This window comes from Pseudomonas fluorescens, from assembly GCF_902497625.1.
Lineage (GTDB): Bacteria > Pseudomonadota > Gammaproteobacteria > Pseudomonadales > Pseudomonadaceae > Aquipseudomonas > Aquipseudomonas fluorescens_BQ.
The window spans coordinates 113,173-168,947 of record NZ_CABVGX010000003.1 but is presented as its reverse complement, the minus strand read 5'-3'; the positions used below and the strand labels follow the sequence as shown (position 1 = coordinate 168,947).

General features: G+C 59.5%; 54 protein-coding genes (2 of these 54 only partly in view). 30 read left to right on the top strand and 24 right to left on the bottom strand.

The window, feature by feature from the left end:
• The 4 genes from F8N12_RS03400 to F8N12_RS03385 form a co-directional block, all read left to right on the top strand.
• Positions 1-1,463, top strand: partial view of a hybrid sensor histidine kinase/response regulator gene (locus F8N12_RS03400; RefSeq protein ID WP_150579171.1) — the 3' portion only. Its footprint begins 922 nt before the window's first position; the window shows 1,463 of its 2,385 coding nt (coding positions 923-2,385); its start codon lies off the left edge, out of view; its stop codon occupies positions 1,461-1,463.
• Positions 1,464-1,535: 72 nt separating this feature from the next.
• On the top strand, positions 1,536-3,182 hold the full coding sequence (locus F8N12_RS03395; RefSeq protein WP_150579170.1) for an acyl-CoA dehydrogenase family protein: 1,647 nt from the start codon (positions 1,536-1,538) through the stop codon (positions 3,180-3,182).
• Positions 3,183-3,359: 177 nt separating this feature from the next.
• A complete protein-coding gene (gene amn / locus F8N12_RS03390; RefSeq protein ID WP_191623103.1) occupies positions 3,360-4,859 on the top strand; it encodes an AMP nucleosidase in 1,500 nt (499 codons plus the stop codon).
• Positions 4,860-4,928: 69 nt separating this feature from the next.
• Complete coding sequence (locus tag F8N12_RS03385; protein WP_150579168.1) at positions 4,929-5,570, top strand: pseudouridine synthase; 642 nt, start codon at positions 4,929-4,931, stop codon at positions 5,568-5,570.
• Here F8N12_RS03385 and F8N12_RS03380 read toward each other — a convergent pair.
• Together F8N12_RS03380 and F8N12_RS03370 are read right to left on the bottom strand one after the other, a co-directional pair.
• Positions 5,565-5,774: a DUF2788 domain-containing protein gene (locus F8N12_RS03380; protein ID WP_150579167.1), complete on the bottom strand. Its 210-nt coding sequence runs from the start codon at positions 5,772-5,774 to the stop codon at positions 5,565-5,567. The two genes, F8N12_RS03385 and F8N12_RS03380, sit on opposite strands and share 6 nt — an antisense overlap.
• A gap of 844 nt (positions 5,775-6,618) precedes the next feature.
• Positions 6,619-7,098 (bottom strand): Lrp/AsnC family transcriptional regulator, encoded by a 480-nt coding sequence (locus F8N12_RS03370; protein WP_007894448.1) that lies wholly within the window; start codon positions 7,096-7,098, stop codon positions 6,619-6,621.
• Positions 7,099-7,535: 437 nt separating this feature from the next.
• Here F8N12_RS03370 and F8N12_RS03365 point away from each other — a divergent pair, with 437 nt between their 5' ends.
• A complete protein-coding gene (locus F8N12_RS03365; RefSeq protein ID WP_150579165.1) occupies positions 7,536-8,579 on the top strand; it encodes a DUF6515 family protein in 1,044 nt (347 codons plus the stop codon).
• Positions 8,580-8,634: 55 nt separating this feature from the next.
• Here F8N12_RS03365 and F8N12_RS03360 read toward each other — a convergent pair whose 3' ends face one another.
• Both F8N12_RS03360 and F8N12_RS03355 read right to left on the bottom strand, forming a co-directional pair.
• Entirely contained in the window at positions 8,635-9,528 is an 894-nt protein-coding gene (locus F8N12_RS03360; RefSeq protein WP_150579164.1) for a cation diffusion facilitator family transporter, read from the bottom strand.
• A gap of 28 nt (positions 9,529-9,556) precedes the next feature.
• On the bottom strand, positions 9,557-9,976 hold the full coding sequence (locus F8N12_RS03355) for a polyribonucleotide nucleotidyltransferase (RefSeq protein ID WP_150579163.1): 420 nt from the start codon (positions 9,974-9,976) through the stop codon (positions 9,557-9,559).
• A 108-nt stretch (positions 9,977-10,084) separates the two neighbouring features.
• Between F8N12_RS03355 and hrpB the strand changes: the two genes are divergently transcribed.
• Positions 10,085-12,604, top strand: coding sequence for an ATP-dependent helicase HrpB (gene hrpB, locus F8N12_RS03350; RefSeq protein ID WP_150579162.1), 2,520 nt, complete (start codon positions 10,085-10,087; stop codon positions 12,602-12,604).
• A 9-nt stretch (positions 12,605-12,613) separates the two neighbouring features.
• Here hrpB and F8N12_RS03345 read toward each other — a convergent pair whose 3' ends face one another.
• Together F8N12_RS03345 and F8N12_RS03340 are read right to left on the bottom strand one after the other, a co-directional pair.
• Positions 12,614-13,693: an endonuclease/exonuclease/phosphatase family protein gene (locus tag F8N12_RS03345; protein ID WP_150579161.1), complete on the bottom strand. Its 1,080-nt coding sequence runs from the start codon at positions 13,691-13,693 to the stop codon at positions 12,614-12,616.
• 117 nt (positions 13,694-13,810) lie between these two features.
• Entirely contained in the window at positions 13,811-14,485 is a 675-nt protein-coding gene (locus F8N12_RS03340) for a YciC family protein (protein ID WP_150579160.1), read from the bottom strand.
• Between the two features lie 177 nt (positions 14,486-14,662).
• On the opposite strand from F8N12_RS03340, the gene F8N12_RS03335 reads away from it, so the two are divergent.
• The 3 genes from F8N12_RS03335 (at position 14,663) to F8N12_RS03325 (ending at position 16,692) form a co-directional block, all read left to right on the top strand.
• A complete protein-coding gene (locus F8N12_RS03335) occupies positions 14,663-15,442 on the top strand; it encodes a DUF2076 domain-containing protein (RefSeq protein WP_150579159.1) in 780 nt (259 codons plus the stop codon).
• A 136-nt stretch (positions 15,443-15,578) separates the two neighbouring features.
• A complete protein-coding gene (locus F8N12_RS03330; protein ID WP_150579158.1) occupies positions 15,579-16,058 on the top strand; it encodes an NYN domain-containing protein in 480 nt (159 codons plus the stop codon).
• Between the two features lie 22 nt (positions 16,059-16,080).
• Positions 16,081-16,692, top strand: coding sequence for a PolC-type DNA polymerase III (locus F8N12_RS03325; protein WP_150579157.1), 612 nt, complete (start codon positions 16,081-16,083; stop codon positions 16,690-16,692).
• Between the two features lie 146 nt (positions 16,693-16,838).
• Here F8N12_RS03325 and F8N12_RS03320 read toward each other — a convergent pair whose 3' ends face one another.
• On the bottom strand, positions 16,839-17,291 hold the full coding sequence (locus F8N12_RS03320; protein WP_150579156.1) for an Lrp/AsnC family transcriptional regulator: 453 nt from the start codon (positions 17,289-17,291) through the stop codon (positions 16,839-16,841).
• Positions 17,292-17,453: 162 nt separating this feature from the next.
• Between F8N12_RS03320 and yedA the strand changes: the two genes are divergently transcribed.
• Together yedA and F8N12_RS03310 are read left to right on the top strand one after the other, a co-directional pair.
• Positions 17,454-18,380, top strand: a complete 927-nt coding sequence (gene yedA / locus F8N12_RS03315) for a drug/metabolite exporter YedA (RefSeq protein WP_150579155.1) — start codon at positions 17,454-17,456, stop codon at positions 18,378-18,380.
• Between the two features lie 75 nt (positions 18,381-18,455).
• Entirely contained in the window at positions 18,456-19,790 is a 1,335-nt protein-coding gene (locus F8N12_RS03310; protein ID WP_150579154.1) for a DEAD/DEAH box helicase, read from the top strand.
• A gap of 77 nt (positions 19,791-19,867) precedes the next feature.
• Here F8N12_RS03310 and F8N12_RS03305 read toward each other — a convergent pair whose 3' ends face one another.
• Positions 19,868-21,115 carry a TIGR03862 family flavoprotein gene (locus tag F8N12_RS03305; RefSeq protein WP_150579153.1) on the bottom strand — a complete coding sequence of 416 codons (1,248 nt, stop codon included), beginning with the start codon at positions 21,113-21,115 and terminating at the stop codon, positions 19,868-19,870.
• 193 nt (positions 21,116-21,308) lie between these two features.
• A complete protein-coding gene (locus tag F8N12_RS03300) occupies positions 21,309-22,229 on the bottom strand; it encodes a histone deacetylase (protein WP_150579152.1) in 921 nt (306 codons plus the stop codon).
• An 83-nt stretch (positions 22,230-22,312) separates the two neighbouring features.
• Between F8N12_RS03300 and F8N12_RS03295 the strand changes: the two genes are divergently transcribed.
• From F8N12_RS03295 to F8N12_RS03285, 3 genes are all read left to right on the top strand, one after another.
• Positions 22,313-22,882: a GNAT family N-acetyltransferase gene (locus F8N12_RS03295; protein WP_150579151.1), complete on the top strand. Its 570-nt coding sequence runs from the start codon at positions 22,313-22,315 to the stop codon at positions 22,880-22,882.
• 105 nt (positions 22,883-22,987) lie between these two features.
• Positions 22,988-23,857: an acyl-CoA thioesterase II gene (gene tesB / locus F8N12_RS03290; RefSeq protein WP_150579150.1), complete on the top strand. Its 870-nt coding sequence runs from the start codon at positions 22,988-22,990 to the stop codon at positions 23,855-23,857.
• Positions 23,854-24,447 carry an HAD family hydrolase gene (locus F8N12_RS03285; protein ID WP_150579149.1) on the top strand — a complete coding sequence of 198 codons (594 nt, stop codon included), beginning with the start codon at positions 23,854-23,856 and terminating at the stop codon, positions 24,445-24,447. The genes tesB and F8N12_RS03285 overlap by 4 nt, the downstream gene beginning before the upstream one ends.
• 136 nt (positions 24,448-24,583) lie before the next feature.
• Here the strand turns inward: F8N12_RS03285 and F8N12_RS03280 are convergent, their stop codons facing one another.
• Complete coding sequence (locus F8N12_RS03280) at positions 24,584-25,543, bottom strand: alpha/beta hydrolase (RefSeq protein WP_150579148.1); 960 nt, start codon at positions 25,541-25,543, stop codon at positions 24,584-24,586.
• Positions 25,544-26,422: a neutral zinc metallopeptidase gene (locus F8N12_RS03275; RefSeq protein ID WP_150579147.1), complete on the bottom strand. Its 879-nt coding sequence runs from the start codon at positions 26,420-26,422 to the stop codon at positions 25,544-25,546. It lies immediately after the preceding gene.
• Positions 26,423-26,736: 314 nt separating this feature from the next.
• Between F8N12_RS03275 and F8N12_RS03270 the strand changes: the two genes are divergently transcribed.
• The gene (locus F8N12_RS03270) at positions 26,737-27,615 is read left to right on the top strand and encodes a DMT family transporter (RefSeq protein WP_028620773.1); all 879 of its coding nucleotides are present in this window, start codon (positions 26,737-26,739) and stop codon (positions 27,613-27,615) included.
• 45 nt (positions 27,616-27,660) lie between these two features.
• Here F8N12_RS03270 and F8N12_RS03265 read toward each other — a convergent pair whose 3' ends face one another.
• Entirely contained in the window at positions 27,661-28,977 is a 1,317-nt protein-coding gene (locus F8N12_RS03265; protein ID WP_224787662.1) for an MFS transporter, read from the bottom strand.
• A gap of 452 nt (positions 28,978-29,429) precedes the next feature.
• Between F8N12_RS03265 and quiC the strand changes: the two genes are divergently transcribed.
• Both quiC and F8N12_RS03255 read left to right on the top strand, forming a co-directional pair.
• Positions 29,430-31,331, top strand: coding sequence for a 3-dehydroshikimate dehydratase QuiC (quiC, locus tag F8N12_RS03260; protein WP_150579145.1), 1,902 nt, complete (start codon positions 29,430-29,432; stop codon positions 31,329-31,331).
• A 101-nt stretch (positions 31,332-31,432) separates the two neighbouring features.
• Positions 31,433-32,110: a TetR family transcriptional regulator gene (locus F8N12_RS03255; RefSeq protein WP_150579144.1), complete on the top strand. Its 678-nt coding sequence runs from the start codon at positions 31,433-31,435 to the stop codon at positions 32,108-32,110.
• Positions 32,111-32,184: 74 nt separating this feature from the next.
• On the opposite strand, the gene F8N12_RS03250 is transcribed toward F8N12_RS03255, so the two are convergent.
• From F8N12_RS03250 to F8N12_RS03235, 4 genes are all read right to left on the bottom strand, one after another.
• The gene (locus F8N12_RS03250) at positions 32,185-33,039 is read right to left on the bottom strand and encodes a shikimate dehydrogenase (protein WP_150579143.1); all 855 of its coding nucleotides are present in this window, start codon (positions 33,037-33,039) and stop codon (positions 32,185-32,187) included.
• A 187-nt stretch (positions 33,040-33,226) separates the two neighbouring features.
• Complete coding sequence (locus F8N12_RS03245) at positions 33,227-34,138, bottom strand: LysR family transcriptional regulator (protein ID WP_150579142.1); 912 nt, start codon at positions 34,136-34,138, stop codon at positions 33,227-33,229.
• 285 nt (positions 34,139-34,423) lie between these two features.
• On the bottom strand, positions 34,424-35,503 hold the full coding sequence (gene trmA, locus F8N12_RS03240) for a tRNA (uridine(54)-C5)-methyltransferase TrmA (RefSeq protein WP_150579141.1): 1,080 nt from the start codon (positions 35,501-35,503) through the stop codon (positions 34,424-34,426).
• Complete coding sequence (locus tag F8N12_RS03235; RefSeq protein WP_150579140.1) at positions 35,500-36,795, bottom strand: NCS2 family permease; 1,296 nt, start codon at positions 36,793-36,795, stop codon at positions 35,500-35,502. Before F8N12_RS03235 ends, trmA begins: the two co-directional genes overlap by 4 nt.
• A gap of 221 nt (positions 36,796-37,016) precedes the next feature.
• Between F8N12_RS03235 and F8N12_RS03230 the strand changes: the two genes are divergently transcribed.
• Together F8N12_RS03230 and F8N12_RS03225 are read left to right on the top strand one after the other, a co-directional pair.
• Positions 37,017-37,463, top strand: a complete 447-nt coding sequence (locus F8N12_RS03230) for a DUF4879 domain-containing protein (RefSeq protein WP_150579139.1) — start codon at positions 37,017-37,019, stop codon at positions 37,461-37,463.
• Positions 37,464-37,531: 68 nt separating this feature from the next.
• On the top strand, positions 37,532-38,083 hold the full coding sequence (locus tag F8N12_RS03225; RefSeq protein WP_150579138.1) for a DJ-1 family glyoxalase III: 552 nt from the start codon (positions 37,532-37,534) through the stop codon (positions 38,081-38,083).
• Positions 38,084-38,089: 6 nt separating this feature from the next.
• Here the strand turns inward: F8N12_RS03225 and F8N12_RS03220 are convergent, their stop codons facing one another.
• Together F8N12_RS03220 and F8N12_RS03215 are read right to left on the bottom strand one after the other, a co-directional pair.
• Positions 38,090-38,377 carry a HigA family addiction module antitoxin gene (locus F8N12_RS03220; protein WP_150579137.1) on the bottom strand — a complete coding sequence of 96 codons (288 nt, stop codon included), beginning with the start codon at positions 38,375-38,377 and terminating at the stop codon, positions 38,090-38,092.
• Positions 38,378-38,390: 13 nt separating this feature from the next.
• Positions 38,391-38,669, bottom strand: a complete 279-nt coding sequence (locus F8N12_RS03215; protein WP_150579136.1) for a type II toxin-antitoxin system RelE/ParE family toxin — start codon at positions 38,667-38,669, stop codon at positions 38,391-38,393.
• Positions 38,670-38,869: 200 nt separating this feature from the next.
• Between F8N12_RS03215 and F8N12_RS03210 the strand changes: the two genes are divergently transcribed.
• From F8N12_RS03210 to F8N12_RS03200, 3 genes are read left to right on the top strand one after another with little or no spacing between them, the layout of a single operon-like run.
• Positions 38,870-39,403 carry a (2Fe-2S)-binding protein gene (locus F8N12_RS03210; protein ID WP_150579135.1) on the top strand — a complete coding sequence of 178 codons (534 nt, stop codon included), beginning with the start codon at positions 38,870-38,872 and terminating at the stop codon, positions 39,401-39,403.
• The gene (locus F8N12_RS03205) at positions 39,400-40,386 is read left to right on the top strand and encodes an FAD binding domain-containing protein (RefSeq protein ID WP_150579134.1); all 987 of its coding nucleotides are present in this window, start codon (positions 39,400-39,402) and stop codon (positions 40,384-40,386) included. The genes F8N12_RS03210 and F8N12_RS03205 overlap by 4 nt, the downstream gene beginning before the upstream one ends.
• Positions 40,386-42,587, top strand: a complete 2,202-nt coding sequence (locus tag F8N12_RS03200; RefSeq protein ID WP_150579133.1) for a xanthine dehydrogenase family protein molybdopterin-binding subunit — start codon at positions 40,386-40,388, stop codon at positions 42,585-42,587. Before F8N12_RS03205 ends, F8N12_RS03200 begins: the two co-directional genes overlap by 1 nt.
• On the opposite strand, the gene F8N12_RS03195 is transcribed toward F8N12_RS03200, so the two are convergent.
• Positions 42,584-43,822, bottom strand: a complete 1,239-nt coding sequence (locus F8N12_RS03195; protein ID WP_150579132.1) for an MFS transporter — start codon at positions 43,820-43,822, stop codon at positions 42,584-42,586. The two genes, F8N12_RS03200 and F8N12_RS03195, sit on opposite strands and share 4 nt — an antisense overlap.
• Before the next feature lie 547 nt (positions 43,823-44,369).
• Between F8N12_RS03195 and F8N12_RS03190 the strand changes: the two genes are divergently transcribed.
• From F8N12_RS03190 to F8N12_RS03180, 3 genes are all read left to right on the top strand, one after another.
• Complete coding sequence (locus F8N12_RS03190) at positions 44,370-45,818, top strand: cytochrome ubiquinol oxidase subunit I (RefSeq protein ID WP_150579131.1); 1,449 nt, start codon at positions 44,370-44,372, stop codon at positions 45,816-45,818.
• 3 nt (positions 45,819-45,821) lie between these two features.
• Positions 45,822-46,829 (top strand): cytochrome d ubiquinol oxidase subunit II, encoded by a 1,008-nt coding sequence (cydB, locus tag F8N12_RS03185; protein WP_150579130.1) that lies wholly within the window; start codon positions 45,822-45,824, stop codon positions 46,827-46,829.
• A 74-nt stretch (positions 46,830-46,903) separates the two neighbouring features.
• Positions 46,904-47,071, top strand: coding sequence for a DUF2474 domain-containing protein (locus tag F8N12_RS03180; RefSeq protein ID WP_150579129.1), 168 nt, complete (start codon positions 46,904-46,906; stop codon positions 47,069-47,071).
• 77 nt (positions 47,072-47,148) lie between these two features.
• On the opposite strand, the gene F8N12_RS03175 is transcribed toward F8N12_RS03180, so the two are convergent.
• The 3 genes from F8N12_RS03175 to F8N12_RS28085 all read right to left on the bottom strand — a co-directional run bounded on the left by F8N12_RS03175 (position 47,149) and on the right by F8N12_RS28085 (position 48,781).
• Entirely contained in the window at positions 47,149-48,273 is a 1,125-nt protein-coding gene (locus F8N12_RS03175) for a methyltransferase (protein ID WP_150579128.1), read from the bottom strand.
• A 144-nt stretch (positions 48,274-48,417) separates the two neighbouring features.
• A complete protein-coding gene (locus F8N12_RS28090; RefSeq protein WP_318189647.1) occupies positions 48,418-48,660 on the bottom strand; it encodes a response regulator transcription factor in 243 nt (80 codons plus the stop codon).
• Positions 48,614-48,781, bottom strand: a complete 168-nt coding sequence (locus F8N12_RS28085; RefSeq protein ID WP_318189646.1) for an autoinducer binding domain-containing protein — start codon at positions 48,779-48,781, stop codon at positions 48,614-48,616. The genes F8N12_RS28090 and F8N12_RS28085 overlap by 47 nt, the downstream gene beginning before the upstream one ends.
• A 437-nt stretch (positions 48,782-49,218) precedes the next feature.
• Here F8N12_RS28085 and F8N12_RS03165 point away from each other — a divergent pair, with 437 nt between their 5' ends.
• Positions 49,219-49,995 carry a ferredoxin--NADP reductase gene (locus F8N12_RS03165; protein ID WP_150579127.1) on the top strand — a complete coding sequence of 259 codons (777 nt, stop codon included), beginning with the start codon at positions 49,219-49,221 and terminating at the stop codon, positions 49,993-49,995.
• Positions 49,996-50,035: 40 nt separating this feature from the next.
• Here the strand turns inward: F8N12_RS03165 and mscL are convergent, their stop codons facing one another.
• Entirely contained in the window at positions 50,036-50,458 is a 423-nt protein-coding gene (gene mscL, locus F8N12_RS03160) for a large-conductance mechanosensitive channel protein MscL (RefSeq protein ID WP_150579126.1), read from the bottom strand.
• Between the two features lie 225 nt (positions 50,459-50,683).
• On the opposite strand from mscL, the gene radA reads away from it, so the two are divergent.
• Entirely contained in the window at positions 50,684-52,051 is a 1,368-nt protein-coding gene (gene radA / locus F8N12_RS03155) for a DNA repair protein RadA (RefSeq protein ID WP_150579125.1), read from the top strand.
• Positions 52,052-52,179: 128 nt separating this feature from the next.
• Here the strand turns inward: radA and F8N12_RS03150 are convergent, their stop codons facing one another.
• Positions 52,180-52,548, bottom strand: coding sequence for a PilZ domain-containing protein (locus F8N12_RS03150; protein ID WP_150579124.1), 369 nt, complete (start codon positions 52,546-52,548; stop codon positions 52,180-52,182).
• Positions 52,549-52,707: 159 nt separating this feature from the next.
• On the opposite strand from F8N12_RS03150, the gene F8N12_RS03145 reads away from it, so the two are divergent.
• The 3 genes from F8N12_RS03145 to yjiA form a co-directional block, all read left to right on the top strand.
• The gene (locus F8N12_RS03145) at positions 52,708-54,774 is read left to right on the top strand and encodes a carbon starvation CstA family protein (protein WP_150579123.1); all 2,067 of its coding nucleotides are present in this window, start codon (positions 52,708-52,710) and stop codon (positions 54,772-54,774) included.
• 14 nt (positions 54,775-54,788) lie between these two features.
• The gene (locus F8N12_RS03140; RefSeq protein WP_028620750.1) at positions 54,789-54,986 is read left to right on the top strand and encodes a YbdD/YjiX family protein; all 198 of its coding nucleotides are present in this window, start codon (positions 54,789-54,791) and stop codon (positions 54,984-54,986) included.
• Positions 54,987-55,149: 163 nt separating this feature from the next.
• Positions 55,150-55,775 carry the 5' portion of a GTPase gene (gene yjiA, locus F8N12_RS03130; RefSeq protein WP_150579122.1) on the top strand. Its footprint extends 346 nt past the window's final position, so 626 of the gene's 972 nt are visible here — the first part of the coding sequence; it begins with the start codon at positions 55,150-55,152; the stop codon falls past the right edge of the window.

The window sequence follows — 55,775 nt, the reverse complement described above, 5'->3', positions numbered from 1 at the left end:
CGCTGGCGCTGGTCTTCACCGTGGTAATTTTCGCCGCGGGCATTTTCGTCTGGTGGCGCGGCTTGCGGGTGGCGCGGTATTTCATCATTGCCTGGTCAGCGTTTTTACTTGGCGGCATCGTCAACACGCTGATGGTGCTGGGTTTCTTGCCGAATGTGTTCCTGACCATGTATTCCAGCCAGATCGGCTCGGCCATCGAGGTCGCCTTGTTGTCCCTCGCCTTGGCCGATCGCATCAACGCAATGCGTGAGCAGCAGGCGCAGACGCTGGTTGACGCCGGTCAGAAGCTGGAAGCGCTCAATCAGCAACTGGCGCACAGCAACAAGTTGAAGGATGAATTCCTCGCGACCCTGACCCACGAACTGCGCACGCCGATGAACGGTGTCATCGGTTCGCTGGAGTTGATGCAGACCGTCGAAATGAATCCCGAACTCGAGCAGTACCAGCAGACGGCCGCCGGTTCCGCGCGGGACATGATGCGCATGGTCAACGGCATCCTGACCCTGACCGAATTGCAGGCCGGCAATCTCGCCGTGTCGAAGTCGACCTTCAGCCTGCGCAGCTTGATCGAAGCATTGCGCCTGCAGTTCGAGGGCAATGCGTCGAGCAAAGGCCTCGACTTCAAAGTTGATGTCACGCCTGGACTGCCGGATCGCGTGCACGGTGACAGCGCTAAGCTTGCGCAAAGCCTGGAATGCCTGCTGGACAACGCGATCAAGTTCACCCGGATCGGCGGAGTCATTTTGCGGGTCACCGGCAAACCGGTGGAGGCCGGCCGCTGGACGTTGTCATTTGTCGTGATCGACACCGGCATCGGCTTTACTGATCTGAGCGAAGCGAACCTGTATCAACGCTTCTTCCAGCTGGACGGTTCGATGACCCGTGAACATGGCGGCCTGGGCGTCGGTCTGGCGATTTGTCGACAACTGGTCGACTTGCTCGGCGGGCAGATGACGCATCGCTCGGAACCCGGCAGCGGCAGTCGCTTTCAGCTGGATGTCGAATTTGAACTGCCCGTGGTCGAACGCTCGGCGGTGCCATCGGCAATCCGCGAAGTGCCGCGTATGCGTCAACCGCAGGAGTGCACGGTGTTGCTGGTGGATGACAGCAGCATTAACCAACTGGTAATGCGCGGGATGCTGCTAAAACTGGGGTTTTGCGTGCGCACGGCAGATAGTGCGCACTCCGCGATCGATCACTTGCAGCGGGAAACATTCGATGCCGTGCTGCTCGACTGCCAACTGCCACCGCATAACGGGGCGTCTTTGTGCTGCCAGATCCGTGCGTTGCCCGGTTGCGCGCAATTACCGATATTCATGATGGCTGCCAACGCTGATAGAGAGCGGTGCTCCATCGGCGACTTGACCGATTACCTGAACAAACCGGTGAAGTTCGAAGATTTGCAGGCGGGCTTGCATCGACGGTTGCTCTGTCCGAAACACGGCGAAAGCGCCGGCAGTTAGGCAGATATGCCACTTTGTTCGGCCTCGGCGCGGTGCTTAACTGAGCCTCTTGGCCTACCAGAGGACCCCGTCATGAACCTGCATCAGTTCGCCGAAACTCACGACGTCAGCAATCAGCCGCCGTCGCTGGACGGCACCAACCTGTACCGCATCGACTTGCCTCTGCAAGAGTGGTCACGGCGCTATGGCGCAGGGTGGGCCGAGTCGCGAATCGATGCATACGGTGCGCTGGCCGGCGGACCGCTGATGGAAGCGGGTTTTCTGGCCAACCAGAACAAGCCGGTGTTCAACAGCCACGATCGCTTCGGCCACCGCATCGATCTGGTTGAATTTCACCCCGCTTACCACCAATTGATGCGCACCGCCGTCGAACACGGTTTGACCTCGCTGCCCTGGGCGCATCCGCAATCTGGCGCGCACGTCGCTCGTGCTTCAATGACCTATCTGCACAGTCAGGCGGAAGCCGGCAGCGGCTGTCCGTTGACCATGACTTTTGCCAGTGTGCCAGCAATGCGTTTGCAGTCCGATCTGGCCGAGCAGTGGCTGCCGAAAATCCTCGCCACCGAGTACGATCCGCGCAACGTTGGCATCGCGCACAAGACCGGTGTCACGATCGGCATGGCCATGACCGAGAAGCAGGGAGGCACCGATGTGCGGGCCAACACCACCAAGGCCTATCCGGTCGGCGTCGGCGGCCCGGGTCAGGCGTACGAACTGGTCGGCCACAAGTGGTTCTGTTCGGCGCCGATGTGCGATGCGTTTTTGACGTTGGCGCAGACCGACAAGGGCCTGACCTGTTTCCTGCTGCCGCGGCATCGGCCGGATGACACACGCAATCAGTTCTACATCCAGCGCTTGAAAAACAAACTCGGCAATTGCTCCAACGCGTCCAGCGAAGTCGAGTTTCGTGGTGCCCTGGCGTGGATGGTCGGCGAGGAAGGACGCGGCGTTCCGACCATTATCGAAATGGTCGCCATGACCCGCTTCGATTGCATGGTCGGCTCCAGCTCGCTGATGCGCCAGGCGCTGACCCAGGCCAGTCATCATTGCGCCCATCGCAGCGTCGGCGGCAAGCTGCTGAGCGATCAGCCGTTGATGCAGAACGTGCTCGCCGATCTGGCACTGGAGAGCGAAGCGGCGTTGGCGTTGAGCCTGCGCATGGGGCGAGCGCTGGATCATCTGGATGACGCCCATGAAGCCAGGTTCGCCCGCCTGGTGACGGCGGTAGGCAAATACTGGATTTGTAAACGTGCGCCCGCCATGATCAACGAAGCCGCCGAATGCATGGGCGGCGCGGGTTACGTGGAAGACAGCATTCTGCCGCGGCTGTATCGCGAGGCGCCGGTCAATTCCACGTGGGAAGGCTCAGGCAATGTGCAGTGCCTGGACGTGTTGCGCGCCTTGTCGAAGGAGCCGGGTGTGCTCGATGTGTTGTTCAGCGAGTTGGGCGACGGGCATGGCGACAGGCGTCTGGCCGCGCACATCGACCAGTTGCGCACGGCGTTCAAGGACACCGGCGACATTCAGTACCGCGCCCGACAGCTAACCGAAGATATCGCGCTGGGGTTGCAGGCCAAGCTCTTGCTTGAAGCCGGTAACTCGGCGGTGAGTGACGCCTTCATCGCCAGCCGTCTCGGCGCGGGCGGACGTGTTTACGGCGCGTTGCCGCGAGGGCTGGAAGTGGAGGCGATCGTCGCCCGCTCAACCCCCTTTATGTAACCCACACCCATCCCCTGTGGGCGCTAGCCTCTAGCGATGCCGTTTTTACATTCAACAATCGTATTGGCTGGCAAACCGCTATCGCGAGCAGGCTCGCTCCCACAGGTTATTTCTGCGTACCGTCAACAGTTTGCAACCAACACGCCACTGTTCCCGTGAAGCGCTGTTGCAGGCAAGATGAAGCTCTGCAAGTCAGAACACAGGATGCTGATCGTGACCGAAGCTTTTATTGTCGTTCAAACCGCCGAGCAAGCCGTGGATCGGCTTGCGATCTTGCACGAGCGTGCAACCACTGCGCTGAATCAAGCGCTCAAGCGTTACCTCAAGGATCGCATCGAACCGGACGCCGAACAGCGTGCGATGTTTCGTTATCCTGAATTGCGGCTGACCTACCATTGCCAGGGCGAAGTACCGCAAACCACTCGCGCTTACGCCAAGGTTCAACTGCCGGGTACATACAGCGTCACAGTGACCCACCCGGCGGCCTTCCGCAAATACTTGCTCGAACAGCTTGTGCCGTTGATGCACGACTTCACCGTGACCGTCGAAGTCGGTGTCAGTCAGCAAAATATTCCGTACCCCTACGTAGTCGAGCAGGGCGATGAGCTGGCCGGCTCCGGCGTCACCGCCGCGGTCCTGGCGCGAGTGTTCCCGAGTACCGACCTGTCCGCCGCCACCGACGGCATCGCCGATGGCCTGTACGATTGGGAAAACACCGATCCACTGCCGCTGGCCCTGTTCGATGCGGCACGTGTGGATTTTTCCTTGCGCCGGCTGGTGCATTACACCGGTAGCGACTGGCGCCATGTGCAGCCGTGGATTCTGCTGACCAACTACCATCGCTATGTCGACCAGTTCATCGTGCATGGTCTGGAGCAATTGCGCAGCGACCCGCGTTTCGTGCGCATGGTGTTGCCGGGCAACGTCATCATTGAAAAGAGCATGGACCATGGCGAGGCCTCGGCGATTGCTGCCGGCGTGGTCTGGCATCGTTATCAGATGCCGGCCTATCACCTGATCGCTGAAGACGGCCATGGTGTGACGCTGGTGAATATCGGTGTCGGTCCGTCCAACGCCAAAAACATCACCGACCATTTGGCCGTGCTGCGTCCGCATTGCTGGCTGATGATCGGGCACTGCGGCGGCTTGCGTCAGTCGCAGACCATCGGCGATTACGTGCTGGCGCACGCTTACATGCGCCGCGACGGGATTCTCGACCGCGTGGTACCGCCGAATATTCCGATCCCGGCCCTGGCCGAAGTGCAAATGGCCTTGCAGCAAGCGGCGGCGAACGTCACAGGCGAAATGGGCGACGAGCTGAAAAAACGCCTGCGCACCGGCACCGTGTTGACCTACGACGACCGCAACTGGGAACTGCGCTGGGCGCAGGAACGGCCACTGATCAACCTGTCCCGCGCCGTCGCGGTGGATATGGAAAGCGGCACCATCGCCGCCCAGGGTTATCGTCTGCGGGTACCTTACGGCACGCTGTTATGCGTATCCGATAAACCGCTGCACAGCGAAATCAAGCTGCCCGGTTCGGCCAACGCCTTTTACGAGCGAGCGGTCAGCCAGCACCTGAAGATCGGCATCGAAGCGGTAGACCTGTTGCGCACTGAACTCAACTCGCTGCACTCGCGCAAACTGCGCAGCTTCGACGAGCCGCCGTTCCGCTGATTCGCGATGGTCATTTGACGGTCAGGGCACTAGCATTGGCAGCCCTGACCGTTAGATGTTCCTGTGCTTATGTCTCGTCCCCAACGTCCCGTTTCGCGCCGTCCTGGTGTGAAGCCCGCACCAGCCTCCTCAGCCCCACGCCGTGTCGCCAAGGCGCCGCCGGCCGAGCCGAAACTGATCCTGTTCAACAAGCCTTTTGATGTGCTCACGCAATTCAGCGACGGCGAAGGGCGGGCGACGCTCAAGGATTACATCGACATTCCGGGTATTTACCCGGCCGGGCGTCTGGACCGTGACAGCGAAGGCCTGCTGCTGCTCACCAACGACGGCCAGCTCCAAGCGCGCATCGCCGACCCGAAACACAAACTGGCGAAGACCTATTGGGTACAGGTGGAGGGCGAGCCGACGGCCGAGCAGGTGCAGCGATTGTGCGAGGGCGTCGAGCTGAATGACGGCATGACCTTGCCTGCCGAAGCACGGCAACTGGATGAGCCAGAGTTATGGCCGCGCAACCCGCCGGTGCGTTTTCGCAAAAGCGTGCCGACGAGTTGGCTGGAACTGGTGATTCGCGAGGGGCGTAACCGCCAGGTTCGGCGGATGACGGCGGCGGTAGGGCTGCCGACTTTGCGTCTGGTGCGGGTAAAAATCGGTAACTGGACGCTCGATGGAATCGATCAGGGCCAGTGGAAAGAAGTGCCGGCGCGTTTATAAAGCGCCGGACTCGATCATGCCGATTACGACGCTTTTGATCACGAATGCGGCCACGCCCAGGCCCAGCACGAAGAACAGGATGAACGAACCAAAGCGCCCAGCCTGGGACTTCTTCGCCAGATCCCAGACGATGAAACACATGAAAATGATCAGGATGCTGACCAGTATGGTCATCATCCACTCTTCAAAAATTGCAGGATCCATCGAACATCTCCAGCGCGGGCGAGGCTAAAAGGGCGGGGCGAGTATACGGCACGGATGGCAGGGCGAGGGTTGACCTGCGGCAGTGTGTCGCACTGGGAGCTGAGAGCTGAGAGCTGAGAGCTGAGAGCTGCAAGCTGGGAACTGAGAACTGAGAACTGAGAACTGAGAACTGAGAACTGAGAGATGAGAGTTGAGAACTGAGAGATGCAAATTGTGGCGAGGGGGCTTGCCCCCGTTGGGCTGCGAAGCGGCCCTCGAGGTTTTACCTGATACACCGCGTAATCTGGTTTTACGACCGCTGCGCGCTCGAACGGGGGCAAGCCCCCTCGCCACAGTTAGCTGCGTAGCTGCGCAAGGCACGGAGAATGGCGCGAGGATTTGCCTGCAGCGGTGTGTCGTACTGATAGCTGATAGCTGATAGCTGATAGCTGCGAGCTGCGAACTGAGAGCTGCAAATTGTGGCGAGGGGGCTTGCCCCCGTTGGGCTGCGAAGCAGCCCTCGAGGTTTTACCTGATACACCGCGTAATCTGGTTTTACGACCGCTGCGCGCTCGAACGGGGGCAAGCCCCCTCGCCACAGTTAGCTGCGTAGCTGCGCAAGGCACGGAGAATGGCTCGAGGATTTGCCTGCAGCGGTGTGTCGTACTGATAGCTGATAGCTGATAGCTGCGAACTGAGAGCTGCGAATTGTGGCGAGGGGGCTTGCCCCCGTTGGGCTGCGAAGCGGCCCTCGAGGTTTTACCTGATACACCGCGTAATCTGGTTCTACGACCGCTGCGCGGTCGAACGGGGGCAAGCCCCCTCGCCACAGTCCGCTACGAATGGGGCAAGCCCCTCGCCACAATCAGCTGCGCAAGTGGGTAAGAGGCAACTCGGTGCTGTTCAACACCTGATTCAACACAAAACTCGAGCGCACACTGGTCACCCCTTCAATCCGGGTCAGGTGTCCCAGCAGCAGCTTCTGATAATGATCCATATCAGGCACCACCACTTTCAGCTGATAATCGGCATCCATTCCGGTCACCAGGCTGCATTCCAATACCTGCGGCAAGGTGCGAATCGCGGCTTCGAAATTCTCGAAACGCTCCGGCGTATGCCGATCCATGCCGATCAAGACGTAAGCGGTCAGGCTCAGGCCCAACATCTTCCGATCAAGCAGCGCTACCTGACGGGTGATATAGCCGTCATCTTCCAGTTGCTTCACCCGTCGCGAACAGGGCGAGGGCGACAGACCGATGCGTTCGGCAAGTTCCTGGTTGGAGATGCGGGCGTCGCGCTGCAATTCCGCCAGAATGCTCAGATCGTATCGGTCCAGTTTGCTCATGAATCAGCCCTTTCTCATATCTATTGCGGCGGATTATCTATCCAAGGTTAAAAATTGCGCAAGTGATGTTTATTTCGGCAATCTTCGCAATCTCCTGTCGCAGCCCCCAGCCTATGCTTATCACCAGAATCACTGCTCGGACAAACAGTCCACAGCGGCTCGCCCAATCAGGCCAGCCGCGGTCGCCACCCCCCACCGGGGATGTGCCGGCCCCCGAGCTGCACACTGTCCACAAGACGGCGTGAGGTGAGCCGACGTCATAAGCGTCGAGCACGGACGAAGTTCTCAAAGGGAGGCCGACGGGTCTCCCTTTTCTTTTGCGCGCAATTTGGCGCTCGCCCTCAATAAATAAACTGCGCGACTGATAACCTGTAGCAGAACCGGTCTGTGCATGGCCGAGTCTTACGTACACGCCCCAACCCGCAATGAGGAAAAGCATGAAGTCGCGCATCTGGCAGTTGGCCGGTGTTGGTTTGCTGTGTATCAGTGTGACCGCGCACTCGCTGGCCGACGAGCCGCAGGGTCGTGGCCCCGACGGCGGGCAACGCGGCGACGGCCGTCAGGGTAATCAGGGATCTGGCGGCAACAATCAGCCGCGCCCGCAGAGCAACGAGATCATTCGCGGCGACAACAGCCGGCAGTTCGAACAGAACGGTCAGCCGCGCAATGGCGGTCAATGGCAAAACCATCAGCCAGGCATGGGCAATCAGGGGCAGAACAACCCGCCGCGGGATTTCAATAACCCCGTTCGTCCGCCACCTCCGCCACCGCAACTGCCGGCCAATAGTTTGCCGATTCAGCCCCGGCCCGATGCGGTGAACCAGACCCAGGAGCCGCGACGGGGTTACTACCAGGATATTCCGCGGCGTTACGACAACGACAATCAGCATTGGCAAAATAACGGTCCGCGTCCTGATGACCGACGCTGGAATGGTCGTCCGGACGGGCACGGTAATGGCTGGGGACCGGGGCCGCAGTATCGGCCGGGGCATGTCACCGACCGTTTCCCGGACCGCGATTACCGTGTGCCCTACCGTGGTCAGGATTATTTCTACTCGGGCGGCTACTGGTATCGCCCGCTCGGCCCGCGCTATGTCGTGGTGCAACCCCCGCGCGGGATACGCGTCAGCTACATGCCTGACTACGCGCGTGAAGTGTGGGTTGGCGGGACGCTATTGTTCCTGGCCGCCGGTTCGTACTATGCCTACCAGGAAAACACTCAGGATTACGTCGTCGTCGAGCCGCCCGTCCAGCCGCAACCGCAATCGGCCGGCAATGGCTACGACGTGGTGGCTTATCCCGCCAACGGCCAGTCGGCGGAGCAGGTCAATCAGGACGGTTTCGAGTGTTATCAACACGCGGTGCAGCAGAGTGGCTTCGATCCAAGAAAGGCCACCTATCGACCGGATGCCTCGGTGGTGCAAACCTATCGTCAGGCGCAGGGCGACTGCCTGCGCAGCCGTGGGTATCAGGTGGAATAGGAGCAGCTGTAAGCAGCAAGCTGCAAGCTGCAAGCGGTGAGGTGATGCTTGTCGCTTATAGCTTACCGCTTGAAGCTGCGTTAGCCGGATCAGCGTGTACCAGCACCTCGGCCCGTGGGTAAGCAGCGTGAATGGCGTCGGCGGCTTGATCGCTGATGCGGTGAGCGACCGATAGCGTCAGCTCACCCGGTAATTCCAGGTGCAGTTGCACGAACCACTGATTACCGGACACCCGCGTACGCAAATCATGCGCGCCCAAAACACCGTGCACGCTGCAGGCCAGTTCGAGCATGTGCTGGCTGACGTCTACCGGCAGCTCTTCGTCCATCAGTACGGTAAAACTTTCCCGGGCAATCTGAACGGCGCTCCAGAGGATGTAAACGGCGATCGCCAGACCGAACCACGCATCGACTTGATGCCAGCCAAACCCGGCCAGAATCAGCGCGATCAGGATGCTGCCATTGAGAAGCATGTCCGAGCGGTAATGCAGCGAGTCGGCCCGCACCGCGTTTGATCCAGTGGCCTTGACCACCCGATGCTGCACCACCAGCAGCGCCAGGGTCAGCGCCAGCGAGAATACAATCACGCCGATACTGAGCCAAGGCGCGCCGACCGGTTCCGGATGCTGCAACCGGTCAAACGCCTGCAATGCAATCAACACCGCACTGCCGCCGATAAACAACGCCTGCGCCATGCCCGCCAGCGATTCGGCCTTGCCGTGCCCGTAGCGATGATCGTCATCGGCCGGACGCAAAGCGTAATGCACGGCCAGCAGATTGAGCAGCGACGTGACGCCATCAAGCGCCGAATCGGTCAAGCCGGCGAGCATGCTCACCGACCCGCTCAGCCACCAGGCGATGGCTTTCGCAACGACAAGCGTGCAGGCCACCGCGACGGAGGCACGGGTGGCAAGCCTTAGCAGGCGGGCGTGTTCGGCGCTGGAAATCATCGGCGCGGCAGTTCCTTTGAAATCAGGTTCACGCGGCAGGCCGTAGGCCGAACATGGCCAGTTGCTGGGCGCTGCCTTTGTGCTGGATCAGGCGTGGATCGTCCAGAGGGAAACTGCGGCCCAGCTCGGTTTCAAGAATGGTCTGCAATTTGTGATTGTCGACCTTGCCGTCGGCGCCAATGGCTTCCTGAAGTTTTTCCGGAGCCACCTGCGCGGTCTCCCCTGGCGCGTAATAAATCGCGCCGGTGGCGAAGTCCACTGCAAATGCGATCAGCCCCGGAACGATGTAAAACAGCAGACCGACGGCGTCCAGTACGGCAATGGCCGGGTCTACCTTGCCGTCGATCTGGCCGCGACGGTCCGGGTAAAAAATCGAGCCGCACGCAGTGAGCTGGGTCAGCAACGTCGCAACCAACACACCGCCGATCAAACGAAAGGGAACACGCATGGGAATCTCCTGAGTAGTCTTGGAACGAAGCGTCGTCGATATGAATTAGGACCGCGACGAACGCCAGGCAGTTCGCCGTTATACTCGCCGCTCTGCTTTGGAGCCAGTATGAATTCGTTGCCAATCGATGATGTTTTGCCCGCCCTGCGTGACGCCTTGGCGATTCGCCACGAAGCCGTGCTTGAAGCACCGCCCGGTGCCGGTAAAACCACCCGCGTGCCATTGGCCTTGTTGAACGAGCCTTGGCTGGCCGGGCAGACCATTCTGATGCTTGAGCCGCGGCGGCTGGCGGCACGGGCGGCGGCGGAGCGTTTGGCCAGCGAATTGGGCGAGAAGGTCGGGGAAACGGTCGGCTACCGCATTCGCCTGGACAGCAAGGTAGGACCCGGCACGCGGATCGAAGTGGTCACCGAAGGCATTCTTACCCGCCGCCTCCAGGATGATCCGGCGCTGGATGGCGTCGGTTTACTGATCTTCGACGAATTCCACGAGCGCAGTCTCGACGCAGACCTGGCATTGGCGCTGAGCTTGAACGGCCGCGAGTTGTTCCGCGACGATCAGCCGCTGAAGATCCTGTTGATGTCGGCCACGCTGGAAGGCGAACGTCTCGCCGGGCTGCTGGATGATGCGCCGATCCTGCGCAGCGAAGGGCGTATGTACCCGGTCGAGATGCGCTGGGGCCGGCCATTCCAGCCCGGCGAGTTCATCGAGCCGCGCGTGGTGCAGACCATTCTCGACGCGTTGAATGATGAAGCCGGTAGCCTGCTGGTATTTCTGCCCGGGCAAGCCGAAATCCGCCGCGTGCATCAGCAAGTCGCTGAGGCGTTGGGCGACGGCACGCAGGTGTTGTTGTGCCCATTGCACGGTGAACTGGATCTCGCTGCGCAACGCGCCGCCATCGATCCTGCACCGGCAGGCAAGCGCAAAGTGGTGCTGGCGACCAACATCGCCGAGACCAGCCTGACCATCAATGGCGTGCGCGTGGTGATCGACGCCGGACTCGCGCGAGTACCGCGTTTCGACCCAGGCAGCGGCATGACCCGCCTCGATACCCAGCGCATCTCCAAGGCCAGCGCCACGCAACGCGCCGGTCGGGCAGGGCGGTTGGAGCCAGGCGTGTGTTATCGCCTGTGGTCGCAGGATCAGCACGAACAACTGGCCGCGTATGCGAGTGCGGAAATCCTCTCGGCGGATCTCGCCGGGCTCGCTCTGCAGTTAGGTCGCTGGGGCGTGACGCCGGGGCAACTGGTGTGGCTGGATGTTCCGCCGACGGCGGCGTATGCACAGGCGCAGGATTTGCTGGATCGACTCGGCGCGCTCGACGGTGATGCGCTGACCCGTCACGGTCAGGCGATGGCTGAACTGCCGGCGCACCCGCGCATTGCCCATTTGCTGTTGCGTGGGCAGACATTGGGTCTGGCGCAGATGGCCTGCGACGTCGCAGCACTGCTTGGTGAGCGCGATATCTTGCGCGGTGCTGGCGCCGATCTGCACAGCCGCCTGGTGCTGTTGTCGGGCGAGGAACGTGCCGCGCGCGGTGCCCAAGGTGGCGTACAGCGAGCCCGGCAACTGGCGCGGCAGTATCGCGGTTATCTGCGCGGCAAAGCGACGTCGCCCGTCAGCGATCCTGATCATCCGCGCTGGCTTGGCGCATTGCTGGCCTTGGCCTACCCGGATCGTGTCGCCCAGCAAAGGCGGGCCGGCGGTGCAGAATATCGGTTGGCCAACGGGCGTGCGGCGTTGTTCGCCGAGGCTGACAGTTTGATGAAGCAAGCATGGCTGGTGATCGCCGATCTTGGCAGTCGCCAGGGCCAGCGTGAAGAGCGAATTTACCTGGCGGCGGACTTCGATCCGGCGCTATTCGACTCGGTGCTGTCCGAGCAGGTGAGGGTGGTCGATCAACTGGACTGGGACGAGCGCGAAGGCGTGCTGCGCGCCGAGCGTCAGCGCAAGGTCGGGGAATTGATCCTTAGCCGCGAGCCGCTAACCGGGCTCGACGAAAGTGCGCGCAGTCAGGCCCTGGTCAATCTGGTACGCCGCAAAGGTCTGGAATTATTGCCGTGGACGCCGGAGCTGCGTCAGTGGCAGGCGCGAGTCGCCTTGCTGCGCCAGTTGGACCTTGCCAGCAAGGGCGAAAGTGAGTGGCCGGATGTCAGTGACGTCGCGCTGCTGAAAAGCCTTGAACATTGGCTGATGCCGTATCTGGGCAAAGTCTCGCGGCTCAGTCATTTCGGCAATCTCGACCTGTCGAGCATCATCCGTAATTTGCTGCCCTGGCCGCTACCGCAGCGGCTGGACGAGTTGGCGCCGCAGCACCTGAGCGTGCCGTCTGGTTCTTCGATCCGTCTGGATTACAGCGAACAGCCGCCGATTCTCGCGGTGCGCTTGCAAGAGTTGTTTGGCCTGGCCGAGACGCCACGGGTTGCCGGTGGTCGGCAAGTGGTGAAGCTGCATCTGCTCTCGCCTGCGCGCCGGCCGGTGCAGGTGACTCAAGATTTAGCGAACTTCTGGCGCAGTACTTATGCCGAGGTGAAGAAGGATTTGAAGGGGCGCTATCCGAAACATTACTGGCCGGATGACCCGCTGGTGGCCGAAGCAACTGCGCGGATCAAACCTCGCAAGGCTTAGCGGCCGACCTTACGGTGCCGCCGGCAGCAAAAACCGCGCAATCACCGGCAAGTGATCGGAGATGCGCAAGGTATCGTCCTGCCGCACCATCGCTTCGACCCGTTTCATCCGTGGACTGTAGAACAGATAGTCCACCGTGCGATCCGGGCCGTTCAGCCCCGGGTCATTGGGGTAATGGGTTAGCCACTGCGCGCGGTCGACACCACTGGCTTCGTTGTTGGTCGGAATCATCGGGTATTTGTCCCACAGCACATGCAAAGGGCTGTCGGCGGAATATGGTGAGCGTTGTTCGTCAGACAGGCGTCGGTACTGGCTCAGCGGCAGTAGATTAAAGTCACCACCGATCAACCACGGCGTACCGCGACTTTCAAACTTATCGAGGACTTTGGCGGTGGCTGTCACCTGCGCCTGCAGCGTGCCGTCCGGTTGGCTGGCGCGTTCAAGGTGCGTGTTGACCACGGCCATCTGCCCGCCGTTGCCGAACGGCAGATAGGCGACCAGCAGGGCATTTTTCGGCTCGAACTGGCGGCGGATGAAGTCGACCGGCGCCGTTGGCAGTTGCAGGCGTTCAGCGTGGTCGATCCGATAGCGGCTGAGGGTCGCCAACTGCCGGCCAACGCTGCCGAAAATATGCGGTTCCGGCACGAATTCGGCTTTCCAGTCGAACGCGCTGGTGCTGCACGGATACAGGTCTGCAACCCGCTCCTGGAGTAATTTGAGCTGATGCTGGTAGTCGCTGGCCTTTGCGCCGTCGTCGAGTTCCTGCAACAGCACGATGTCTGGCTGCTCATCACGGATCACCCGCGCCACTTCATCCAGGCTGAAGGCCATGTCGGCGGGCGTAGGGTTTTCGTCAGTGCCGGCGGCCAGGTCATTCCAGAACACATAACGTTTGCCCGCCAGGTATTGCACGTTCCACGTCATCACCTTCAACGCCTGACCGGCCACCAGAGTGGGCGCCTGAGCATTGCAACTGACCGGCGCGGTTTCCCTGGCCTCCGGGCGCCAGGTGAGGTTGTAGGTCAGCAGGCCGGTCAGGCTGATGGCAATCAGCAAGCCCAGCAGGGTGTAGCGCAGCAGACGGGTCATGGCTCGGCTTATGGCGTTACAAAAGATGGACCGAGGATAACCGAGCCTAAACAGCCTGCCCATCAATTAGCTTCACACCCCCCCTGTAGCAGCTGCCGAAGGCTGCGTCCGCGGCGGTCAAAGCGGCCGATCGATCTTTTCCGGTACGTCACTGATCAGCATGAACAGGCGGAACAACACCACGCTGGTGAACAGTTGCAGAAAACTCTGGGCACTGTCGATCAGCAACGCAATAACCGCGTTTTGCGGCTCCGGATAAACCGTCAACGTCGCGCCCTTGAGCAGCCACAACGGGCCCATGACGCAAAGAATACACACCAGGATGCGCAGAAAATTACCCCGGGTCAGGCGCAGGCTTTCCTTCATCGCCGCCAGTGGCGCCATGCCGCGCAGCACCAGCAGATACTCGCCGAACGCCAGCGTCACCATCAGCCAGATGCCCGGCAAAAAATACAGCGACAGACCGATCAGGATCAGCAGCGTATTCAGCGCCGTCAGCAGAGCGAAGCGCGGCCACAGGGTAGCGGACATCGCCAGCAAATCCCGGTTGCGCGGTGTCTCGCCACGGCTGCGCGCATCCAGAAAGAGGATCAGCGCGGCGGTGTACAGCGGGTACACCAGCAGGCCGACAATGACACTGATGCCGGGAAAACTGTCCGGCTCGGTGGACTGGTCGACCACTTGCTGCAGCAGCGCTTCAACGATCACCAGCGGCAGGCACAGCTGCACGATCTGGCCCAGATTGCGTTTGAAGAAATACAGAGAGTCACGCAGTACGTCGAAGGGATTCATCGGTCGGTATCGCACATCACATTGGGTGACTCACTGTAACCGAAGATATGCCGCCCCGAGCAAACGTAAACGTTCGGTAAAGGCCATTGAAACATTCTGTATCAGCCCCATTACTGATGGGCGCCTTATCCCCAGTGGACGAAGGTGATGATTTTCCCGGCAATCTACGAGGTCGCCATGAACAGCGAAGAACAAACCCTGATCGATGGACTGTTTTCCCGGCTGCAACAGGCCGAAATGGATTCGGCCCCACGCGACGCCCAGGCCGAAGCCCGGATCAAGGAACACATGACTCGCCAGCCTGCGGCGGGCTATTTCATGACCCAGACGGTGCTGGTGCAAGAGGCCGCAATCAAAAGCCTCGATGAGCAGAACAAGCAGCTGACCCGGCAAGTTCAGCAGTTGCAGGCCGAGCTGCACTCGGCCAATACGCAATCGACCAAAGCACAATCGCCGGCTCCTGGCAGCGGTGGCTTTTTATCGAGCATCTTTGGCGGCGGTTCGCGTGATCCGCAGCCTGCGTCGACGCAGAGTGCACCGCCAACCCATAGCGGCTGGCGTGAACCGGGTCGACCTTCGTTCAACAGTCAGCCAGCGCAGCAGAACTTTGGTGCTGCACCGCCTCCGCAAAACTACGGCCAACAAAACCCGGCGCAGCAACCACCGGCCGGCGGCAGTTTCATGGGCGGCGCGTTGAGGACCGCTGCCGGCGTGGCCGGTGGGGTGATGCTGGCTCAGGGCATCAGCAGCCTGTTCCATCACAATCAGCAGCCGGAAGTGGTCGAAGTGATCAAGGAAGAGCCGGCGCAGGTCAACGACCAGACTGACGGCGGCAACGGTTGGGGCGATGACCCGCGGGTGGCCGACAACGCAGGCGATCAAGGCGGGTTTACCGACGCCGATTACAGCGATGACAGCTCATCGTTCTTTGGCGGCGACGACGATTCATTCGTCTGACGCACCATTCGTCCGGAGCACTGCGGCGCTCCGGACCGATTATTCGCGGAACATTCCCACAGGCTGGCATACTGGGCGACTTTTCGGGCCTGGTGCCTGATCCTGCCCGCGCGACCGTGCGCAATGAGGACTTCCGGTGAAAAAAATTGCAGTGTTCGCCGATGTGCAAAACCTCTATTACACCGTGCGTCAGGCCTATGGGTGCCACTTCAACTATGCCGCTTTGTGGGCAGACATCAGCAAGCAAGGGCAGATCGTCGAAGCGTATGCCTATGCCATCGATCGTGGCGACAGCAAACAGCAGCAGTTCCAGCAGATCCTGCGCAATCTCGGCTTTACCGTGAAGCTAAAGCCTTACATTCAGCGCAGCGATGGTTCGGCCAAAGGTGACTGGGACGTGGGCATCACCCTCGATATCATGGACGCGGCCGATCACGTCGACGAAGTGGTTCTGGCTTCCGGCGACGGTGATTTCGACATGCTGCTGGAGCGCATCATCACCAAGCACGGGGTGCAAGCGGTGGCGTATGGCGTGCCGGGCCTGACCGCCAATTCGCTGATCCGCGCGGCCACTCGCTATGTGCCGATCGAAGGCGCTTTGCTGCTCAAGAATTGATTTTTACGGAGTTGAAACAGGTTTGGAACGCATAGCAGTCATCGACTTTGAAACCACCGGGATCTCCCCGAGCAGCAGCTGCCGGGCCACGGAAATTGCCGTGGTGATCCTCGAACAGGGCCGCATCGTCGAGCGTTACCAGAGCCTGATGAACGCGGGCGTGCGCGTACCGGCCTTCATCGAACAACTCACCGGCATCAGCAACGCCATGCTGCGCACCGCGCCACCGGCAGAGCGCGTGATGAACGAGGTCAACGAGTTCGTCGGCTGCACGCCGTTGCTCGCGCACAATGCTGCGTTCGACCAGAAGTTCTGGGACTTTGAGTTGGGCCGGATCAAGCGTACGCGATTGCAGAATTTTGCCTGCTCGCTGCTGCTGGCCCGGCGACTGATGCCGGCGGCGCCGAACCACAAACTCGGTACCTTGACGACCTTCGCGCAATTGCCCCACACCGGCAAGGCTCACCGGGCCATGGCCGATGCGGAAATGGCCGCCAACCTGACGGCGCACCTGGCGCAGGAATTACGACAGACGCACGGCTTGCGGGAGTTATCGCATGATCTCCTGGTGAGCCTGCAGAAGGTTCCGGCAGCGAAGATCACTGATCATCTGAAGCGACATCGCGGTTTCTGAAAACACCACGATTACCCGTGTAGGAGCTGTCGAGTGAAACGAGGCTGCGATCTTTTGACGTTTGTTTTTCAAGGACAAGATCAAAGATCGCAGCCTCGTTTCACTCGACAGCTCCTACAGGGTCCCCTATAGCTTCCTCGGGAAAACTATTTCCCATTGCCTTCCAGCTGCCCCAACGGCACGCGCTTTTCTATCGCGCTCGACAACACAATCGATGTCTTGCTAAAGCCGAACTTGGCGATCCGGTTGATCAACGCCTCCAGCTCCGGCATCGAACCTACCGCCGCCTGCATGATCACGCATGGATCGCCGGTAACCCGATGGCACTCGGTCAATTGCGGGATTTTTATCAGCTCGTCATAAGTTTTCTGATTGCCGTGCTGGTTCAGGCGCAGCTCGATAACGCATTGAATCGGCAAGCCCAGCTTGGCCATGTCAACTTTCGCCTGATACCCGGTGATCACCCCGCACGCTTCGAGTTTGGCGACGCGTTCGGCCACGGCCGGGGCGGACAGGTTCACCTTGCGCGCGAGGTCGGCGTAGGACGCACGACCGTTTTCCAGCAGGGCGCCGAGGAGCATGCGGTCGTATTTATCCATGGTCGACTTCCTGAAAATGGCTGACTTTCGAAAACACGGCTTATAGCTGTGAACTCCGTGATTTGAAAAGTGTACGGGCGCTATAAACAGGTTTTGTAACTTATTTTTCGCAGTTGGCCTTTTTAGAATAGTCGTTCAATTGTCCTGCCTGCGAGCTTCCCCATGCCTGGCCCACGTCGCTTTCCCTTGCCGCTGATCGCGACCTTTTTTGCGCTGTACGTGATTTGGGGCTCGACCTACCTGGTGATCCGCATCGGCGTGGAATATTGGCCGCCGTTGCTGCTCGCGGGTGTCCGCTTCGTGATCGCCGGGACCTTGATGTACGCCTTCCTGCGCTGGCGCGGTGCTCCGGCGCCGACGTGGGCGCAGTGGAAAGCGGCGGGGATCATCGGGATTTTGCTGCTGACGTGCGGCAACGGTGCGGTAAGTGTCGCTGAACACACCGGCGTGGCCTCCGGTGTCGCGGCATTGGCGGTGGCGACGGTGCCGTTGTTTACCTTGCTCTTCGGCTATTTCTGGGGCGCGCGCAATACCCGTCTTGAATGGGCCGGGATTGCGCTTGGGCTGATCGGCATTGGCATGCTCAACCTCGGCTCCAATTTGCAGTCGAGTCCGCTGGGCGCAGCCTTGCTGATATTTGCCGCTGCGGCGTGGGCGTTTGGCTCGGTGTGGAGCAAACACTTGCCGTTGCCGCAGGGCGCGATGGCCAGTGCCGTGGAAATGCTGGTCGGCGGTGTGGCGCTGTTGATGGGCAGTGCACTGAGCGGGGAGCACATGGAGACGCTGCCACCGATCGAGGGCTGGGCAGCGCTGGCTTATCTGACCTTTTTCGGTTCGATCATTGCCTTCAACGCCTATATGTACCTGCTGAAAAACGTGCGTCCGGCGGCGGCCACCAGTTATGCCTACGTCAATCCGGCTGTCGCCGTATTGCTGGGGATTGTATTTGTCGGCGAAACGATCGGAATAGAGGAAGCATTGGCGATGCTGGTGATCATCAGCGCCGTGGTCTTGATCGGCTTGCCGCAATGGCGTCGCCCCGCGCAAAAAACGGCAGCTGTGGTGTCGACAGAATCGAGCTTGAATTAGGGTAAACTGCGCGGCATTGCACACTTGTTTGCGCCCACTTGTGGCGCCCGCGCTGAATTTTCCTACGGTAATCCCATGACTTTCGCCACCCTTGGCCTGATCGAACCCTTGCTGCGCTCCCTCGAGACGCTCGGCTACCAGACCCCGACCCCGGTTCAGGCGCAAGCCATTCCAGCGGTGCTGGCCGGTCGCGACTTGATGGCCGCGGCCCAGACCGGCACCGGCAAGACTGCCGGTTTTGCCCTGCCGCTCCTGCAGTTGCTGGCCATGGAAGGGCCGACAGTGGCCTCCAACTCAGTGCGAGCATTGATCCTGGTGCCAACCCGCGAACTGGCCGAGCAGGTTCACGAAGCCGTTCGCCAATACGCCGAGAACCTGCCGCTGAGCACGTACGCGGTGTACGGCGGCGTCAGCATCAACCCGCAGATGATGAAACTGCGCAAAGGTGTTGACGTGCTGGTGGCAACTCCGGGGCGTTTGCTCGACCTGTATCGCCAGAAGGCTCTCAAGTTCAATCAGCTGCAGACCCTGATTCTTGATGAAGCCGACCGCATGCTCGACCTGGGTTTTTCCGAGGAGTTGGGAAACATTTACCGCGTGCTGCCCAAGCAGCGCCAGACGCTGCTGTTCTCCGCGACGTTCTCTGACGCGATCCGTTTGCTGGCCGGGCAAATGCTCAACGATCCGCTGAGCATCGAAGTCAGCCCGCGCAATGTCGCCGCCAGCACCGTCAAGCAATGGGTTGTGGTGGTGGACAAGAAGCGTAAGCCGGAGCTGTTCATTCATCTGCTGCGCAAGGGCAAGTGGAAACAGGTGCTGGTGTTTGCCAAGACTCGTAACGGTGTCGACGCGCTGGTGGAAAAACTGCAGGGCCTGGGCGTTAACGCCGATGGCATACACGGTGACAAACCGCAGGCGACCCGTCAGCGCGCGCTGGACCGCTTCAAGGCCAGTGAAGTGCAGATACTGGTGGCGACCGACGTCGCGGCTCGTGGTCTGGATATCGAAGATTTGCCGTTGGTGGTGAATTTCGATCTGCCGATTGTCGCGGAAGACTACATCCACCGCATCGGCCGTACGGGCCGAGCGGGTGCGACCGGGCAAGCCATTTCGCTGGTGTGCGCAGATGAGGTGAATTTGCTGTCTGCCATCGAGACGTTGACCCGTCAGACGTTGTCCCGGCAGATGGAGCATGACTTCGAGCCCGAGCACCGTGTACCGGATACCGACGCCAGCGGTCAGGTGGTGAAGAAGCCGAAGAAACCCAAGAAGCCGAAAACCTCGGGTGGCGGTAAGCGCAATCTGGGCAAGTGGGTGGAGAGTGGTGACGCTTCGGCGCCGGAACCTTCGATCAAGCCTGTGCGCAAAGTGCCGGTGTTTAATACTGGCCCGCGCAAGAAAAAACCTTGAAAGCAGCTGTAAGTTACAAGCTGCAAGCGGCAAGTTAGATGCGGTTCGCTTGTGGCTTGTGGCTTGTGGCTTGTGGCTTAGAGCTTGCCGCTGCTCCTCATCCACTCCACCATCCCCATCCCCGCCGCCCGCCCACTGGCGAAACACGCCGTCAGCAGATAGCCGCCGGTCGGCGCTTCCCAATCCAGCATTTCCCCTGCGCAGAACACGCCGGGCAGTTGCTTGAGCATCAAACGCTCATCCATCGACTCGAACAACACACCGCCGGCGCTGCTGATGGCTTCGTCCAGCGGGCGAGTCTTCACTACCGTCAGAGGCAGTGCCTTGATTGCCCGAGCCAGCAACGCCGGATCGGCGAAGCTCTCTGCCGGCGTCAGTTCTCGCAGCAAAGCCGCTTTTACGCCATCAATCCCCAGCTGACTGTGCAAGTGTTTGGACATCGAGCGCGACCCGCGCCGCTTGCTTAAAGCCTTCTCGATTTTATCCACAGGCCGGCCGGGCAGCAGATCAATGTGGATTGTCGCGTTGCCATGCGCATTGATGGCTTCACGAATCGGTGCCGACAGGGCGTAGATCAAGCTGCCTTCAACTCCGGTCGCCGTGACCACGCATTCCCCCAGCCGAGGAATATCGTCATTAAGACCGATCGCAATATTTTTCAGCGGTGCGCCAGCAAATTTGCTGACCATCAATTCGCTCCAGGCCTGCACCTCGAAGCCACAATTGCTCGGTTGCAGCGGCGCCAGTCCGACACCCCGGTTCTCCAAGGCCAGCATCCATGCACCGTCCGAACCGAGGCGCGACCAGCTACCACCACCGAGGGCCAGCAACGTTGCATCCGGCGTCAGGGTTTTGTGACCTTCCGGGCTCGATAGATCAAGACTGCCATCGGTGTTCCAGCCCAGCCAACGATGCCGGGTGTGGATAACTACGCCGTTGTCGCGCAAGCGCTTGAGCCAGGCACGCAATAGCGGCGCGGCTTTCATGTCAGTAGGAAACACCCGGCCGGAACTGCCAATAAAGGTTTCGATACCCAGCTCATGAATCCATTGGCACAGTGCGTCGGCGCCGAATGAACTAAGCAGCGGGGCAATCTGCGGAGCGCGTTCGGCATAGCGCGAGAGAAATGCGGGGTAGGCTTCGGAGTGAGTGATGTTCATGCCGCCAACGCCGGCGAGCAGAAATTTACGCCCGACTGAAGGCATGCCGTCGTACAGATCGACCTTGATCCCGGCCTGGCTCAATACTTCAGCGGCCATCAGGCCAGCAGGGCCGCCGCCGATAATGGCGACGTGAGGGGGAAGGTAGGTCGAGGGCTGAGTCATGGGAGGCGCTTTGGTCTGACGGAATCAAGTCGCGCATTCTAGCAGCCGGAATCCTTGGGGGAGAGTGGAGTGATGTGGGCCTGGTTAAAATATGATCACATCTTTGAAGCCCATACTGCGCATGGCGTGCAGCCGCTTCCACTCAGGTTATCCACAGGCAGTTCCACAGCGATTGTGCATAACGACTCACGGCTCAATGACAACCTGATGAATCCCACACCCTTTGCGCGCTGTGATGAAGGATGCCATGCCGCCGCGCCAGCGCTTTGCGGTCCTTGCTGTAACCGCCACCAATCACCCCGACCAGCGGAATATCCCGACCAAGACAATGGCGCATCACGCTTTCATCACGTGCCGCCACACCTTCGTCTGTCAGCTTCAGGTAACCGAGCGCGTCATCCTTATGCACATCGACACCGGCGTCGTACAACACCAGGTCCGGCTGATAGAGCGGCAATAAATAATTGAGCGCGTCGTCGACGACCTTCAGGTAATCGGCATCGCCCATCCCAATCGGCAAGGGAATGTCCCAGTCACTGTCGGCCTTGCGTGCAGGAAAATTCTTTTCGCAATGCAAGGAAACGGTCACTGCCTCCGGCGTGTTGTGCAGGATTCTCGCCGTGCCGTCGCCCTGATGCACATCGCAATCGAAAATCAGCACCCGATTCACCCGGCCGCTCTCCAGCAGGAAATGGCTGATCACCGCAAGGTCATTGAAGATGCAAAAACCTGCGGGATGATCGTAATGCGCATGATGCGTGCCGCCGGCCAGATGACAGGCCAGGCCATGCTCCATCGCCTGCTCTGCCGCCAGTAGCGAACCGCCGACCGCCCGCACCGTTCTTCGCGCCAGCGCTTCGCTCCAGGGCAGGCCGAGACGCCGCTGGTCTTCGCGAGACAACTCGCCGCTCATGTAGCGTTCGATATACGCAGGGTCATGAGCAAGGGCGAGAATCTCAGGCGGGCACAGTTGCGGACGCAGCAGATCGGCGTCGCAGGTCAGGCCGCTGTCCACCAGGTGATCGCGCAGCAAGCGAAACTTATCCATGGGGAAGCGGTGGTCGGCCGGGAATTCGGGGCTGTAGTCTTCGTGGTAGATCAGCGGCAATGGCATGTTTTTTATAGGGGGCAGCGGGTAGGAATGAGTGAAAGATCCTACCAGCGATCTAGACTTGTGACATGGATAGGGGAGGGGTAATGGAGCCGATACTGCAACTCGAAAGTGCGCGATTGTTATTGCGCCAGTGGCGTGACGAAGATTTGCCGACGTTTGCCGCGATGTGCGCCGATCCGCAAGTCATGCGTTATTTTCCCGCACCGTTGAGTCGCCTGGAAAGCGCTTCGCTGATCGGTCGCGTGCGCGGCCATTTTGCCGAGCATGGTTTTGGCCTGTGGGCACTGGAGCGCAAGGACACCGGTGCCTTCATCGGTTTCACCGGGTTGGGTGTGGTCGGTTTCAACGCGCCCTTCACCCCGGCCATCGAAATCGGCTGGCGCCTGGCCCGCGAACACTGGGGCCTCGGTTATGCCAGTGAGGCGGCGTGGACCGCTTTGCGCTGCGGGTTTGATCGCATGGCGCTGGAAGAAGTGGTGTCGTTCACCGCGCAAACCAATCTGCCCTCGGAGAAAGTCATGCAGGCGATCGGCATGCACCGCGACCCGGCCGACGACTTCGAGCACCCTAAGTTACCGACCGATCACCCCCTGCGTCATCACATTCTTTATCGCATCAGTCGTGAGCAATGGCTGCAAACCTTGCATGGCTAAGCGTGCGCGGACGTTTACAATGGCGCCCATATGGCCACGGCCAGAAACCGAATCGACCGCCGCAGCCAAGACTGCGCGGCACTGCGTTGTGTGAGGAGAGTCTGAATGAGCCAAGTGTTGGATGATCTGGTCGACCTGCTGACCCTGGAACCGATCGAAGAAAACCTGTTCCGCGGGCGCAGCCAGGACTTGGGCTTCCGCCAATTGTTCGGCGGCCAGGTCGTTGGTCAGTCGTTGTCGGCCGCCAGTCAGACCGTGGAAGAAGCGCGTCATGTGCATTCCATGCACGGGTATTTTTTGCGTCCGGGCGATTCCGCGTTGCCCGTGGTGTATCAGGTTGACCGGGTGCGCGATGGTGGCAGCTTCAGCACACGTCGGGTAACGGCGATTCAGAAAGGCCAGCCGATTTTCACCTGCAGTGCCTCGTTCCAATACGACGAAAAAGGCTTTGAGCATCAGGCGGAAATGCCAACGGTGGTCGGCCCGGAAAATCTTCCGTCGGAACTGGAGCTCACTCAACAGCGTGCGCACTTGATTCCCGAGCATATGCGGGAAAAGTTTCTCTGCCCCAAGCCAATCGAATTCCGCCCGGTCACCGAGAAAGATCCGTACAACCCGCAGCCGTCAGATCCGGTCAAGTACGTCTGGTTCCGCGCCGACGGCGCCTTGGCCGATACTCCCGCACTGCATAAATACCTGATGGCTTACGCCTCGGATTTCGGTCTATTGACCACGTCGATGCAACCGCATGGCAAGTCGGTGTGGCAGAAAGATATGCAGGTCGCCAGCCTTGATCATTCGCTGTGGTTCCATGCGGATCTGCGTGCCGATGACTGGTTGCTCTATGCGATGGACAGCCCGTGGGCCGGCAACTCCCGGGGATTTACCCGTGGCAGCGTGTTCAATCGCGCCGGGCAACTGGTTGCCTCCGTGACCCAGGAAGGCCTGATTCGTCATCGCGAGGATTGGGCATGAGTCTGGCCGATGTGCGGCATTGGGTGTTCGACATGGACGGCACCCTCACCGTTGCCGTGCACGACTTCGCGGCAATTCGGGTGGCATTGGCGATCCCTGCCGAGGACGACATCCTGACCCATCTCGCGGCGTTGCCCGCTGAAGAGGCAGCCGCCAAACATGCCTGGTTGCTGGAGCACGAGCGTGACCTGGCACTGGGTTCAAAACCGGCGTCCGGTGCTGTGGAACTGGTGCGTGAACTGGCCGGGCGGGGCTACCGTTTGGGAATTTTGACCCGCAATGCCCGTGAGCTGGCGCACGTCACCCTGGAGGCGATCGGCCTGGCGGACTGTTTCGCAGTCGAGGATGTACTGGGTCGCGACGAAGCTCCGCCGAAGCCGCACCCGGGCGGATTGCTGAAGCTGGCTGAAGCCTGGAATGTGCCGACGAATGAGATGGTAATGGTCGGCGATTACCGCTTTGATCTGGATTGCGGCCGGGCGGCGGGGGCGCGGACGGTGCTGGTCAACCTGCCGGATAATCCGTGGCCGGAGCTGACGGATTGGCATGCGGTGGATTGTATTCAGCTGAGGCAGATGCTCTTGGCCTGAGACAATCATGGGCTGGCGCCTTCGCGAGCAGGCTCGCTCCCACATTGGGTCTTCAGCAGTCGCAGATTGCGCGTCTAATCCAGAACCTTGTGGGAGCGAGCCTGCTCGCGATAGCGTCAGCTCAGCCACCAAAAACTCACTGCCCGAATATAACTTTCCGCCCCTCGGGCGAGTTAAACATCCCATCCCCATCATGCCCAACCCCGGGCACTTCGATCATCTGCTGCCCAAACCCTTGCGGATAAAGCCGCGTCAAATACCCAAAATAATTGCGCCCCCGAACCAATCGGTTCGGACCCTGGGCCGTTGCTTCGCAACGCTTGTCCAGGGCCGGATGATCGGGATCGTTGTCCAGTTGACCCAGCAGGTAAACGATATCTCGCTGTGCGTACTTTTCCTCCAACTGCTCGGGCGTTTGTCCTTCGGCATAGGCGGGCAAATCTGACAGCCCGTACTTCCAGCGATTGTAATCCGGGCAGCCGGCGTGACTGAACGCCACAGGGCGACGTTCATCGAAGTACGCATAAGAAGAAGAGTTGGCGATCACGTAGCGGATATGCACTCCGGCAGCCTCAAGCTCTGGCTGATTGTGGCTAAGCAATGCATACCGCTGCACCACCTGAGCACCACCGGAATGCCCGGCGATGACTATTTGCTTTACATCGGGAAACTGTCGACGATCGCCCAGGCGCGCAATAATTTCGTCGAGTGCGGCGTAGGAACTCAGCGCAAATGGCGCGGAGGACATGCCTCCAGCCATCCATTCATTGCCTTGCCAGCGCAACACCGTGTCAGCCACAGGGTGGCGTGCAACATCGGTTTCATTTAGAAATTGCGGGGCGATCACTAAGGTATTGGCACTTTGCCCAGCCTGTTCGGCAGCGCGTTCGGCACTTTGGCGATAGGTCTCGGCATTGCGCAGTCGTCCGTGAATAATCACCAGCACGCGCTCGATGCTGGTCGGCGCCGGGCTGATGCTCACGACCATTTCGCCGGATTTCAACAGCAAGCGCCCGGGGCTGATCTGATCAACCCCCTGCTCGGCGGCCTGCGTCGTCGAGCACACGCACAGCAACATCAACAGCCACTTGGTCATTTACAGATTTTTCGCCGCAAAGGTATCGCACTGGCCGACCTGGCCTTGCGCAAATCCGGTTTTGAACCAGCGCACCCTTTGCGCCGATGTGCCATGGGTGAAAGAGTCCGGCACGACGCGGCCCTGACCCTGCTGTTGCAAGCGATCGTCGCCAATGGCGTTCGCGGCGTTCAGCGCTTCCTCAATATCACCGGGCTCCAGCCAGTTCAAACGCTGTTGTGCGTTGTGCGCCCAGACACCGGCCAGGCAATCGGCCTGTAGTTCTTGACGCACCAACAAGCCACCGTCGCCTTCCATCTGCCGGCCTTGCTGACGCGCTGCCTGGATTTTCGCCGAGACGCCGAGCAAAGTCTGCACGTGGTGTCCGACTTCGTGCGCGATCACGTAGGCCTGAGCGAAGTCGCCCGCGGCCGAAAAGCGCTGGGACATCTCCTGGAAAAAGCTCGTGTCCAGATAGACTTTCTGATCTGCCGGGCAGTAGAACGGGCCGGTCGCTGAAGTCGCCAGACCACAGGCCGAATTGACTCGACCGCTGAACATCACCAGGGTCGGATCTTTGTACTGGCGTCCAGCCTGTTGGAAAATCTGGCCCCAGGTGTCCTCGGTATCGCCGAGGATGGAGCGGACGAATTCGGCCCCTTCGTCATTGGCCGGAGGTGCCTGGCGTGTCTGCGTCGAAGTCGGTGCGGATTGTTCCCCGGTGAGCTGCCCCAGGATCTGCATCGGGTCCTGCCCGGTGATCAAGCCGAAGCCGACGATCAGAACGATCGCTGTCAGGCTCAGACCTTTCCCACCACCAAAGCGCATTCCTCCACCGCCACCACCCTCACCCCGGGCGTCAACTACGTTGTCGCTGCGCCGGCCTTTTTTCCATAGCATGTGGGAATCCTCTGATTATCCGTGGGATGAGTGTTGCTGGTGTGCAGGTGCAGCGCCAGTCCGGTCGTCCGGCTTTTTTTTGCCGCGTTGTCGAGCATTGCTGCAGGTTCGCGGCGGATGCTGACTGGTATTGAACGCGGATATCGCCTTGAATTCCGTTGGCAGAAATGTTTTGTGCCGCAACTGTAAAACGTCGACGGGTTTGCACCGCAACCGCATAGACCGCAGAATCAGGGCGCGCATGAATGCGTGGACGCGGACCGCGCGGCACTTCGCTGGCTGCGAAGCGTTTGATCAAGACTCAAGGGAAGCTTATGACCCTCAGCACTCCGCTCTCTGGCGTAAACAAACCCTTCAAAGGGATTTTGCTGATCGTTGTCGCAACCTTCCTGTTTTCCAGCCACGACGCTTTTTCCAAATACCTGTCGGGTTTCTATCCGATTGTCATGGTGGTCTGGGCGCGTTATGTGGTTCACACCTTGCTGATGGCCGGGATCTTCCTTCCGCAATCCGGCTTGCGCGTGCTGCGCACCAAGCGGCCGATGCTGCAGCTAGTGAGGGCGTTATGCCTGCTGGGCACCAGTCTGTTTTTCACCACCGGCCTGCAATACATCCCGTTGGCCGAAGCCACCGCGGTCAACTTCCTTGCGCCGGTTCTGGTGACCGCATTGTCGGTTCCACTGCTGCGTGAGCATGTCACCCGTGGCCAATGGATTGCGGTGATTTGCGGCTTTATCGGCGTATTGATCATTGTCCATCCCGGCGGAGAGCTGTTCACCCCGGCGATCCTGTTGCCACTGTGCTCGGCGCTGTTTTTCTGCTTCTACCAGTTGCTCACACGCAAGCTCAGCGCGATCGACAGCCCGACCACCAGTAATTTTTTCGCCGGCCTGTGCAACACGCTAGTGATGAGCGCGCTGGTGCCGTTCTTCTGGCAGGTGCCGACGCTGGGTCACGGTTTCATGATGGTGGCGCTCGGAGCGTGCGGCATGACCGCGCACTTGTTCCTCACCCAGGCGTTCCGACATGCGGCGCCGGCATTGCTGGCACCGTTCGGCTATTGCCAGATTATCTTTGCCGGTTTGCTCGGGTGGATGCTGTTCGCGCACACGCCGACGTTGACCACCGTGATCGGTATTTCGGTGATTTGCTGCAGCGGACTGGCCGCAGCCTGGCAACAGAGTCGACGCTGACAAGAAAAAGCAGGCCTGAATTCAGGCCTGCAAGGGGAAGGGCATTTACTCGGTAACAGCAGGAATCTTGCGCGGTGCCATGAAGTACATCCAGATCAGCGCGATGAAGTACATCGCCGGAATCATGGTGAACAGCACGGTGTAGTTGTTATTGGTGATGGTCAGAATATGGCCGACCAACTGGGTCATGAACATGCCGCCAATCGCGGCACACATGCCGCCGAAACCGAACACCGTACTCATCATGTGCTTGGGCGTGTAGTCCATCACCAGGCTCCAGATGTTCGCGGTCCAGGCCTGATGCGCGCCGATGGCCAGTGATATGGCCGCAACGGCTACCCAGAGGTTGCTCGAACCGGCGGCCATGACCACGCCAATGATGCAGCAGGCAAACAGGAACATGGACAGCAAGCGCGCCTTGATCGGGTTCATCCCGCGCCCGATCATGAACGAAGACAAGATCCCGCCGCCGACGCTGCCGAAGTCGGCTGTCAGGTAAATGATGATCAGCGGGATACCCATCTGCGTCACGTTAATGCCCAGGTTGTATTGCTGATTGAGAAACGGCGGCAACCAGTACAGGTAGAACCAGAACACCGGCGCCGTCAGCGAGTAGGCGAGGGCGAACGCCCAGGTGCCACGCATGCGCAGGATTTTCGAGAACGGCACGCGGGATTGTTCCGGTTCGACTTCCTTCTGGATGTAGTCCAGTTCCGATTGTTTGACGCTTGGGTGATCTTCCGGATTGAAATATTTCAAGCCCCAGAACAGCAACCAGATGCCGCCCAGCGATGCCATGCACAGGAACGCGGCCTGCCAGCCCCACACCTGCAGAATCAGTGGCAACAGCATCGGCGTGAACATGGCCCCGACGTTGGTGCCGGCATTGAAGATGCCGGTGGCCACTGCGCGTTCGCCGGCCGGGAACCACAGCCGCGTGGTTTTCACGCAGGCCGGGTAATTGGCGGCTTCGGTCAGGCCGAGGATGAACCGGCACACCATGAAGCCGACGGCCGATGTCGCCAGGCCATGAGCGCCAGTTGCCAGGCTCCACAGCAGCACGGCGCAAAAGAACACGCGCTTGACGCCGACACGATCAATAAAGCGCCCTTGCAGCACAAAACCGATGGCGTAGCCGACCTGAAACCAGAAGTTGATATTGGCGTAATCCATCGCCGTCCAGCTCATCTCCTTGGCCAGGATGGGCTGCATGACGCCCAGAGCGGCGCGGTCGATGTAGTTCAAGGTGGTCGCGAAAAACACCAGCGCCAGCATGCCCCAGCGGGTCTTGCCGACGGCCATGGCGCCGCGGATCTTGTCGCCGATTCCGGCTGTGGCAGGTGTCATGGAGGGATGCTCCATGGGAGAGCTTTGAGAAGGAGTCATGTAGGCCACCGATTATTTTTATGTGGTGTTTTGGGTCTTTTGTCACTGAGGCCACTGCTCGTGACCTGACTCAATGTGCGGTTGATGGTGCGCAGTGAACAAAAAATCGTCAATTCGCCAAGGACCATTGTGTTCGATAATCGCACGCAAAACTAACTGGGTAGTACACTTTAAATTGCTGTGTGGAATTCCGCAGCCAATAATTCGTCCTAAGACAAACGACAAGCCTGTAGCAGCTGGCGAAGCCTGCATTCGGCTGCGAAGCAGTCGTAAACCCTGAGCTCACTGTTTACCTGAAACACCGCCGCGCTTGAATTCACGACTGCTTCGCAGCCGAACGCAGGCTGCGCCAGCTGCTACAGGTTTCCAGTGGCGACAGCCAGCGGCATTGCCTCCAACAAGAATGTCCCACCACCGGGAGTCGAAACATGCAGCGTTCCATTGCCACCGTTTCCTTGAGCGGTACCCTGCCGGAGAAACTCGAGGCCATCGCCGCCGCCGGTTTCGACGGGGTGGAGATTTTCGAGAACGACCTTCTCTACTACGACGGCAGCCCGCGAGAAGTTAAGCAGATGTGCGCCGATCTCGGGATCGCCATTACGCTGTTTCAGCCCTTCCGCGATTTCGAAGGCTGCCGCCGCGATCGACTCTCGCGCAATCTGGAGCGGGCAGAGCGCAAGTTCGATCTGATGCAGGAGCTCGGCACCGACCTCGTCCTGGTTTGCAGCAACGCTTCGGCCGACGCCCTCGGAGATGAACGGATTCTCGTCGACGACATGCGCCTGCTAGCCGAACACGCCGCTGCGCGCGGCTTGCGTATTGGCTATGAAGCTTTGGCGTGGGGCCGACATGTGAACACCTGGCAGCAGGTGTGGAACATCGTCCGTCAGGCTGATCATCCCAATCTCGGGGTGTTGCTGGACAGTTTTCACACGCTGTCGCTGAAGGGCGATCCGAGCGCCATCGCCGAGATTCCCGGCGAGAAGATCTTCTTCGTGCAGATGGCCGACGCGCCGATTCTGGCCATGGATGTGCTCGAGTGGAGCCGACATTTCCGCTGCTTCCCTGGCCAGGGCGAATTCGATCTGCCGGGGTTTCTCGCACCGATCATCAAAAGTGGCTACACCGGACCGCTGTCGCTGGAAATCTTCAACGACGGCTTCCGCGCTGCACCGCCCCGGGCTAACGCGGCTGACGGTTTGCGTTCGCTGCTGTACCTCGAAGAAAAAACCCGCGAGCGACTGGCGCAAGAAGCCAAACCGACGATTAATCCCGAGATTCTGTTCGAGACGCCCAAAGCCAGCGAATACAACGGCATCGAGTTTCTCGAGTTCGCCGTAGACGAAAGCCTCGGCGCGAAACTTTCCCACTGGCTGGAGCGGCTGGGTTTCGTCAAAGCCGGGCAACATCGCTCCAAGAGCGTGAGCCTGATGCGCCAGGGCGACATCAACCTGATCCTTAATTCCGAGCCTTATTCGTTCGCCCACAGTTTCTTCGAAGCGCATGGCCCTTCGTTGTGTGCAACGGCGGTGCGGGTGACCGACAGTGCGAGCGCGTTGGCGCGGGCGGTGGCTTATAAGGGGCAGCCGTATCGCGGACTGGTCGGCCCCAATGAACTGGAGCTGGCCGCCGTGCGTGCGCCGGATGGCAGCCTGATCTATCTGGTTGACCAGCACGCCGATGTCTACGGCACGGATTTCAATCTGCAGCCGGGCGCCACTGCTGGCGGCGGACTGAAACGCATTGATCACATGGCCATGGCGCTGCCGGCCGACAGCCTCGACAGTTGGGTGCTGTTCTACAAGAGTTTGCTGGATTTCGAAGCCGACGACGAAGTGGTGCTGCCGGACCCGTACGGCCTGGTGAAAAGTCGTGCGCTGCGCAGTCGGGACAGTTCGATCCGCTTGCCGCTGAACATTTCCGAGAACCGCAATACCGCGATCTCACACGCGTTGTCGAGTTACCGCGGCTCCGGCGTGCATCACATCGCGTTCGATTGCGAAGACATTTTTGCCGAGGTCAGCCGGGCCAAGGAAGCCGGCGTGCCGCTGCTGGACATCCCGCTCAACTATTACGATGACCTCGCTGCACGCTTCGATTTTGATGATGAATTTCTCAGCGAACTGGCCTACTTCAACGTGCTTTACGACCGCGATGCACAGGGTGGCGAATTGTTTCACGTCTACACCGAGCCGTTTGAAGGTCGTTTCTTTTTCGAAATTATCCAGCGCAAGAACGGTTACGCCGGCTATGGCGCAGCCAACGTTGCCGTGCGACTGGCGGCCATGGCCAAATCCCGCAGCGGCGCGATCCGCCAGGCCAAGTTGTAGGTATTTCGTAACCGTGAGTTGAAAGCCTGGCTGCACGGCTTCCTTCACTGTGCGGTGCGGCCCATAATCGCCAGTCTGTGCAGTGATGGCCGTGGCCCCCAATGACGATAATTTCAGAACTCTCCGCAGCGCCCGAGGCTCCCATGGCGGAGCCTCGCAAGAGTCGCAAAAACAATCCGGAAAAGACCCGCGAGAACATCCTTCAGGAAGCCATCGTGGAGTTCGTGCAGCAGGGCCTTTCCGGTGCGCGCGTCGATGCCATCGCCGAGCGCATTCACACCTCAAAACGGATGATTTATTACTACTTCGGCAGTAAGGAGCAGCTGTACGTCGAGGTGCTGGAGAAACTCTACGGCGATATTCGCAACACCGAGAACCGCCTGCACCTGGCCGAACTCGCGCCGCTGGACGCCATTCGGCGGTTGGTGGAGTTCACTTTCGATCACCACGATCGCAATGTCGATTTCGTGCGTATCGTCAGCATTGAAAACATTCACAACGCCGAATACGTAAAGCGTTCCGATGCGATCAAGGCGATGAACAACACGATTCTGGATTCACTGGGCGTGATCCTGCGTCGCGGTGTCGAGACCTGTCTGTTCCGCGCAGGGCTTGAGCCGTTGGACGTGCATCTGCTGATCACCTCGTTCTGTTTTTATCGGGTCTCGAACCGCCACACGCTGGGCGAGATTTTCCAGATCGATCTACCCGATGAACAGATCAAGCAACGTCATCGCGAGATGATTTGTGAGTCGGTGCTGCGATACCTGCAGGCCTGAGCGCCCTGGCGATAGCGATTTGAGGCGGCCATCGCCAGCAAGCCGGCTCCTGCGGGGTGGGGGCTTGATGCCCTTCAGCCATTCATGCTTTGAAAATGCGCGAGCATCCGCTGCGCATCCGGCACCACGCCGCTGAACAATTCGAATGCCTTCACGGCTTGAAACACCGCCATGTTGCCGCCGTCCAGCGTTCGGCAACCTAACGCGCGGGCGTTGCGCAGCAGTTCGGTTTCCAGCGGGAAATAAACGATTTCGGCCACCCACAAGTGCGCCCGCAACAACGTGGCAGGCACCGGCGTCCCCGGTAATTTCTGCATGCCCATGGGCGTGGTATTGACCAGGCCATCGGCCACAGCCATCGCGCCTGACAGGTCATGCCCTGCCACGGCCCGCCCTGGGCCGAAATGTTGGTTGAGGTTGTCAGCAAGACTCTGCGCGCGGTGGATGTCCACATCAAAAATGCTCAGCAGCTGAACGCCTTCGCTGAGCAATGCGTGGGCCACCGCCGCACCGGCACCACCGGCGCCCATCTGGACGACACGCTCCACGGCAACGCCCGGTAACCCGCGCCGAAAACCCTCAGCGAAACCCAGACAATCGGTGTTGTGGCCGATGCGCTTGCCATTTTTGAGTACCACGGTGTTCACCGCACCAATGCCCTGCGACTCCGGCGACAGTTCATCGAGCAACGGGATGATCGCCTGTTTGCAGGGAAATGTGATGTTGAGACCGGTGAAGTCCATGCGCTCGGCGGCCAGCAAAAGGTCGGGCAGGGAGGCGCTGTCGAGCTTCAGTTGATCGAGGTCGATCAGGCGATAGAGGTAACGCAAACCCTGTGCGTCGCCTTCGCGCTCGTGCAATGCCGGGGTGCGCGAGGCCTGTATGCCGGCGCCGATCAGCCCGGCCAGGATGGTTGTATTGCGATTCATGAGGGGTGCCTTTGCAGGCCGTTGAGCACCAGCACGATAAGGGCCATCGTGAATATCTCCGTTTATTGTTTTTGGAATCGGCTTGATTTCAGCCTGTGGAGATAAATTGTACTAGACGGTTAATTTGGTCAATCAAACCGACGTTGCCTCAAGCGTTTGTGTGCGGTGATCGGACGCTATGGGCGATTCAACGCGGTATCTGTTCAACCAGGAAATCGATGAACGCCCTTACACGCAGGGGCATATGTCGACTTTGCGGATAGAGCAGCGTGAACGGGCGCGAGCGTCCGCCATAAGGTTTGAGAATTTCCACCAGCGAGCCATCGGCCAATTCCTTCTCCACGATAAAACGATACGTCTGAAACAATCCGGCGCCATGTTTTGCCAACGTAACGCCACCCAGAACGTCGTCGGAGCAACTGAGATTGCCTTCGGCAAGAATCTCGCGCTGTTCGCCTTCGTCGTTGAACAACCAGGCAATCCGCCGACCGCTACTGGGCAGCTCGTACTGGATGCATTCGTGGTGTTTAAGGTCGTCCAGGGCCTGCGGCACACCGGCGCGCCTCAGGTAGTCGGGGCTGGCAATCATCACCAGCGCGGCATCTTCGAGGTGCCGCGCTATCAGCCCGGAATCCGGAATCGCCCGCACGCGAATGGCGATGTCGTAGCCTTCGCCGACGAAATCGATGTTGCGGTTGCTGATGTGCGACTCGACTTTTACCTGCGGGAAGCGCTCGCGAAACGCCGGCAACAACGGAAGGATCCGGTGATGGCCGTAAGTCGTTGGAATACTGATGCGCAGCGTCCCTGAAGGCTCTTGTTGCTGCCCCATGATTTCGCGTTGCGCTTCGACCAGTTGCGCCAGCGCCTGGCGACACTCTTCGTAATAACGCCGACCGCTGTCGGTCAGTTTCACGCTGCGAGTGGTGCGCGCGAACAGCCGCACGCCAAGGCGTTCTTCCATGCGTGAGACCGAGCGGCTTACGGCAGCCGGCGTCACCCCTGCCACCAGCGCCGCAGCGGTAAAACTGCCGGCCTCGGCGGCGAGGCAGAACAGTTCGATGCTGCCGAGCTGAAGATCGTCGAAGGTTCGCTGCATGGATGATTGCGCCGGAAGGATCAGATAAAGGACATGGGAATGTGTTTATCAAATTGGCGAAGGGAATGCTTACCCTTTTTCCAGGAGCAGAGGCAATGCCTCCAGGATCAGCTGCCAACCCTGGAGGCCGGGACAGCGTCCACTGTCGGATTTCCCAAGGAAATTCGGGCTTGGCGGGCTCCCCACAAAAAAGCCCTGCAAGTTTAAACCTGCAGGACTTTTCGGTCAGGCAGACCCTCTGATCAGGCCTTCCTGGTGACGGCTGTTTGTCTAACTCAGTGCCAATCAACGCCGGGTCAACAACACTCCGGATTCCATGTGATGGGTCCACGGGAACTGGTCGAACATCGCGCAGCGTGTGATGCGATGGGTGTCGTGCAACTGGGCAATGTTAGCGGCCAGGGTTTCCGGGTTGCAGGAAATGTACAGAATGCTATCGAAACGTCGCGTCAGTTCGCAGGTGTCCGGGTCCATGCCCGCGCGCGGCGGGTCGACGAAGACGCTGCCAAACTCATAGCTCTTCAGATCGATGCCCTGCAGGCGGCGGAAAGGACGCACTTCGTTCAGTGCTTCGGTCAGCTCTTCGGCAGACAAGCGCACCAGGGTCACGTTATCCACAGCGTTTTCGCTGAGATTGCTCAGCGCCGCGTTGACTGAGGTTTTGCTGATTTCAGTCGCCAGCACTTTGCGCACGCGAGTGGCGAGGGGCAGGGTGAAGTTGCCGTTGCCGCAATACAGCTCCAGCAAATCATCGGTGCGATCGCCCAGTGCTTCGTACGCCCAATTGAGCATCTTCTGATTCACCGTGCCGTTGGGCTGGGTGAACGCGCCTTCCGGTTGGCGATAGCTGAAGGTGCGACCGCCGACTTCGAGCCGCTCGACTACATAGTCGTGACCGATTACTTCGCGCTTGCCCTTGGAGCGACCGATGATGCTGACGTTCAGGTCCGCCGCGAGCTTCGACGCCGCCACGTGCCAATGCTCATCGAGCGGGCGGTGATAGCACAGCGTGATCATCGCATCGCCGGCCAGCGTGGTCAGAAACTCCACCTGAAACAGCTTGTGGCTGAGCGCCGCGCTGGCCTGCCACGCCGCTTTCAACCGGGGCATCAGCTCGTTGATGCGCAGGCTGGCGATCGGGAATTCTTCGATGAGGATCGGCGTACGTTTGTCTTCCTGGGAAAACATCGCGTAGTGGCGATCGCCGGCCTCGCGCCACAGGCGGAATTCGGCACGCAGGCGGAAGTTTTTCAGCGGCGAGTCAAAGACCACTGGCTCGGGTGAATCGAACGGAGTCAGCAGATCACGCAGGCGCGTGACCTTTTCTTCGAGCTGAACGGCGTAAGCCTGAGAATCAAATGTCATGCGTTGAACCAACCCAGCTTGATCACGAACAGAATCGACAGAATCACCAGCGCCGGATTGAGCTCACGAGCGCGGCCGGACAGCAGCTTGATGGCAGTCCAGGCGATGAAACCGAAGGCGATGCCGTTGGCGATGGAATACGTGAACGGCATGGCCAGCGCAGTGACCACGACCGGTGCGGCAACGGTGATGTCGTCCCAGTCTATTTCGGCCAGGCCGGAAGTCATCAATACCGCGACGAACAGCAATGCTGGGGCCGTGGCGAAGGCTGGAACGCTGGCCGCCAATGGCGAGAAGAACAGCGCCAGCAGGAACAGAATCGCCACCACGATGGCGGTCAGACCCGTGCGGCCACCGGCGCTGACGCCGGCTGCGGATTCGATATAGCTGGTGGTGGTCGATGTGCCCAGCAGCGAGCCGGCCATGGCCGCGGTGCTGTCGGCGATCAGGGCGCGGCCCATTTTCGGCATGTGACCGTCCTTGCCCATCAGACCGGCGCGTTTGGCCACGCCGATCAGGGTGCCAGAGTTGTCGAACAGGTCGACGAACAGGAAAGCGAAAATCACGCTGACCAGACCGATGTCCAGCGCGCCTTTGATGTCCAGTTGCAGGAAGGTCGGCGCCAGCGATGGCGGCATCGACGTCACGCCGCCGAACGGGGTGAAGCCCATCACGATCGAAACTGTAGTCACGGCCAGGATGCCGATCAGCACGGCGCCGCGAATCTTCAAGGCTTCCAGCGCAACGATCAAGGCAAAACCGAGCGTCGCGAGGATCGGCGCAGGTTGTTTCAAGTCACCGAGGCCGACCATGGTGGCGGGGTTGCTGACCACGATGCCGGCGTTGTGCAGGGCAATCAGCGCCAGGAACAGGCCGATACCGGCGGCAATCGCCGAGCGCAACGGCAATGGAATGCTGTTGATGATCCATTCGCGGATGCGAAAGATCGACAACAGGAAGAACAGCACCGCCGAGATAAACACCGCGCCCAGCGCCACTTGCCAGGTATGACCCATGTGCAGCACGACGGTGTAAGTAAAGAAGGCGTTCAGGCCCATGCCCGGCGCGAGGGCGATCGGGTAGTTGGCGATCAGGCCCATCACGGCCGAGCCAATGGCGGCTGCCAGGCACGTCGCCACGAACACCGCACCCTTGTCCATGCCGGTCTCGCCGAGGATGCTCGGGTTGACGAACAAGATGTAGGCCATGGCCAGGAAAGTCGTGACGCCCGCAAGAATCTCGGTGCGCACATTGGTGTTGTGTGCCTTGAGTTGAAACAGCCTTTCCAGCATGTCTGCTCCCCGTGGCGCGCCCGGCGCCGTGAATGTATCGACTTCAACAGCAAAGCACAGCGCACTGATCGCGCCTGTTATTTTCTGTGGGTCGGAAAAAGCCGCGCATCATACCAGCAGCGTGGGGCTGTGGCTGCTGATGGCTGCGTTCGTCGTCGATGTTTTGCGTTAAAGCCAAACGCGCCATACTGCCCGCTGGTTTTTGGAACAGTGGGTCGTGCATGAAAAAGCGTCTGTTTGGCGGATTCGGTCTGGTGATCGCTCTGTTGCTGAGCGCACAAAGTGCGTCAGCGGCCTCGGCGGCCGCGTTGAGTCAGCTCAAAGTGCTCAAGGTCGAATCGCCTGCTTGCGGGTTTGAAGACATTGCACCCGGACAGGAACGCACGCGCTGCGATCACAATGGGCCGAACATCAAGGTCTACGTGCTGGAAGTCGGCTACGGCCGAAAGGCCCATATCGGCCTGGACGGTTTCGAAGTCAGCGGCACGCGAACGCCGGTTTGCGCATTTGATAACGGCAATCTGACTGAATGCACGGCCGGCAGGAAAACCGTCGGTTATCTGTACGTTCTCGATCTGGCGGGCAAACAGGAAGGCACGTTCACGTTCAGCAACACGTCGATCAACGCCCCGGGCAACACGATGTCGACGCAGCTTTACATCAAGTAACGGCCGGGCGCGAACAAGGGTCAGGAAAGCTGACTACGCTCTAAAGATCATTCCGTGGACTTTCGCACATGACCTTTAGAGCCTTGATTACCCTCGCCGAGGGCATCGATGACCTGCAAACCGTGACCTTGATTGACGTGCTGCGCCGCGCCCAAGTGGAAGTCGTGGTCGCCAGTATCGAGCGACGGCGCATGTTGACCTGTGCCCGCGGCACTCGCTTGACTGCCGACGCGATGCTGGTGGATCTGCTCGCGCAGCCGTTCGACCTGATCGTCCTGCCCGGCGGTGCCGTTGGCGCGCAGCATCTGGCGGCCCATCAACCTTTGCAGCAACTGATCAAGGATCAAGCGGCGGCCGGGCGTCTGTTCGCCGGCATCGCCGAAGCTCCCGCGCTGGCGCTGCAAGCCGCTGGCGTATTGCGTCAGCGCCGCATGACCTGTCTGCCGAGCACCAGTCATCAACTTTCAGGCTGCAGTTTCGTCGACCAACCAGTGGTGGTCGATGGCAACTGCATCACCGCGCAAGGCTCCGGCGCAGCCCTGGATTTTGCCCTGACGCTGGTCGAGCAATTGTGCGGCAAGGCCACGCGGACGACGGTTGCGGCGGGGTTGCCGGTATAACAAGTGTCAGGCGTGGACAGCGATCGGTTTGATGATCGGTTGCTCACGGTGCTCTGCCTGCCACAGGTCGTAATCGGTCTGAACGCCTAGCCACATCCTCGCCTTGCCGATGCCTGCACGCTCCAGACGCACCGCCAGGTCGGGGCTTATCGGCGCATGACCGTGCAATACACGCGAGAGATGCGGGCGCGCAAACCCTAAATGACGGGCCAGCTCAGTAACGCTAATACCCAGCTCAGGTATTACGTCTATCAATAAGGTTTCGCCGGGATGTGGCGGGTTGTGCAAGGGCATAGCCAGCCTCCTGTCAGTGGTAGTCCAGATAGTCGACCAACTCGATATCCGAACCGATAAATCGAAAAATAACTCGCCAGTTTCCCGAAACACTCAGTGACCAATACTCAGTCAGTTCGCCTTTGAGCGGATGCAGTCGCCATCCCGGCAGATCAATGTCGTCTGGCACCTGTGCACAGTCCATGAACTGCAGCATTCGAGACAGGCGCTTGACATGGTCGGCGCGGATTCCCCGCGTTGAACCCGTTTCGTAAAAGGCACGAAGGCCTTTGTGCTTAACCGATTTGATCATGCATGGGAGTGTAAGGCGATACATTACACTTGATGCGTTATTTATGTACCGCACTTTGTCGGTAAAAACATGCTTGGAGCCGTTCCGAGATCTGTATCGCCCATCAATCCCCTTGAACGCTCACAAAACCACGAAGTCGTACCCCTTATGACGGCGGTTTGCCAAAACGCCGCGAACATATGACCAACCGTGAGGTGTTTATGAGCGTGACCACTCCCGACGTGGCACAACCGGCGTTCGTCCGCCACCCGCTGAAACTGACGCTTAATGGTCAGGAACGTCAGCTCGATGTCTTGCCTTGGACTACATTGCTCGACCTGCTGCGCGAGCAACTTGACCTGATCGGCACCAAGAAAGGCTGTGACCACGGCCAGTGCGGCGCCTGCACGGTATTGCTCAACGGCAAGCGCGTAAACGCCTGCCTGACGCTGGCGGTGATGTGTGACGGTGCTGAACTGACCACGGTTGAAGGGTTGGCGGACGGTGATCAACTGCATCCAATGCAACAGGCCTTTATCAAACACGACGCCTTCCAGTGCGGTTATTGCACTCCCGGGCAGATTTGTTCCGCAGTTGGCCTGGCCAACGAGGGAAGGGCGCAGACCACCGAGCAGATCAAGGAATTGATGAGCGGCAACCTGTGCCGCTGTGGGGCCTACAGCAATATTCGCGATGCCATCGAAGAGGCGCTTCCTGCCTGCCGTCAACGCGCCGGGCAAGGAGGTGAGCAATGAATCCCTTTCAGTACAGCAAACCGGATTCGGTGCAGAGCGCCGTTGATCTCGCCGGGCCCGCGTCGCGATTCATCGCTGGCGGGACCAACCTGCTGGATTTGATGAAAGAAAATATCAGTCGCCCTGAGCATCTGATCGACATCACCGGGCTGCCGTTGCGGGAAGTGGCGGAGACGGACAGCGGCGGTGTGATGATCGGCGCTCTGGTGAGCAACGCCGATCTCGCCTGGCACCCGTTGATCGAACAGCGTTACCCATTGCTGTCGCAAGCGATCCTGGCCGGCGCCTCGCCGCAACTGCGCAACATGGCCAGCACCGGCGGCAATTTGCTGCAACGCACGCGCTGCTATTACTTCTACGATGCCAACGTGCCCTGCAACAAGCGCGAACCGGGCAGCGGTTGCCCGGCGCGGGACGGGCTGAACCGGATCCACGCCATCCTCGGTGCGAGTGCGCAATGCGTTGCCACTCATCCGTCCGACATGTGTGTGGCGCTGGCCGCGCTGGACGCGGTGGTTCATGTGCAGGGTCGTAATGGCACGCGCAGCATCGCCTTCGCCGACTTCCATCGCTTGCCGGGTGATTCGCCGGAGCGCGATAACCAGTTGGCCGATGACGAGCTGATCACCGCCGTCGAATTGCCTGCCGCAGGCTTTGCCGAAAACAGCCATTACCTGAAAATTCGCGACCGGGCGTCTTACGCGTTCGCGCTGGTCTCGGTGGCCGCTGCGCTGGACATCAGCGGGTCGGTCATCGGTAAGGCGCGATTGGCACTGGGCGGCGTGGCGCACAAACCGTGGCGCGACATGGATGTGGAAAAGTGGCTGGTGGGCAAACCGGTCAGTGAAGAAACCTTCGCCGCCGCTGCCGATGCGTTGCTACAAAACGCCGAACCGCTAGAGCACAACGCTTTCAAAGTGAAACTGGCGCGCCGGGCTATCGTCCGCGCCCTGAGCGAAGCCGCGCTGGGAGGGCACGCCTGATGAATACCTTCACAAAACCAATGGGCCAGCCGCTGGACAGGGTCGACGGCCACTTGAAAGTCACCGGTCAGGCTCGCTATGCCGGTGAGTATCCCGAGGAAGGCCTGCTTCACGGCAGCGTTGTCTCCAGCTCGATCGCTAGCGGGCGCGTGCTCAGCATTGATGCCTCGCAGGCGCTGGCTCTGCCAGGCGTCATCGCCGTGATTGATCACACCAACCGGCCGAAAATCGCCAGTTACGATGAAAGCTACGACGACGCTGATTCGGCCGAAGGTTCGCCATTCCGTCCGCTGTACAACGACCGCGTGCTGTACAGCGGTCAACCGCTGGCGCTGGTAGTGGCTGACAATCTCGAGCTGGCGCGCTATGCCGGCTCGTTGGTAAAGATCGATTACGAAAGCGAGTCACATCAGACCGATCTATTGGCGCTGCAGGACGAAGCCCATCCGGCCCCGGCCGAACTGCCCAAGCCCCGTGGGAATTTTCCGGCCGAGTTTGCCGGCGCGGCGTTGAGTCTCGATCTGAATTACAGCACGCCGATCGAACACCACAATCCAATGGAGCCGCACGCCAGTACCGTGCTGTTTCAAGCGGATGGCAGTTTGCATATCCACGACAAGACCCAAGGCCCGCAGAATTGTCAGTCCTACGTGCAGAAAGTCTTCGGTCTGGAGAAAGAGCAGGTGAGGATTTTCGCTGCCTATGTCGGTGGCGCATTCGGATCAGGCTTACGTCCGCAATATCAACTGCCGCTGGCGGTGATGGCGGCGTTGCATCTGAAGCGTTCGGTGCGTGTAACGCTGACGCGCCAGCAGATGTTTACGTTCGGCTATCGCCCTCGCACGCTGCAGCGTCTGCAATTGGGCGCGGCTGCCAATGGTCGCTTGCTCGCGGTCGGTCATACGGCTATCGGCCAGACTTCTCGTTTTGAAGATTTTACCGAGCACGTGGTGGAGTGGAGCGGCATGCTTTACCACTGCGACAACGTGCAATTGACTTACAAACTGGTGCCGCTGGACGTGTTCACGCCTTTGGACATGCGCGCCCCGGGCGCAGCGTTGGGCTTGATCGGTCTGGAATGCGCCATGGACGAACTGGCCTGTGCCTTGGCGATTGATCCGGTGCAGTTGCGCCTGGTCAATTATGCCGAGCGCAATCAGAACGAAGACAAACCCTATTCCAGCAAAGAGCTACGTGAGTGCTATGCCCAAGGCGCCAAGCGCTTCGGCTGGGATCAGCGTGACCCTGAACCGCGCAGCATGCGTCAGGGCCATCAGCTGGTTGGCTGGGGCATGGCCGGCGGCGTTTGGGAGGCCATGCAACAAAAGGCCAGTGCCAAGGCCAGTCTTGATCAGCATGGCAAACTGACCGTCAGCAGCGCGACGACGGACATCGGCACAGGAACTTACACGGTGATGACGCAAATCGCCGCGCAAGCGTCAGGCATTGCCGTCGAAGACGTCACCTTTGTCCTCGGCGATTCCTCGCTGCCAACGGCGCCGTTGCAGGGCGGGTCGTTTACCGTGTCTTCGGTCGGCACGGCGGTGCAGCAGGCCTGCGAAGCGTTGAAGGAGAAGTTGCTGGCAGTGGCGCGGCAAACTGTGCCGGCCTTCAGCGCTGTGACCTCGGAACAAGCAGTGTTCGAAGACGGCATGCTGACTTTCGCAGACGCGAGCATCGCCCTGGCCGAGCTTGCCCGCAACAGCGGGGAAGAAAAGCTGGAGGCGCAGGTCGATGCCGAACCGGACAAGAAGCGCGAAGCCTATGCCACGGCCACCCATTCGGCGGTGTTCGTCGAGGTATTGGTGGATGAGCACTTGGGCACGGTGAAGGTTAACCGGGTGGTCAGTGCGATCGCGGCGGGCCGGGTGGTCAATCCGAAGATGGCGCGCAGCCAGATTCTCGGCGGTGTCGTCTGGGGCATTGGTATGGCGCTACACGAAGAAACGCAGACCGACCACACGCTGGGCCGTCACATGAACCACAGCCTGGCCGAGTACCACATCCCGGTGAACGCGGACATTGGCGACATCGATGTGCTGTTCGTCGAAGAACACGACGAAATCGTCAATGCCCTGGGTTCCAAAGGTGTTGGCGAAATCGGCATCGTCGGGGTAGCGGCAGCGGTGGCCAATGCGATCTATCACGCTACCGGCAAACGGGTGCGGGACTTCCCTATCACACTGGATAAGCTGCTTTAGGCTTTTACTTCCTCGAGCGGCTCGTGCATGCGGTCGCGGTTGGCCAGGGTCGGGAACAATTTGATCCAGACTCCGGTAACCACCAGCGTGCCGATGCCGCCCATCACCACCGCCGGGACCGTGCCGAACCAGTGCGCGGTCACGCCCGATTCAAATTCGCCCAATTGATTGGAAGCGCCGATGAACAGCCCGTTCACGGCGCTGACCCGGCCGCGCATTTCGTCCGGGGTTTCCAGTTGCACAAACGAGGCGCGGATCACCATGCTGATCATGTCTGCCGCCCCCAGCACCACCAGCACCGCCAGAGAAAACCAGAACGACGTTGACAGGCCGAAGGCGATCGTCGCGACGCCAAACACGCCGACGGCGGTGAACATCACCCGACCCACCTTTCGATCCACTGCGAAACGCGCCAGCCACAGTGACATCAGCAGCGCGCCAACGGCCGGTGCCGAACGCAAAAGGCCTAAGCCCCACGGCCCGGTCAGTAGAATATCCTTGGCGAACACCGGCAGCAGCGCCGTCGCACCGCCGAGCAACACGGCAAACAGGTCGAGGGAAATTGCCCCGAGAATGTCCGGGCGGCTGCGGATGAAACGGATGCCAGCCAGCAGCGAGTCCAGAGTTGCTTTGCCCTTGTTCAGCGGTGTCTGTCGCGCGGGCAGGTTGAGCATCAACAGGCAGGCAATCACGTAGAGAATCACCGTCGGGCCGTACACCCAGACGCTGCCAAAGGCATAGAGCAAACCACCAATTGCCGGGGCTACGATGGTTGCCGATTGCTGCGCCGACTGCGCGGCAGCCACTGCGCGAGGGAACAGCGCTTTGGGCACGATGCTCGGTAACAGGGCCTGCGTAGTCGGCATCTCGAACGATCGCGCGGCACCCAGCAGGAAGGCGAGGATGAAGATCATTTCACGCGTGACGTTATCGGTCGCGCTGCCGATCACCAGCGACAGGGCGATCAAGGCTTGCAGCGACTGGCAGATGGCGGCGACCTTGCGCCGGTCGTAACGGTCGGCCACATGCCCGGTGTGCAACATGAACAGCACGCGCGGGGCAAATTCGACCAGGCCGACCAGACCGAGGTCGAGCACGTTGCCGGTCAGCTGATAAAGGTTCCAGCCAATGGCGACCGTGAGCATTTGAAAGCCGCTGGCGGTGAATACCCTGGCCAGCCAGAACGCGATAAATGGGCGGTGATGACGTAACAGCAGCGGCGCTTGGCTGGGCATCGGTGTTCAATCTGAATGAAGGAAAGGGCGACATTATCACCAACCTGTAACCAGAAGTTGCGAGCGCAGCGCATTTGATGACCAAACGCCGAAGGCTGTTCTGCTTGTGTAGCAGCTGCCGAAGGCTCGGGCCGCGTTCGGACGTCCGGCTGCGAAGCAGTCGCCCCAGATATCGCTCGACTGGTTGAAACACCGCTACCGAACGCAGCCTTCGGCAGCTGCTACGTCGGACGCAGCCTTCGGCAGCTGCTACGTCGGACGCAGCCTTCGGCAGCTGCTACCTAGGTGCATCCCCGTTGATGAGGCAACCTGTCACGCGGCAATAGACCACACCGCCCATCGTCGAATTTGGGACTACTCTTTCATGGTTGCTTGATCCAGATCAAAACCGCACAGGAATTTGATCCGGCGGCCAATCGGCCAGACTCCCCGCGTTGTGATGTTGGTAAAAAAAGAACGAATTCATATTCGCCACACTCCATATCCGTGGGGGCAGTGGGTGCAGGCCACAAGCCTTCAGCCGGTATTACCTGACAGAGGAAGATTTATGTTCGGTTTGGAGGCGCTCGATCTCGCCCGAATTCAGTTCGCGTTCACCATCTCGTTCCACATCCTGTTCCCGGCCATCACCATTGGTCTGGCGAGTTACCTGGCGGTACTTGAAGGTTTGTGGCTGAAAACCAACAACAACACCTATCGTGACCTGTATCACTTCTGGTCGAAGATTTTTGCAGTCAACTTCGGCATGGGTGTGGTTTCAGGGCTGGTGATGGCCTATCAATTCGGCACCAACTGGAGCCGCTTCTCTGACTTTGCCGGCGCCGTGACGGGGCCCTTGTTGACATACGAGGTGCTGACTGCCTTCTTCCTCGAAGCCGGTTTCCTCGGCGTCATGCTATTTGGCTGGAACAAGGTGGGGCGCAACCTGCACTTCTTCTCCACCGTCATGGTCGCGATTGGCACGCTGATTTCGACCTTCTGGATTCTCGCGTCGAACAGCTGGATGCAAACCCCGCAGGGCTTCGAGATCATCAATGGCCAGGTCATCCCGACTGACTGGTTTGCGGTGATCTTCAACCCATCGTTCCCGTACCGCCTGGCGCACATGGCAACTGCGGCGTTCGTGGCGACGGCATTCTTCGTAGGTTCCTCGGCGGCCTGGCACTTGCTGCGCGGTCGTGACAACCCGGCGATCCGCACCATGCTGTCGATGGCCATGTGGATGGCCCTCCTCGTAGCGCCTATTCAGGCGGTAATCGGCGACTTCCACGGCCTCAACACGCTCAAGCATCAACCGGCAAAAATCGCTGCAATCGAAGGCCACTGGGAAAATCACGGCGACGAACCGACCCCGTTGATCCTGTTCGGCTGGCCCGATATGAAGGAAGAGCGGACAAAATTTGCCGTCGAGATTCCGTACCTGGGCAGCTTGATCCTGACCCACTCGCTGGACAAACAGGTGCCGGCGCTCAAAGACTTCCCACCGGAAGACCGGCCGAACTCGACGATCGTTTTCTGGTCGTTCCGGATTATGGTCGGCCTGGGCATGCTGATGATCTTCACCGGTTTGTGGAGCCTATGGCTGCGCAAAAGTGACGCGCTTTACACCTCGCGGCCCTTCCTTTATCTGGCCCTGTGGATGGGGCCGTCCGGGTTGATCGCAATTCTCGCTGGCTGGTTTACCACCGAAATTGGTCGACAGCCGTGGGTGGTTTACGGGTTGATGCGCACGGCCGATGCGTCATCCGGGCACAGTTTCATGCAGATGAGCATCACCCTGATCATGTTTGTGGTGGTCTATTTTGCACTGTTCGGCGCCGGTCTGAGCTACATGATGCGCCTGGTGCGCAAAGGTCCGGTCACTGATGAAGGCAAGGAAACCAATGATGGCGGTCCGGGCCAGAAACGTACGCCTGCACGTCCACTGTCCGCTGCCGATGAAGATAATGGGGTAGGCGACGCGGACGACCGTACCCACCTGACCAAGGAGAATTGAATAATGGGTATCGATCTTCCGCTGATCTGGGCCGTTATTATTATCTTCGGCATCATGATGTACGTGGTCATGGACGGTTTTGACCTGGGCATCGGGATTCTTTTCCCGTTCGTCAAAGGCAAAACCGACCGGGACGTGATGATGAATACGGTGGCGCCGGTCTGGGACGGCAATGAAACCTGGCTGGTGCTGGGCGGCGCTGCGTTGTTCGGCGCGTTTCCGCTGGCTTATTCGGTCGTGCTTTCGGCGTTGTACCTACCGCTGATTTTCATGCTGATGGGTTTGATCTTTCGCGGTGTAGCGTTCGAGTTCCGCTTCAAGGCGAAGGACGAAAAGCGCCACTTGTGGGACAAGGCATTCATCGGCGGGTCGATTGCGGCGACGTTCTTTCAGGGTGTTGCGTTGGGCGCGTTCATCGACGGATTCGAGGTGGCCAACCGGCAATTCGTCGGAGGCTCCCTAGCTTGGCTGACGCCGTTCACACTGTTTTGCGGCTTGGCTTTAGTGGTTGCCTACGCCTTGCTGGGTTGCACCTGGTTGATCATGAAAACCGAAGGCAAATTGCAGAAGCAGATGCACGATATCGCCAGGCCTTTGGCGTTTGTGGTGCTGGCAGTCATCGGTATCGTCAGTATCTGGACGCCGCTGACGCACGCGGATATCGCTGCTCGCTGGTTCACCCTGCCAAACCTCTTCTGGTTCCTGCCGGTGCCGATTCTGGTTTTGGTGACGATGTATGGTCTGCTGCGCGCTGTGGCGCGCCATGCCAATTACACGCCGTTCCTCTTGACGTTGGTGCTGATCTTCCTTGGCTACAGCGGTCTTGGCATCAGTCTGTGGCCGAACATCGTGCCACCGTCCATCTCGATCTGGGATGCTGCAGCACCGCCGCAGAGCCAGGGTTTCATGCTGGTGGGGACGCTGTTCATTATCCCGTTCATTCTCGGCTATACCTTCTGGAGCTACTACGTGTTCCGCGGCAAGGTTACCCATGAAGATGGTTATCACTAGCCGACCTGTGGGAGCGAGCCTGCTCGCGATGGCGTCCCGAGGGCGCCAACGACCTTTGAAGAGGAATGAACGAGATGTCTAACAAACCTTCTCTGCACGACATCCAGGAGGCGGAAAAAAAGCCGCTTTGGCAGCGGCTTGGATGGTTGGCGATGATCTGGACCGGCAGCGTGGTAGCGCTGTTCATCGTCGCCAGTCTGATGCGTATGTTCATGAATGCTGCGGGCCTGAGCACGCACTGAAACACTTTGATGTTCCCCGATCTGTGCTTTGTGGCACGGTCCTCAAACCCTCCTGATGGAGGGTTTTGTGCCTTTGATTACTTGCGCGCCTTCAGAATCACGAACTTGGGCGTGGCGGCTACTTGCTCGACGCCACGGAACAACCGCGCCAGTTTGCTGTGGTAACCCAGGTGGCGGTTGCCGACGATGTATAACGCACCGCCCACCACCAGCGCTTCGCGGGCTTGCTGGAACATGCGCCATGCGAGGAAGTCACCCACCACTTGTTGCTGATGAAACGGCGGGTTGCACAGCACGACGTCCAGCGATTGCGCTTCCTGACCGGCCAGGCCGTCTCCGGCGCGCACGGTCACGTCCCGATCACCCAATGCAGCCTGCCAGTTCTCGAGAGCGGATTGCACCGCCATGAATGACTCATCGACCAGCGTGTAATGCGCCTCGGGGTTTTGCAGCGCGCTGGCGATGGCCAATACGCCATTGCCGCAACCGAGGTCGGCGACTCGCGCCTTGCCAAGGTTGCGCGGCAGGTGCGGGAGAAAGGCTCGTGTGCCGATGTCCAGCCCTTCACGACAAAACACGTTGGCATGGTTGAGCAATTCAATCGATGGCGAATCGAGTGTGTAACGAGTGGGGTAGGGCGAAACGACGGGTGCCTTCGCCTCAACCGTGGCAATCAACAGGCGAGCTTTTTTCACTGCAAGAGAGGCTTGGACGGGGCCGATGTAGCGTTCCAGCAAATCGCCAGCAGCCCGTGGCAGGTGCTTGACCATGGCCGCCGCGATCACTTGGGCGCCGGGTGCCAATTGGCCCTGGAGGCGAATCAACTGCTCCTCCAGCAGCGCCAGGGTTTTCGGTACTCGAATCAATACCCGATCGAACGGACCGATGATGGCTCCGCTGGCGGGCATGTGCGGCACCGCGTCGAATGGCAATCCGTTGCGTAGCAGATTTTTTTCCAGTCCTTGCAACGCCAGAAAGGAATCGCCACTGCTGGCCACCCGAACCTTGCCCGACAGGCTCACCGCCAATGCACCAAAACTGTCGTTGAGCACCAGCACGCGCAAGTCTGTGCTCGGGTTTTGCTCGGCCAGGTGAGCGAGCAGGTATTCGTCTGCCGCATCAAACGCCTGCAAAGGCTCGTTCTGCTGTTCAGGCTGGCGAATGAGGTCGAGGCTGGCGAAAGGTGTTTCGAGCAAAGGCATGGGGCGGGGAGCTCTGGTAATCAACGGGTATCCCGCAGCCTGGAGGCAGTATGGCGGGCGAGACGGTCCAAGTGCACTGCGACGTAAAGGTTCACACGCCATCACTCGGGAAGGACCGCAAATGGTACTTTTTTTTCTCGCACATTACCCGCAGGTTTTTACCCGACAGCGCGTCGAGGCGTCATCCAGGAGGCCGGCTTTCATCGCCGCAACGATCGCCGAAATCTTGTTGCTGACGCCGAACTTGTCGATAGCACTCTGAATATGGAAATGAATGGTGCGCGGGCTCAGGTTAAGAATCCGGGCACTCTCCTCGGCAGTTTTGTCGGCTGCGGCCAGGTTAAGAACGTCGACCTCGCGCTCTGAAAGACATTTCATCCTGTTCATATTCGAGATTCCAACGGGTCGGGTAGTTATTGAATTGGACTGCCTTTGACTGATTATTGCTGGTGAAGTAAGTGGTTGAAAATGCGAAGTAATTGAATCCGATGTGGTTGGCGAAAGCCACTGCACCCAGTTAGGCACAATCGATCTCCGTAATACTCGAAAATTTTTTCAACTGGGATTCTTTCCATTGTTCCATCATCCATCTCCATCTCCATCTCCATCTCCATCTCCATCATCCATTGCCCGGCATGCCGGGGATTTGATCTACACCGGCGAGAGGTCAGTGTAGGACCCTTCCCACAAAATGGTGAATTTTTTCCACTGACTTTTTTGTCATTAAAATTTAGATATTTATCTCTAACAGCGCACTGGGTTCGATCGTAATTATTTAGATGGCTGATGTAATATTTATATATTCGGAACTCCTGAGCTGGGTAATAACTGGAAATTAGTTTGCGAATAGTGTGTTTGTACAGGAATTAAAGACATTACAAAAAACCGGTGTTTAGCCAGGATGATTTGCGGGACACTGCCTGTCTTCCATAAGAGGAGCGCCCCATGACGGCCAGCGTCGATAAATTCACCTGCCAGACTTTGACCGACGTTCGACCGTTGACGCCTGGCCTATTTACCCTGCGCACGACCCGCGATCCCGGCTTTCGCTTTCGCGCAGGGCAGTTTGCCCGGCTGGGCGTCGCCAAACCAGACGGCAGCACTGTCTGGCGCGCCTATTCCATGGTTTCGTCACCTTATGACGAATTTCTCGAATTTTTTTCCATTGTGGTGCCTGGGGGAGAGTTCACCAGTGAACTGCACCGGCTTGAGGTCGGCGATACACTGCTGGTCGACCGTCAGGCTTTCGGTTATCTGACGCTGGACCGCTTTGCCGATGGGCGCGATCTCTGGTTATTATCGACCGGAACAGGCGTGGCACCATTTCTCTCGATTTTGCAGGACTTCGAAGTCTGGGAGAAATTCGAGCGCATCATTCTGGTTTATAGCGTGCGTGAAAGTCGGGAGCTGGCCTATCAGGACCTGATCACCGGGTTGGCAGAGCGTGACTACCTGGCCGAGCACGCGCACAAGCTGCAATTCATCGCGACGATCACCCGCGAAGTGCGGCCGGGCACCTTGAGCGGCCGAATTACCTCTCTGATTAAAGATGGCGAGCTCGAACGCGTAGCCGGCGTGCCGCTCACACCAGAACACTCCCGCGTCATGTTGTGCGGTAATCCGCAAATGATTGATGACACGCGAAAGATACTCAAACAGCGAGGCTTGAATCTGAGCCTGAGTCGGCGGCCGGGGCAGGTGGCGGTAGAAACTTACTGGTAAAAACAGGCGCCCGGGAGAGCGCCTGTTTTGGCAAGCCTCATTATATCTGTGGTGGCTGGTTATTTTGAGCTTTCAGCAGATCGCGTATCTCGCCCAGCAGCACTTCTTCTTTGGTTGGCACTGGTGGCAGTGTTGGCGCGACGGCTTCTTCACGCTTCAGACGGTTGATACCTTTCACACCCATGAAGATCGCGAACGCGACAATGATGAAGTCGATGGTTGTCTGGATGAATTTGCCGTAAGCCAATACAACTGCAGGCGCATCGCCCGAGGCTGCCTTGAGGGTAATCGCCAGATCGCTGAAGTCCACTCCACCAATCAGCAGGCCGAGAGGTGGCATGACCACGTCACCGACAAACGACGAAACTATCTTGCCGAACGCGGCGCCGATGATGATACCGACGGCCATGTCGACCACGTTGCCTTTGACCGCGAAGGCCTTGAACTCGCTTATCACGCCCATAAGGTTATTCCCGTTACAGATGAGTTTGGTAAGGCAGTGTAAATCAGCAAAACAGGTCTTGCCCGAAACAACTGCTCACATCGTTAGCTAGCAGTCGACCGGATCAGCGCTGAAAAGTTTATCCCCGTGTCGGCATTCGGGGGAACCTGTCCCGGGCAGTCTGCCGACTGGGCTGCACCGATTCCGTTGGGCTGAGCTATCATCGCGCTTTTGCCGGGAGTTCAGATGGCCAAGGCCAAGCGCATGTACGGCTGCACCGAGTGCGGTTCGACTTTTCCCAAGTGGGCGGGCCAGTGCGGCGAGTGCGGGGCCTGGAATACGCTCACCGAAACCATGATCGAAAGCGGTGCCCCCGCGGCTCCGAGTGGACGCACCGGCTGGACCGGTCAACAGGCGCAAATCAAGACGCTGGCCGAAGTCAGTGTCGAAGAAATTCCGCGGTTTTCCACGGCCTCCAGCGAGCTTGACCGGGTGCTGGGCGGCGGCTTGGTGGACGGCTCGGTGGTATTGATCGGCGGTGATCCCGGTATCGGCAAGTCGACCATCCTGCTGCAGACCTTGTGCAACCTGGCTAAGACGATGCCGGCGCTTTACGTCACCGGCGAAGAATCCCAGCAGCAAGTGGCCATGCGTGCCCGACGTCTCGGCTTGCCGCAGGACCAGCTGCGGGTCATGACCGAAACCTGTATCGAAACCATCATCGCCACGGCCCGGGTTGAAAAGCCCAAGGTCATGGTCATCGATTCGATCCAGACGATTTTTACCGAACAATTGCAATCGGCTCCGGGCGGCGTGTCCCAGGTTCGGGAGAGTGCTGCGCTGCTGGTGCGTTACGCCAAGCAGAGCGGCACGGCCATCTTTCTGGTCGGCCACGTCACTAAAGAAGGTGCATTGGCCGGGCCGCGCGTGTTGGAGCATATGGTCGATACGGTGCTGTATTTCGAAGGCGAGTCCGATGGGCGCCTACGTCTGTTGAGGGCGGTAAAGAACCGGTTCGGTGCGGTCAACGAACTGGGCGTGTTCGGTATGACCGACAAGGGTTTGAAAGAAGTCTCCAACCCCTCGGCGATTTTTCTGACCCGAGCGCAGGAAGAAGTGCCGGGTAGCGTGGTCATGGCGACGTGGGAAGGGACGCGGCCGATGCTGGTGGAGGTTCAGGCATTGGTCGATGACAGTCATCTGGCCAATCCGCGTCGGGTCACCCTGGGGCTGGATCAGAATCGTCTGGCGATGCTTTTGGCGGTGCTGCATCGTCACGGCGGCATTCCGACGCACGATCAGGACGTATTTCTCAACGTGGTCGGTGGTGTGAAGGTATTGGAAACGGCATCCGATCTGGCGCTTATGGCGGCGGTCATGTCCAGTTTACGCAACCGGCCGTTGCCCCATGATTTGCTGGTGTTCGGTGAGGTCGGTTTGTCCGGCGAGGTGCGCCCGGTGCCGAGCGGCCAGGAGCGTCTGAAAGAAGCCGCCAAGCACGGCTTCAAGCGCGCCATTGTGCCCAAGGGCAATGCGCCAAAGGAGGCGCCGCCGGGTTTGCAGATTATTGCGGTGACGCGGCTGGAGCAGGCGCTGGATGCGCTCTTCGAATAAGCGGTGCAAGTGAATCGAACCCTGTGGGAGCGAGCCTGCTCGCGAAAGCGGTTGGACTGACACATTTGGCTTGAAGGTGCCGGCGCCATCGCCAGCAGGCTCATTCCTACAGTGGACGGCGGTGTGGGTCACACTTCGATCAAGGCGCCCAGCTCGCGCTCGAGTTCCTCGGGATCTCCAAGGTTGAACTCTATGAGGCGCCGTAGAAGCTCGATGGACTCCAGACTGATGTGATGGCAGACAAAACCCAGTTGCCCGTTGTCGTCATGGGTCAATCGCACATCCATTTCTATGTCGACGTCATCGCTCAGATGAATGTCTACGGAAAATTCCTCCTCCGGCTTTCCCAGCCAGGGATCGGGCTTTTCAATCAGCAGCCCCTTCAGCGACAAATCGATCAGCTTCACAGGCCATTTCAATTGGCCCTGACTCAGCTCGGTTCGGGCGTCGAACGCGATACGTTTGAAGCGGCGTCGATCGGCAGGCAGTTCGCTCATGGCGCAATCCTCAAGGTGTGCGCTGACTATAGACCTGCATCGTTGGCAACTGCCAGCGCCGCCAGCAGATGCGTCTAACGTCGGGCTATGGCCTTTATCGTCAGGCGAGCTAAACTCGCAGTGGCTGTCTTTCTTGTCCACTCTGGCTGGAATCATAAAATGAAAAATAATAATAGCCTGGTACGCCACTTACCCTGGCTGCTGCTGGCAATCGTGGGAGCGTGCGCCCTGGGCGTAGTGGCATTGCGCCGGGGCGAGGCGATCAACGCCTTGTGGATTGTGGTTGCTGCGGTGGCCATTTATCTGGTGGCGTATCGTTACTACAGTCTGTTCATCGCTAACAACGTGATGCAACTCGATGCACGTCGGGCAACCCCCGCAGTGCTCAACAATGACGGTCTGGATTATGTCCCGACCAACAAGCACATTCTATTCGGTCACCACTTTGCCGCTATTGCGGGCGCCGGGCCTTTGGTCGGGCCGGTGCTGGCGGCGCAAATGGGCTATCTGCCCGGCACGCTCTGGCTGATTGCCGGCGTAGTGCTGGCCGGTGCAGTGCAGGATTTCATGATTCTGTTCCTCTCCACTCGCCGCAACGGCCGCTCGCTTGGCGACATGGTGCGTGAAGAAATGGGCCGTATTCCCGGCACCATCGCGTTGTTCGGCTGCTTCCTGATCATGATCATCATCCTCGCGGTGCTGGCGCTGATCGTGGTGAAAGCGCTGGCGGAAAGCCCGTGGGGCATCTTCACCGTGATGGCGACGATCCCGATTGCGATGTTCATGGGCATTTACATGCGATATATCCGCCCGGGCCGCATCGGTGAGATATCCATCGTTGGCGTGCTACTGCTGTTGGGTTCCATCTGGCTGGGCGGGCAGATTGCCGCCGATCCGGTGTGGGCCAAGGCGTTCACCTTCACAGGCGTGCAGATTACCTGGATGCTGGTCGGCTACGGTTTCGTAGCGGCCTCGTTACCGGTTTGGCTGATTCTGGCACCGCGTGACTACCTGTCGACCTTCCTCAAAATCGGCACCATCATCGCCTTGGCGATCGGCATTCTGGTGACCATGCCCGAGCTGAAAATGCCGGCAGTGACGCAGTTCATCGACGGCACCGGGCCGGTATGGAAGGGCGGTCTGTTTCCGTTCCTGTTCATCACCATCGCCTGTGGCGCGGTTTCCGGCTTCCATGCGCTGATTTCCTCTGGTACTACGCCCAAACTGCTAGATAACGAGGTCAATGCCCGCTATATCGGTTACGGCGGCATGCTGATGGAATCCTTCGTCGCGATCATGGCGATGGTGGCCGCTTCGGTGATCGAGCCAGGCGTTTACTTCGCCATGAACAGCCCGGCCGCGGTCGTCGGCAGTGACGTGATCTCGGTGGCGCAGACGGTCAGCAGCTGGGGCTTTGCGATTACTCCCGAAGCGCTGGAGGCAGTGGCCAAGGACATTGGTGAAACCACCATTCTCGCCCGTGCCGGCGGTGCACCGACCCTGGCGGTGGGGATCGCGCAGATTCTGCACAGCGTCCTGCCGGGTGAAAACACCATGGCGTTCTGGTACCACTTTGCGATTCTGTTCGAGGCACTGTTCATTCTGACCGCTGTGGATGCCGGGACCCGTGCCGGACGTTTCATGCTGCAGGACCTGCTCGGTTCGTTCGTTCCTGCGCTGAAACGCACCGAGTCCTGGACCGCCAACCTGATTGCCACGGCGGGATGTGTGGCGATGTGGGGCTGGTTGCTCTATCAGGGCGTGATCGATCCACTGGGCGGCATCAACACCTTGTGGCCGCTGTTCGGCATCTCCAACCAGATGCTGGCTGGTATCGCGCTGATGCTTGCCACCGTCGTGCTGATCAAGATGAAGCGTCAGCGCTACATCTGGGTGACCATGTTGCCCGCCGTCTGGCTGCTGATCTGCACCACCACCGCAGGCTTCATCAAGCTGTTTGACGCCAACCCGGCGATCGGCTTCCTGTCGCTGGCCAAAAAATACAGTGATGCGCTGGCCAATGGGCAGATCCTGGCTCCGGCCAAAAACATTGATCAGATGCAACATGTGATCTTCAACGCCTACACCAATGCCACGCTGACAGCACTGTTCCTGTTCGTGGTCTTCAGCATCCTGTTCTTTGCCCTCAAAGTCGGCATCGCCGCCTGGGGCACCAAGGAACGTACGGATAAAGAAGCGCCATTTCAGGCTCTGCCGGATGCGTAAGCGAGGAATGCAGCATGTTCAATGACTTGAGTCGCCTCGGTAAATACCTCGGCCAGGCCGCACGCCTGATGGTCGGCATGCCCGACTACGACAACTATGTCGAGCACATGCAAACCAACCATCCGGACAAGCCAGTGATGAGCTACGAGATGTTCTTCCGCGAACGTCAGGAAGCGCGTTACGGTGGCAAGGGTGGGCCCAAGTGCTGTTGATCCGGTTTCCGGGTTAATACAGCAATCCCTGTGGGAGCGGGCTTGCTCGCGAAGGCGGTGTGCCATTCAACATCAGTGTTGACGGACACGCCCTCTTCGCGAGCAAGCCCGCTCCCACATTTGTCTTATGCTGATACTTATTTTTGTGAACAGGAGATACCCGTTGTCCTCGCCCATCCCGGTCACGATCCTCAGCGGCTTCCTCGGCGCTGGTAAAACCACGCTGCTGCGGCACCTGCTCAAAGCCGAGCACGGCCTGAAAATCGCCGTGATCGAAAATGAATTCAGCGACGCCGGTATCGATACCCAACTGTTGGGCGACGAGCCGGTGCAGGTGATGACGCTGTCCAATGGCTGCGTCTGCTGCACCATCCACACCGACCTGACCAAAGCGCTCTACCTGTTGCTTGAACGCCTCGACAGCGGCGAAATTGCCTTCGACCGGCTGGTGATCGAATGCACCGGCCTCGCCGACCCGGCCCCGGTGGCGCAGACCTTCTTCATTGATGAAGAGCTGCGCGAGCGTTACATCCTCGACGGCATCATCACCCTGGTAGATGCGGCGCACGCCGATGTTCACCTGACCCAGACCATCGCCCAGGCACAAATCGGTTTCGCCGACCGCTTGCTGGTGAGCAAGCGAGATCTGGTCGATGACCAGACCTTTACCGCGTTGAGTGAACGTCTGGCCCGCATCAACCGTCGCGCGCCCATTCACACTGTTGATCACGGCAGCATCGACCTGGCGCAAATGCTTGATGTGCGCGGGTTCAACCTGAATGCCGACCT

Bases quoted from the DNA above. Each gene is read 5' to 3' on its own strand.
- F8N12_RS03395 (WP_150579170.1), top strand. From the start codon at position 1,536: ATGAACCTGCATCAGTTCGCCGAAACTCACGACGTCAGCAATCAGCCG.
- amn (WP_191623103.1), top strand. From the start codon at position 3,360: ATGAAGCTCTGCAAGTCAGAACACAGGATGCTGATCGTGACCGAAGCT.
- F8N12_RS03385 (WP_150579168.1), top strand. From the start codon at position 4,929: ATGTCTCGTCCCCAACGTCCCGTTTCGCGCCGTCCTGGTGTGAAGCCC.
- F8N12_RS03380 (WP_150579167.1), bottom strand. From the start codon at position 5,774: ATGGATCCTGCAATTTTTGAAGAGTGGATGATGACCATACTGGTCAGC.
- F8N12_RS03370 (WP_007894448.1), bottom strand. From the start codon at position 7,098: ATGAGCAAACTGGACCGATACGATCTGAGCATTCTGGCGGAATTGCAG.
- F8N12_RS03365 (WP_150579165.1), top strand. From the start codon at position 7,536: ATGAAGTCGCGCATCTGGCAGTTGGCCGGTGTTGGTTTGCTGTGTATC.
- F8N12_RS03360 (WP_150579164.1), bottom strand. From the start codon at position 9,528: ATGATTTCCAGCGCCGAACACGCCCGCCTGCTAAGGCTTGCCACCCGT.
- F8N12_RS03355 (WP_150579163.1), bottom strand. From the start codon at position 9,976: ATGCGTGTTCCCTTTCGTTTGATCGGCGGTGTGTTGGTTGCGACGTTG.
- hrpB (WP_150579162.1), top strand. From the start codon at position 10,085: ATGAATTCGTTGCCAATCGATGATGTTTTGCCCGCCCTGCGTGACGCC.
- F8N12_RS03345 (WP_150579161.1), bottom strand. From the start codon at position 13,693: ATGACCCGTCTGCTGCGCTACACCCTGCTGGGCTTGCTGATTGCCATC.
- F8N12_RS03340 (WP_150579160.1), bottom strand. From the start codon at position 14,485: ATGAATCCCTTCGACGTACTGCGTGACTCTCTGTATTTCTTCAAACGC.
- F8N12_RS03335 (WP_150579159.1), top strand. From the start codon at position 14,663: ATGAACAGCGAAGAACAAACCCTGATCGATGGACTGTTTTCCCGGCTG.
- F8N12_RS03320 (WP_150579156.1), bottom strand. From the start codon at position 17,291: ATGGATAAATACGACCGCATGCTCCTCGGCGCCCTGCTGGAAAACGGT.
- yedA (WP_150579155.1), top strand. From the start codon at position 17,454: ATGCCTGGCCCACGTCGCTTTCCCTTGCCGCTGATCGCGACCTTTTTT.
- F8N12_RS03310 (WP_150579154.1), top strand. From the start codon at position 18,456: ATGACTTTCGCCACCCTTGGCCTGATCGAACCCTTGCTGCGCTCCCTC.
- F8N12_RS03305 (WP_150579153.1), bottom strand. From the start codon at position 21,115: ATGACTCAGCCCTCGACCTACCTTCCCCCTCACGTCGCCATTATCGGC.
- F8N12_RS03300 (WP_150579152.1), bottom strand. From the start codon at position 22,229: ATGCCATTGCCGCTGATCTACCACGAAGACTACAGCCCCGAATTCCCG.
- F8N12_RS03295 (WP_150579151.1), top strand. From the start codon at position 22,313: ATGGAGCCGATACTGCAACTCGAAAGTGCGCGATTGTTATTGCGCCAG.
- tesB (WP_150579150.1), top strand. From the start codon at position 22,988: ATGAGCCAAGTGTTGGATGATCTGGTCGACCTGCTGACCCTGGAACCG.
- F8N12_RS03285 (WP_150579149.1), top strand. From the start codon at position 23,854: ATGAGTCTGGCCGATGTGCGGCATTGGGTGTTCGACATGGACGGCACC.
- F8N12_RS03280 (WP_150579148.1), bottom strand. From the start codon at position 25,543: ATGACCAAGTGGCTGTTGATGTTGCTGTGCGTGTGCTCGACGACGCAG.
- F8N12_RS03275 (WP_150579147.1), bottom strand. From the start codon at position 26,422: ATGCTATGGAAAAAAGGCCGGCGCAGCGACAACGTAGTTGACGCCCGG.
- F8N12_RS03270 (WP_028620773.1), top strand. From the start codon at position 26,737: ATGACCCTCAGCACTCCGCTCTCTGGCGTAAACAAACCCTTCAAAGGG.
- F8N12_RS03265 (WP_224787662.1), bottom strand. From the start codon at position 28,977: ATGGAGCATCCCTCCATGACACCTGCCACAGCCGGAATCGGCGACAAG.
- quiC (WP_150579145.1), top strand. From the start codon at position 29,430: ATGCAGCGTTCCATTGCCACCGTTTCCTTGAGCGGTACCCTGCCGGAG.
- F8N12_RS03255 (WP_150579144.1), top strand. From the start codon at position 31,433: ATGACGATAATTTCAGAACTCTCCGCAGCGCCCGAGGCTCCCATGGCG.
- F8N12_RS03250 (WP_150579143.1), bottom strand. From the start codon at position 33,039: ATGAATCGCAATACAACCATCCTGGCCGGGCTGATCGGCGCCGGCATA.
- F8N12_RS03245 (WP_150579142.1), bottom strand. From the start codon at position 34,138: ATGCAGCGAACCTTCGACGATCTTCAGCTCGGCAGCATCGAACTGTTC.
- trmA (WP_150579141.1), bottom strand. From the start codon at position 35,503: ATGACATTTGATTCTCAGGCTTACGCCGTTCAGCTCGAAGAAAAGGTC.
- F8N12_RS03235 (WP_150579140.1), bottom strand. From the start codon at position 36,795: ATGCTGGAAAGGCTGTTTCAACTCAAGGCACACAACACCAATGTGCGC.
- F8N12_RS03230 (WP_150579139.1), top strand. From the start codon at position 37,017: ATGAAAAAGCGTCTGTTTGGCGGATTCGGTCTGGTGATCGCTCTGTTG.
- F8N12_RS03225 (WP_150579138.1), top strand. From the start codon at position 37,532: ATGACCTTTAGAGCCTTGATTACCCTCGCCGAGGGCATCGATGACCTG.
- F8N12_RS03220 (WP_150579137.1), bottom strand. From the start codon at position 38,377: ATGCCCTTGCACAACCCGCCACATCCCGGCGAAACCTTATTGATAGAC.
- F8N12_RS03215 (WP_150579136.1), bottom strand. From the start codon at position 38,669: ATGATCAAATCGGTTAAGCACAAAGGCCTTCGTGCCTTTTACGAAACG.
- F8N12_RS03210 (WP_150579135.1), top strand. From the start codon at position 38,870: ATGAGCGTGACCACTCCCGACGTGGCACAACCGGCGTTCGTCCGCCAC.
- F8N12_RS03205 (WP_150579134.1), top strand. From the start codon at position 39,400: ATGAATCCCTTTCAGTACAGCAAACCGGATTCGGTGCAGAGCGCCGTT.
- F8N12_RS03200 (WP_150579133.1), top strand. From the start codon at position 40,386: ATGAATACCTTCACAAAACCAATGGGCCAGCCGCTGGACAGGGTCGAC.
- F8N12_RS03195 (WP_150579132.1), bottom strand. From the start codon at position 43,822: ATGCCCAGCCAAGCGCCGCTGCTGTTACGTCATCACCGCCCATTTATC.
- F8N12_RS03190 (WP_150579131.1), top strand. From the start codon at position 44,370: ATGTTCGGTTTGGAGGCGCTCGATCTCGCCCGAATTCAGTTCGCGTTC.
- cydB (WP_150579130.1), top strand. From the start codon at position 45,822: ATGGGTATCGATCTTCCGCTGATCTGGGCCGTTATTATTATCTTCGGC.
- F8N12_RS03180 (WP_150579129.1), top strand. From the start codon at position 46,904: ATGTCTAACAAACCTTCTCTGCACGACATCCAGGAGGCGGAAAAAAAG.
- F8N12_RS03175 (WP_150579128.1), bottom strand. From the start codon at position 48,273: ATGCCTTTGCTCGAAACACCTTTCGCCAGCCTCGACCTCATTCGCCAG.
- F8N12_RS28090 (WP_318189647.1), bottom strand. From the start codon at position 48,660: ATGAACAGGATGAAATGTCTTTCAGAGCGCGAGGTCGACGTTCTTAAC.
- F8N12_RS03165 (WP_150579127.1), top strand. From the start codon at position 49,219: ATGACGGCCAGCGTCGATAAATTCACCTGCCAGACTTTGACCGACGTT.
- mscL (WP_150579126.1), bottom strand. From the start codon at position 50,458: ATGGGCGTGATAAGCGAGTTCAAGGCCTTCGCGGTCAAAGGCAACGTG.
- radA (WP_150579125.1), top strand. From the start codon at position 50,684: ATGGCCAAGGCCAAGCGCATGTACGGCTGCACCGAGTGCGGTTCGACT.
- F8N12_RS03150 (WP_150579124.1), bottom strand. From the start codon at position 52,548: ATGAGCGAACTGCCTGCCGATCGACGCCGCTTCAAACGTATCGCGTTC.
- F8N12_RS03145 (WP_150579123.1), top strand. From the start codon at position 52,708: ATGAAAAATAATAATAGCCTGGTACGCCACTTACCCTGGCTGCTGCTG.
- F8N12_RS03140 (WP_028620750.1), top strand. From the start codon at position 54,789: ATGTTCAATGACTTGAGTCGCCTCGGTAAATACCTCGGCCAGGCCGCA.